The organism is Modicisalibacter sp. 'Wilcox' (assembly GCF_010993675.1).
Taxonomy (GTDB): domain Bacteria; phylum Pseudomonadota; class Gammaproteobacteria; order Pseudomonadales; family Halomonadaceae; genus Modicisalibacter; species Modicisalibacter tunisiensis.
This window is the reverse complement of the sequence record NZ_WNXF01000002.1, coordinates 227739-284178: the sequence shown is the minus strand read 5'-3', so window position 1 is coordinate 284178 and position 56440 is coordinate 227739. Positions and strand designations below refer to the sequence as shown.

Here is a 56440-nt window from a genome sequence, read left to right as displayed (position 1 = left end):
GTAATCAACCATTTCAGGCGAGATTCACCATGAAATCGTCAGTGATCATCGGGGCCGCAGCCGGCCTTTTCATCACGACCTCCGTGCAGGCACGTGACCTGGCCATCGGCTCGGAACTGGACAGCTACTCCGGGGTTTCTCGTGGCGATCAGGCCGTGACGATCGAGCAGTCAGGCGTCGGCAATCGGGCCGACACTCGCCAATACGGCAGCGGCAACGGCGTCGCCATCGGCCAGTCCGGCCGGGCCAATCATGCCGTGGCGATGCAGGCCGGCAGCGCCAATGAGGCCAGCATTCTTCAGTCGGGCGGTTATCTGAGTGCCGAAATCAACCAGCAGGGGGTCGGACACAGCGCCGACATCGCCCAGTCTGGTTATCACAAGCAGGCCACCATCAATCAGCAGGGGGCCTACGGCAACGCGGAAATCGTCCAGCTGGGCAGGAGCAGTACCCCCGTGAGCATCACGCAGTACGCCCGCGGACGCATGAGCGTTCAGGTCGTGCAGCACTGATGGCGGGGTTCAAGGAGCGGCATCGACAGGACGTCACCGCGTCTCGCATGCCAGACGTTGATTGAAAAACCAGACAAGGGAACACGAACCATGAAACTGCAACTCTCCGTACTCGTCGCCGCCATCGCCCTCTCCACCAGCGCCATGGCCTCCGAGGAGGGTAGCCACCATGGTGGCGGTCATCACGGCGGCTTCCACAACGGCAACAATAGCTCGGAGATCAACCAGACCGGCTACGGCAACAGCGCCGAGACCAACCAGATCGGCTACAGCAACGCCACCACCCAGCTTCAGACAGGCTGGGGCAATGACTCCAGCGTCATGCAGCGTGGCTGGGACAACTCCGCGGATGTGACCCAGAACGGCTGGGGGAACCGTTCCAGCGTCTATCAGCAGGGCTATTCCAACTCCACGGACGTGTCCCAGTCCGGCATGCACAACAAGTCGTCCGTGACCCAGAATGGTCGGGATAACTATGCCGCCGTTTCTCAGAACGGTATGGGCAACCGTTCCGACGTGTCCCAGGAAGGTCGCGACAACGTGGCCGACGTGACCCAGAACGGCACCCACAACGATTCGGTGGTGACCCAGAACGGCCGCGACCATTACGCCCGGGTCAAGCAGAACGGCATGGGCCACGCGTCCGACATCGCCCAGAGCGGCAAGGATAACGTCGCTCGCGTCGATCAGTCCGGCAGCCTCAACGACTCCGTGATCGTGCAGAAGGACGAGAGCAACTATGCCAAGGTCACCCAGTCGGGTACCAAGCAGTTTTCCGACATCTACCAGAGCGGCAAGGATCAGGTCGCCATTACCACGCAGAGCGGTTACGGCAACGATGCCAAAGTGGTCCAGGAAGGGATCGGCGACAACTACTCGTCGATCGGCCAGACCGGCTACAACGATCTCGCCGATGTCTACCAGGGCGGCTACGACAACGTCTCGTCGGTCAGTCAGGGAGCCGCCGCCGGCATGGGCATGATGAACCTGTCCCGCAATACCGCGACCATCGTCCAGCAGGGCTACGGCAACTACTCCAGCGTGACCCAGATGGGCGGTGGCAACGCGGCCAACGTCTATCAGTACTGAAGGCGTCCCGCGACGTCCATCCGACGCTCACGACGCATGCATGAAAAAGGCCCCGCTACGGCGGGGCCTTCCTGTGTCGCCACCGCTCACTGCAAGCGCAGATGCTCCTGGATCAGCCCCACCAGGGTCAGGTTGGCGTTGTCCCGGGTGGTATCGAGATGTACCAGGTGCAGGCGCTCCTCGTCGGTGAACGGCTCGAAGAGGCGTTGCTGGCGCTCGAGCACCGCCAGCCCGGCCTCGGAGGGATCACCGCCCCGACGGGCGCGCTTCTCGATGCGCGCGCGCAGGGTCGCGTCGTCGGCCTCGAAGCTGACCAGCAGCACCGGCAGCCCCCGGGCCTCCGCCTGATGGCGAAGCCGATCGCGCTGTGCCTGACGCAGGCAGGTGGCGTCGATGCACACCGGCAGCCCGCCGTCGAGCACCATGCCGGTCAGCGCGGCAAGGTGCCGATAGGTGCGCTCGGTGGCCTCGGGGGTATAGATATCCACACCCGCCTGCTCGGTGCGCGCCTGGGGATCGAATCCGTGCAGACGCTTGCGCTCCACATCGGAACGCAGCCGGACCCCGCCCAGCCGCCGGATCATCTCGCCGGTGAAACGGCTCTTGCCGCTGCCGGAGACCCCCACGCCGATCACCAGATAGGGGAAATGGAACTCCGCGTAGTGCTCGGCGAGCGCGAGATAGCGACGGAAGTCGGCCATGATCGCCTGGCGGTCGGTGGGATGCAGATCCGGCTGATGATAGCGCAGCATGGCCACCTTGGCGCGCACCAGCGCCCGATAGAGCTTGTAGAAGGGCAGCAGGCGCACCAGCTCGTGATCCCCCGAGCACTCCAGGTAGCGGTTGAGGGCGTGCCGCGCCAGGGCCTCCTCGTTCCGTGCCTCGAGATCCATCAGCAGGAAGGCCAGATCGCTGCCGACATCGTTCCAGCGCAGCGTCTCGTTGAACTCGATGCCGTCGAACAGCACTACCCGACCGTCGAGGCGCACCGCATTGCCCAGGTGCACGTCGCCGTGGGTCTCGCGCACGAAGCCCTCGCGATGACGGCGATCGAAGACCTCGCCGAGCCGCGCCAGGGTCTCGTTCGCCCAGGTCTCGAGATGCGCCAGCCGCCGCCGGTCATGCTCGCCGGTCAGGCGCGTGTCGATCAGACGGAACTCCCGCTCGACGATCGCCGCGAGGGTCTCGCGCGACCCCAGGGCATCGTCGGCCGGCAGTCGCGCGGCCTCGCCATGGAAACGCACCAGCTGATCCACCAGGTCGTCGATCAGCGCCTGCGACAGCTCGCCGCTGGCCTGCAGATGGCTGAGCAGCTCGCGGTTGTTGAACTGGCGCATCTTGATGGCGTGCTCGATGGGCGCGCCCGGCGCATTGACCCGGGGCGCCTGCGGCGTGCCGGCGATCGGCACCACGCCCAGGTAGAGCGCCGGCGCCAGGCGGCGATTGAGGCGCACTTCCTCCTCGCAGCAGCGACGCCGCCGTTCGCGCGTCGAGAAGTCCAGAAAGCTCCCCAGGTCCAGCGGCTTCTTGATCTTGTAGGCGTACTCCCCGGTCAGCACGATCCAGGAGATGTGCGTCTCGAAGATCTCGATCGCCTCGACCTCGTGGTCGAAGCAGCGATGGTCCCGGAGGGCGTCGATCATGGCCTGGCTCACGGCAAGCTCCCGTCAGGTGAAGGTTCAGCGCGCCATGGCGGCGAAGACCCGCTCGGCGGCATCCAGGGTGGCACGGATGTCCTCGTCGCCGTGGGCGCTCGACATGAAGCCGGCCTCGAACGGTGACGGTGCCAGGTAGACGCCGTGGTCGAGCATCGCGGTGAAGAAGCGGCGGAAGCGCTCGGCATCGCAGGCCCCGACCTGGGCGAAGTCGTCGACGCGACGCTGCCCGGTGAAGAAGACCCCGAACATGCCGCCGGCCCGCTGGGTGACCAGGTCGATTCCGGCCTCGGCCGCCCGTTCCTCGAGGCCGGTGCAGAGCGCCTCGACGCGCCGCGCCAGGTCGGCATGAAAGCCGGGCTGGCGGATCTTGTCGAGCAGCGCGATGCCGGCGGCCATGGCCAGCGGATTACCCGCCAGGGTGCCCGCCTGATAGACCGGCCCCAGCGGCGAGATGTACTCCATGATCTCGCGCTTGCCGCCGAAGGCGCCCACCGGCATGCCGCCACCGACGATCTTGCCCAGGCAGGTCAGATCCGGGGTGATGGCGTAGTGCGCCTGGGCGCCGCCCAGGGCGACGCGGAAGCCGGTCATCACCTCGTCGAAGATCAGCACGCTGGCGTGGGCGTCGCAGACCTCGCGCAGCGTCTCGAGGAAGCCCGGGCGCGGCGGGATGCAGTTCATGTTGCCGGCCACCGGCTCGACGATGACCCCGGCGATGGCGTCGCCCAGCTCGGCGAAGCAGGCCCGGACCGCCTCGACATCGTTGTAGGGCAGGGTGATGGTGTGCTCGGCCAGCGAGGCCGGCACACCCGGCGAGCTCGGTTCGCCGTGGGTCAGGGCCCCGGAGCCGGCCTTGACCAGCAGCGAGTCGGAATGGCCATGGTAGTTGCCCTCGAACTTGACGATCTTGTCGCGCCCGGTATAGCCGCGTGCCAGGCGGATCGCCGACATGGTGGCCTCGGTGCCCGAGTTGACCATGCGCACCATCTCGATCGACGGCATGATCTCGCAGATGCGCTCGGCCATGGTGGTCTCGATCGCCGTCGGCGTGCCGAAGGACAGCCCGGCGTCGAGCCGCTCGCGCACCGCACCGAGCACCTCGGGGTCGGCATGGCCGGTGATCATCGGCCCCCAGGACCCCACGTAGTCGATGTAGCGCTTGCCCTCGACGTCGAACAGATACGCCCCCCGGGCCCGCTCCATGAACAGCGGGGGACGATCCATCCCCTTGAAGGCCCGGACCGGCGAGTTGACGCCCCCGGGAATGTGCCGGCAGGCCTGTTCGAAAAGTTCCGCGGAAGTGGGCATGTCGTCCTCTCGTCAGAAGCTGTGGATAACTCGTTGGACAGTTGGAATAACTCGTCGTTGGCGGCCTGTGGATAAGCTAGGGATCAATCAGCTGCCGCCTCAGATGCTGCACGTTGGCCGCCGGCTCGCCGTGGCCGAACACGGCCTGCACGGTCGCCAGCAACTCGGCTCCGGCGCGACGTGCCTGCCGGGCATTGTCGGCATCGATGCCGCCGATGGCCACCCGGGGCAGGCCGAATCGCGCCGCCTCGGCCAGCAGTTCGAGACGGGCGGGCGGGGCCTCGGGCTTGGTGCGCGAGGCGAAGAAGCGCCCGAAGGCCAGGTAGCTCGCCCCCGCCTCGTGTGCCCGCGCGGCCAGCTCGAGCCGGGCGTGGCAGGTGGCGCCGACGATCGCCGCCTCGCCCAGCACGCGCCGGGCCTCGCGCAGCGAGCCGTCCTGCTGGCCGAGATGCACGCCGACACCGGCGTGGCCCTCGCGGCGCAGCCGCTCGGCGAGCGCCAAGTCGTCGTTGATGATCAGCGGCACCCCGTGTCGGGCACAGCGGCTCGCCAGGGCAGCGGCCTGGCGGTGGCGCCGCTCGGCATCCCGCGACTTGTCGCGATACTGCAGCAGGGCCAGCCCGCCCGCGAGCGCCGACTCGCAGGCGGCGATCAGGGTGGCGTCATCGGGCAGCAGCCCGGCATCGGTGATGGCATAGACGCCCCGGCGCCAGTCATGAACGGTCATCGAGGGCCTCCGGGTCGAAGGCGGCGGGCAGTTGCCAGAGTCGGCGCGGCAGGTGCTGGCCCGCCGCCGGCCGCCAGCCGTGGCGCAGGCTTTCCCAGGTGAAGCGCTGGGCCTGCTCGCAGGCCGCCACCAGGCGCTCGCCGGCGGCCAGGCGCGCCGCCGCCGCCGCCGCCAGGGTACACCCCGAGCCATGATAGGCCCCGGGCAGCCGCGGCCACTGCCACTGGCGAGTCAGCTCGGGGGTGTGCAGGGTATGCGTCACGCAGGCCGGATCGCTCCCCGCCGCCGGCTGGTCGGTGCCGGTGATCAGTACCGCCTGACAGCCCCGCGAGAGCAGTTCGGTGGCCCGTGCCGTGTCATCGTCGGCCTGCGGTGCCAGCCGCTCCAGCTCCTGTCGGTTGGGCGTCAGCAGATCGACCCGTGGCAGCAGCCGCTCGCGCAGGGCCTCGGGCAATGCCGTGGCGGCCAGCTCGCTGCCGCCGCCGGCGCGCAGCACCGGGTCGCAGACCACCGGCACCCCGGGCAGACGGCGCAGTACCTCCAGGATCACCTCGAGGGTGGCGATATCGGCGATCAGCCCCAGCTTGATCGCCGCGATCTCGAAGTCCTCGACGAGCGCCTGCACGGTCTCGCGCATCATGTCCGGCGACGCGGGCGTCACCCGGCGCACGTCGTGGGTGGTCTGCACCGTGAGGCTGGTGGGCACGGTCAGCGGCCAGCCGCCGCAGGCGGCGATCGACTCGGCATCCGCCACCAGCCCGGCGCCGCCCGTGGCATCGTGGCCCGCCAGCACCAGCAGGGCCGGGAGGTCTCGTGTGGCCATCAGAAGGGCTTGATCACCGCCAGCAGCACGATCAGCACCAGACCGATCACCGGCAGCTCATTGAAGACGCGGAAATAGCGATGCGACTTGTCGCAGGTGCCCGCCGCCAGCCGCTTCATGTGGGCCAGACAGACATGGTGATAGCCGATCAGCAGCACCACCAGCGCCAGCTTGGCATGCATCCAGCCCTGGCCGAGGAAGCCGGGCACCAGGTAGAGCATCGCCCCGCCGAAGACCAGCACGGCGATCATCGACGGCGTCATGATGCCGCGGTACAGCTTGCGCTCCATGGTCTCGAAGTAGGCGATCGCCGTCTCGTCGCCGCGATCCCGGGCCATGGCGTGATAGACGAACAGCCGCGGCAGGTAGAACAGGGCCGCGAACCAGGTCACCATGGCCATCAGGTGCAGGGCTTTCATCCACAGGAACATCGGGTCTCCTCGTCGCCGTCGGGGGAAGGATCGCTCGGATCAGCGCTTGTAACGGTAGTAGTTCTCGATGGCATCACGGGTGATGATACCGGAAATCTTCTGGATCATCGGCGCCGTGGTGTGCTCGACGTAGAGCGCATCCACGCCGTAGTCGTTGAGGCGGTCGAAGGCCTCGCTGAGCGTCGCCTGCAGGTGGATGGGCGCCAGCTCGAGGCGCTGCCCGGGAATCTCCAGCAGGTCGAGCGTCGCCGTCTCGTCCGTCGCCTCCTGCTCGTCCAGCAGGGCGCGCGCCAGGTCGGCGGCCTTGAGCGCCAGCGGCGTCTTCTCCTCGCTGGAGCGGGTGATCACCAGCCAGGTGGGCTTGTCCTCGAGCAGCCGGCGAGCCTGCTCGCGGGTGATCATCCGCTGGGTCCGCGCCACGCTGCGCTCCATGACGGCGGGGACCGCCACCCGCGACAGGGCCTGCATCAGCGGCTGCTGCAGCGGATGCAGGCCGTGATGGGTGCCGGTGACATACAGGCCGTGGCAGCGGCAGATCTGGCGCGCGGTGAGCCCGGCGATCACCACCGCCAGCATGCCCGGCAGGATGATGTTGGGGTTGTGGGTGAGCTCGAGCAGCGCCATCAGTGCCGCCAGCGGTGCCTGCAGCACCGCGCCCATCATCGCCGCCATGCCCAGCATGGCGTAGAAGCCGGGATCGGAGGCCACCGAGGGCCACAGCCAGTCCCCGCTCAGCCCGCACAGGGCGCCGGCCGAGGCCCCCACCACCAGCACCGGGCCGATGATGCCGACGGGGATCCCGCAGGCAAAGGTGAAGGCGGTGAGCAGCAGCTTGCCGAGCATCAGTGCCACCAGCACGTCGAGCGCCAGACGGCCGTCGAGCGCCGCGGCCAGGCTGTCGTAGCCGATGCCCTGGACCTGGGGATACCACCAGGCCACCACCGCCACGGCCACGCCCGGCAGCATCAGCCGGGCGATGAGCGGCCAGCCGGCGAGCAGCGTGCCGCGCTGGGCGATACGGATGAACAGCCCGGCCAGCAGGCCGATCAGCAGGGCGCTGGTGGCAATCCACGGCAGGTTGAGCAGCGAGCCCAGCTTGACGATCGGCACCTGGAAGGCCGGCTCGGTGCCGTAGGCCAGCTGGGCGACCACCGCACTCATCGTCGAGGCCAGGATCACCGGCATGAAGCCGGCGATGGTGTACTCCATGATCACCACTTCCATGGCGAAGATGACCCCGGCGATGGGCGTGTTGAACGATGCCGAGATCGCCGCCGCGGTACCGCAGCCGACCAGCACGCGCAGACTGTTGTGGGGCAGGCGCAGGCGCTGGCCCAGCCCGCTGGCGGCGGCCGCGCCGAGATGGATCGCCGGCCCCTCGCGGCCGGCGGAGAGCCCGCCGAGCACGGAGATCACGCCCACCCACCACTGGTTGAGCCAGTTGCGCAGCGGCAGCCGCCCCTGATGATAGGTCAGGCGCTCGATCACGTGGCCCACCCCCAGCCGACGCGCCTGACTCGACTGCGGCGCGAAGCACAGCGCGATCAATGCCACGGCAATCAGCGGCAGCAGCGCACGCCAGTGCGGCGCCAGCGCCTCGAAGGCTTCCGAATCATTGTGCGGCATGAACAGCCATGCCCCCAGCGACAGCAGGAACCGGAACACCACCATCAGGCCGCCGGTGAGCAATCCCGAAATCAGCCCCAGCACGCACAGCTGCGGCAGGGCATCGACGCTGGCCAGCTGGCGCCGAAATCGTTCAAGGTTCATGTCTGGGAAAGGGCGCACGCCGCCAGGCACCTCGTCGCTGTCACGGGAATGGGAGGACGACACGCAGGCGCGCCGCCCGGCAAGACTCCGCCTATCATACCCGCACAGGCACTGGTCGACTCAAGACAGACGCCCGACGCCGTCACGCTAAAGTTGACCCTTTTGCTGGGGATTGGGGATAATCCTCCCTGACTATTCACCGATTCCACGGAGAGCGCTGATGAGCGGTGCCGCTACCTTCGCCCCCACGCCCTTGCTGCTCACCGAAGCGGCCGCGCGCCGTATTCAGGCCCTGGCCGCCGACGAGGGCAACCCTCAACTCAAGCTGCGCGTCTATGTCACCGGCGGCGGATGCTCCGGCTTCCAGTACGGTTTCGACGTCGCCCAGGAGGCCGCCGAGGACGATACCCTGATCGAGGTCGACGGCGTCGGCATGCTGGTGGACCCCCTGTCGTATCAGTACCTGGTCGGCTCCACGGTCGACTTCGAGGAAGGTCTGGCCGGCGCGCGGTTCGTGATCCGCAACCCCAACGCCACCTCCACCTGCGGCTGTGGCGCCTCGTTCATGGTGTAAGTGGGTGCAAGCACCCACTGCTCACGTCCTTCCCCGCATCTTCCATTGTGTTCCATCGTGGCCGCTCCCGGTACGGGCCGCGACACCGCGCAGCGGCGCTTGACGCCCTACCCGGAACTCGCCAAGGTAACAAGGTGTTCCGTAAATAATATTCCAACCGGGGAACTCCATGAACCAATCGCTCCTGAAATCGTTGTCGCTGGCCTCCGCGCTCACGCTGGGTCTCGGGCTGTCCGCGGTCAGCCAGGCCGAAACCGTCAATGCCGTCACCGACCCGAGCTTCGTGCCGTTCGAGATGATGGACAAGGACAGCGGCGAGATGATCGGCTTCGACATGGACATCCTGCGCGAAGTCGCCGACCGCGCCGGGTTCGACATCAACCTGCGCACCATGGACTTCAACGGCATCATCCCTGCCGTGCAGACCGGCAACGCCGACCTGGCCATCGCCGGCATCACCATCACCGACGAGCGCGAGAAGATCGTCGACTTCAGCGATCCCTACTACGACAGCGGCCTGCGCATCCTGGTCTCCGCCGGCGACGACAGCGTCAAGGAGCTGAGCGATCTGGAAGGCAAGCGCATCGGCACCAAGATCGGCTCGACCAGCTACGACTACCTGCAGAAGCACCTCGGCGACAAGGCCGAGATCAAGCCCTATCCGGGCAGCGCCGACATGTACCTGGCGCTGATGGGCGGCAGCGTCGACGCCGTGTTCTACGACGCGCCCAACGTCGGCTACTTCGCCAAGACCAAGGGCGAGGGCCGCGCCCAGGTGGTCGGGCCGCTCTACGAGGGTCAGCAGTACGGCATCGCCTTCACCTCCGGCAGCAAGTGGGTCGAGCCCGCCAACAAGGCGCTCGCCGCGATGAAGAAGGACGGCACCTACGCCGACATCTACAAGAAATGGTTCGGCGAGATGCCCGACAGCCAGTAAGCATCACGACCGCAATCTTCGGGGCCGGGTGGCCGCAACGCCCGGCCCCGTCGCGTTCCTAACCCTGATTCGCGACCCGCCGACGGCGGACGGGTCGCGCCGGAGAACCCGACGTGGACGTCAACTTCCAGTTCGACTGGCAGGCGGCCATCGCCTCCATTCCCTACCTGCTCGACGGCATCCCCTGGACCCTGATCATCTCGTTCGGCGGGCTCGCCATCGGCTTCGTCATCGGCATCGTCTTCGGTCTGCTGCGCATCAGCCCGCTGTGGCTGCTGCGCTGGCCGGCCGTGGCCTACATCGAGATCTTCCGCGGCACGCCGGTGCTCGTCCAGGTCCTGTTCATCTTCTACGGCCTGCCGCAGATCATCGGCGGGCCCATCGACGCGGTCACCGCGGGTATCGCCGCCATTGCCCTGAACGCCGGTGCCTACATCTCCGAGATCGTGCGCGGCGGCGTGCAGTCGATCGAGAAGGGCCAGCGCGAGGCCGCGCTGTCGCTGGGACTGTCCCGCGCCCAGGCCTTCCGCTACGTCATCTGGCCCCAGGCGCTGCGCCGCATGATCCCGGCGCTGGGCAACCAGGGCATCGTCAGCATCAAGGACACCTCGCTGTTCTCGGTGATCGGTGTCGGCGAGCTGGTTCGCCAGGGCCAGATCTACATCGCCACGACCTTCACCGCCCTCGAGGTGTACTTCATGGTCGCCATGCTCTATCTGGCGATCACCCTGAGTCTTTCCTTCGCCCTGCGCCTGCTCGAGCGCCGTGGCCTGGTCGGTCAGTGAGGACAACGCCATGAACGACAAGCCCCACAGCGAGACCGTCCAGCCCATCGTGCGCCTGGACAAGGTCAACAAGTACTTCGGCAGCCTGCACGTGATGCAGGACATCGACCTCGAGGTCGCCCCCGGCGAGGTGGTGGTAATCATCGGTGCCAGCGGTTCGGGCAAGTCGACGCTGATCCGCTGCGTCAACGGCCTCGAGGAGTTCCAGAGCGGTCACATCACGGTGGACGGCAACGAGCTACTGCCGCACGGCAAGAGCGGGCGTTCGCTGCAGACCATCCGCACCGAGGTGGGCATGGTCTTCCAGCAGTTCAACCTGTTTCCGCATCTCTCGGTGCGTGACAACGTCACCCTCGCGCCGATCAAGGTTCGCGGCCTGAGCCGTGACCAGGCCGTGCAGATCGCCGACCGGCTGCTCGAGCGGGTCGGCATCGCCGACCAGGCCGACAAGTACCCGGGTCAGCTTTCCGGTGGCCAGCAGCAGCGTGTCGCGCTGGCCCGGGCACTGGCCATGGAACCGCGCCTGATGCTCTTCGACGAGCCGACCTCGGCACTCGACCCGGAGATGATCGGCGAGGTGCTCGACGCCATGCGCGAGCTCGCCAACGACGGCATGACCATGATGATCGTCACCCACGAGATGGGCTTCGCCCGCGAGGTCGCCGACCGGGTGATCTTCGTCCACAAGGGGCGCATCGTCGAGGAAGGCCCGCCCGAGACGGTCTTCGACAGCCCCGAGCACGAGCGCACCCAATCCTTCCTCGCCCGCGTGCTCAAGCACTGAGCCGCCGCCCCTCGCCGACCGCGAGGGGCGTCTTTCTTCCACTCGTCCCCGCTCCAGATTCCTTCCCCAGCTCAATTTTTCGCCTGTGGACAAGTCTTTCGGCGTATCCACGCTACCTGCCGTGCAGCCCGCGTCATGTGTGTCTTGGCAGACGACAAGCCCCACTGTTGATCATTACACGCACAGCTCCGGTACAAGCCGGTGGACAAGCCGGGGATGCCCGGGGCTGTGGATGAACACACTTTTCATCCACAGCCCCCGAACCGGAACTCCGCAGGTCGTCGACCTTTTTTGCAATGCATCGTCAACATTCCAGAAGACTGACAGTGAAGGTAAAGTCAGTCTTATCCACAGAAAATGTCCACACCAGTAGTTACTACCACAACAGAACTTCTTTTCTCTTCTTATATTGTTTCTTTAAGACCCAACGGCGGACGACGCGACAGGAACCCGGTGTGGAAAACCCCTGACGGTTACCCACAGGGGCGTTATACTGGGCGGCTTGTTGATACTTGCCCTGAAGTCGCGCGCCCGGCGCGCAAGTCGAGGTATCCGTGGATTATCCCAACCGCTTTGACGTCATCGTCATCGGCGGTGGCCATGCGGGAACGGAAGCCGCACTGGCCGCTGCCCGCATGGGCTGTCAGACCCTGCTGCTGACTCACAACATCGAGACCCTGGGACAGATGTCCTGCAATCCGGCGATCGGGGGCATCGGCAAGAGCCACCTGGTCAAGGAGATCGACGCCCTGGGCGGCGCCATGGGGCTGGCGACGGACCATGCCGGTATCCAGTTCCGTGTGCTCAACGCCCGCAAGGGCCCCGCCGTGCGTGCCACCCGCGCCCAGGCCGACCGCGTGCGTTACAAGGCGGCGATTCGCGGCATGCTGGAGAACCAACCCAACCTGACACTGTTCCAGCAGGGTGTGGATGACCTGATCGTCGACGGCGACACCGTCAAGGGCGCGGTCACCCAGACCGGCATCCGCTTTCACGCCGACACCGTGGTGCTGTGCACCGGCACCTTCCTTGGCGGGGTTATCCACATCGGCCTGGACAACCACACCGGCGGCCGGGCGGGCGATCCTCCCGCCAATGCGCTGGCCCAGCGGCTGCGGGCCCTGCCGTTCCGCGTCGATCGGCTCAAGACCGGCACCCCGCCGCGGCTCGATGCCAGGAGCCTGGATTTCAGCCAGCTCGAGGAGCAGCCCGGCGACACACCGACGCCGGTGATGTCCTACATCGGCACGCGGGACATGCACCCGCACCAGGTGAGTTGTCGCATCGCGCATACCAACGAGCGCACCCACGAGATCATCTTCGCCAATCTCGATCGCTCGCCGATGTATTCCGGCGTGATCGGCGGCGTCGGCCCGCGCTACTGCCCGTCGATCGAGGACAAGGTCCATCGTTTCGCCGACAAGGCCAGCCATCAGATCTTCATCGAGCCGGAGGGGCTGGATACGCACGAGCTCTACCCCAACGGCATCTCCACCTCGCTGCCCTTCGACGTGCAGCTGCAGGTGGTGCGCTCGATCAAGGGGCTCGAGAACGCTCACATCACCCGGCCGGGCTACGCCATCGAGTACGACTTCTTCGACCCGCGGGATCTGAAGCACTCGCTGGAAACCAGGTTTATCCACAACCTGTTCTTCGCCGGGCAGATCAACGGCACCACCGGCTACGAGGAAGCCGGCGCCCAGGGCCTGCTGGCCGGGCTCAACGCCGCCCTGCGGGTGCGGGGCGAGGATGCCTGGTGCCCACGGCGCGACGAGGCCTACCTCGGCGTGCTGGTCGACGACCTGATCACCCTGGGCACTCAGGAGCCCTACCGGATGTTCACCTCCCGCGCCGAATACCGTCTGCTGCTGCGCGAGGACAACGCCGACCTGCGTCTCACCGAGACCGGCCGCCGGCTGGGGCTGATCGACGACGACCGCTGGGCGTCATTCAGCGCCAAGCGCGAGGCGATCGAGGCCGAACAGGCACGGCTCGCCGCCACCTGGGTGCAGCCCCGCTCGGCGGCCGCCGAGCAGCTCAATGCCAAGCTGCCCAAGCCGCTCAACCGCGAGTACAGCCTGCTCGAGCTGCTCAAGCGCCCCGAGCTCGGCTATGCCGATCTCGTCGGCCTCGAGGGCATCGAGGCCACGGGCGTCGATGACGAGACGGTCGCCGAACAGGTGCAGATCCAGGCCAAGTACCAGGGCTACATCGACCGCCAGCAGGCCGAGATCGACAAGCTCAAGCGCCACGAGGCCACGCCGCTGCCCGCGGATCTCGACTACTCGCGGGTCGAGGGGCTGTCCAACGAGATTCGCGACAAGCTCGCCGCGGCGCGCCCCGAGACCCTGGCCCAGGCCGGACGCATCTCGGGCGTGACACCGGCAGCGGTGTCGATCCTGCTGATCCATCTCAAGAAGCGCCGCCTGGTCGACGATGCCCGGGCGGTGAATGCATGACGCCCGACTGCGAGCGTCGCCTCGACGCGGGCCTGACGACCCTGGGCATCACCGCCGATGCCCGGGCTCGGGAGCGGTTGCTGGTGCTGCTGGGGCTGTTGCACAAGTGGAACCGGGCTTATAACCTCACCGCGGTACGCGCGCCGGAGGCCATGGTGACGCGGCATCTGCTCGACAGTGCCTCGATCCTGCCGGCGATGACCGGCCCGCGGGTGCTGGACATCGGCTCGGGCCCGGGCTTTCCCGGGCTGGTGCTGGCGATTCTCGACCCGCGGCTGACGGTCACGCTGCTCGACAGCAATGGCAAGAAGGTCCGCTTCCAGCGCCAGGCGGTGATGGAGCTCGGGCTGACCAACGTCGAGCCGGTACAGGCCCGCGTCGAGCGCTTCGAGGTGCCACCGTTCGACCAGGTGGTATCACGGGCCTTCGCCAGCCTCGGCGACTTCATCGCCCTGAGCGAGCCGCTGCTGGCACCACGCGGCGAGTGGCTGGCGATGAAGGGCCAGGCCTGCGAGGAGGAGCTGGCCGAAGTGCCGGACGGTGTCCAGCTCGTCGAGCGGCGTATCCTTGACGTCCCCGGGGACGATGCCACCCGCTATCTGCTGCGGCTGACCCGAACCTGACCGCCGGCCGGCACACCATGTCGACAAGGGAGCCTTTCGTGACCAAGATCATCGCCTTGACCAACCAGAAGGGCGGCGTCGGCAAGACCACGACCGCGGTCAACCTGGCGGCCTGCCTCGCGGCACTGGAGCGGCGCGTGCTGCTCGTCGACCTCGATCCCCAGGGGCATGCCACCATGGGCAGCGGCATCGACAAGCACGAGCTGGACGGCAGCGTGCTCGACGTGCTGCTCGGTGAAAAGCCCGCCGAGGCGGTGATCCTCGACTGTCCCGAGGCCGGCTACGCCCTGCTGCCCGGCAACGGCGACCTGACCGCCGCCGAGGTCGACCTGCTCGACCGCGACGGTCGCGAGCGCTGCCTGCACGAGGCGATCAAGGGGGTCGCCGGCGAGTACGACGTGGTGCTCATCGACTGCCCGCCGTCGCTCAACATGCTCACCGTCAACGGCCTCACCGCCGCCGACGGCATCCTGATTCCCCTGCAGTGCGAGTTCTACGCCCTCGAGGGGCTGTCGGCCCTGCTCGACACCGTCGAGCAGATTCAGGCCAGCGTGAACCCCTCGCTGCAGCTCTTCGGCATCGTGCGCACCATGTTCGACAATCGCAACAGCCTGACCCGCGACGTCACCAAGCAGCTGCGCGACTACTTCGGCGACACCCTGCTCAAGGCGGCCATCCCGCGCAACGTGCGGGTCGCCGAGGCGCCGAGCCACGGTCTGCCGGTCACCAAGTACGCCCGCTTCTCGCGGGGCAGCCAGGCCCATCGGGTACTGGCCAAGGAACTGATCCGTCGCTTGTCGCTATGACCCCCGGGAAACGCCCCAAGGATTGCCCATGACCCGTAAACGTGCCCTGGGCCGCGGCCTGGATGCCCTGATCGGCGCCAATGCCCGCCGCCGTGACCTGCTGGATGCCGATGTCACCCTTGATGCGCCGGCCGCCGAGGCGCCCGCGCCGGAAGCGCCCGCCGATGACGAGGCGCGCCTGGCCCGCCTGCCGCTCGGCCAGCTGAGCCGCGGCCGCTACCAGCCCCGGCGCGACATCCAGCCCGAGGCGCTGGAGGAGCTTGCCGACTCGATCCGCAGCCAGGGGGTCATGCAGCCGATCGTGGTGCGGCCGATCGGCGAGGATCGCTACGAGATCATCGCCGGCGAGCGGCGCTGGCGGGCGGCCCAGCTCGCCGAGCTCGACGTGATCCCGGCCGTGGTGCGCAACGTCAGCGATCAGGGCGCCCTGGCGCTGGCACTCATCGAGAACATCCAGCGCGAGAATCTCAACCCCGTCGAGGAGGCCCTGGCCCTGAAGCGCCTGCTCGAGGAGTTCGAGCTGACCCAGCAGCAGGTGGCCGACGCGGTGGGCAAGTCACGGGCCCAGGTGGCCAACCTGCTGCGCCTGCTGGCGCTCGACCCGGAAGTGCAGACCCTGCTCGAGCGGGGTGACCTGGATGTGGGTCATGCCCGGGCGCTGCTGGTGCTGCCTGCGACAAAACAGCGCAAGGCGGCCCACGAGGTGGTCGATCGTGACCTCACCGTGCGCCAGACCGAGGCACTGGCGAAGGCGCTTCAGGCCGGCAAGCCTGCCGCGGCCCGGCCGGCGGACACGCCGTCCGCCGACGTGTCACGCCTGGAGACTCAGCTCGGCGAGGTGCTCGGTGCCGCGGTGAAGATCCGTCATGGCCAGAGCGGCAAGGGGAAAGTGACCATTCACTACGGCAGTCTCGAAGAGCTGGACGGGATTCTCGAGCACATCCGCTGAGCGTCCGGGTCGATAGTTAGCCAGTTAAAATATTTTCCCGACGTTCGTCGCGCTTTGGTCGTAGTCCGATTCCACTTCGTGGAAATTCGCCGCAGGTTCGGTTGAAGGGCACCCCCGGCTTCCCTATAATCCGCCGAGGTCCGGCGCTGGGGGCGCTCAGTCAACGACAATTCCTGCGGACATTGCCGACGAACACCCGAGAATTTATGCCTGCTCCGAGTCCGGCCCAGATCAAACGACCCGAGTTCACGCGCCTGCTGGCGGCGCAGGCCGCCATGGTGCTGCTGGCCACGGCGGTCGGCGCGGGAACCGGCGGCGTGTCCGCCGCAGGCTCGGCACTGCTCGGCGGCCTGGTCGCCGCGGTGCCCGGCGTCTACTTTGCCTGGCGTGCCTTCCGTTATCAGGGAGCGCGATACGCCAGGGACATCGTGAAGAGCTTCTATCGAGCCGAAGCCGGCAAGTTCGGTTTGACGGCGGCATTGTTCACCCTGGTGTTCATTGCAGTGCCCCCGTCAAACCCCGCTTTCTTCTTTGGCGCTTACGTGGCGACGTTGGCGACGCAGTGGCTGGGGCCCTGGCTGCTGAAGCGCCCGTCGTACACCTGACATCGAGGCAGTGCAATGGCAGCAGGCAACAATCTGACGCCGACGGCGTACATCCAGCACCATCTGCAGAACCTGACCTTCGGGTATCATCCCGACCACGGCTGGGCGATGGCTCACTCCGCCGAGGAGGCCGCCGAAATGGGCTTCTGGGCGATCCACCTGGACACCATGGCCTGGTCGATCGGCCTGGGCGTGCTGTTCCTGTGGCTCTTCCGCAAGGCCGCCAAGGCCGCGACCACCGGCGTCCCCCATGGTCTGCAGAACTTCGTCGAGATGATGGTCGAGTTCGTCGACAACTCGGTGAAGGAAACCTTCCACGGCAAGAGCCGGCTGATCGCGCCGCTGTCGCTGACGATCTTCTGCTGGATCTTCCTGATGAACCTCATGGATCTGGTGCCCGTCGACCTGCTGCCGATGCTGGCGCAGAAGATCGGCGTCATGTTCGGTGCCGATCCCGCGCACGTCTACTTCAAGGTCGTGCCCACTACCGACGTCAATGCCACGCTCGGCATGTCACTGTCGGTCTTTGCCCTGATCATCATCTACTCCATTCGTCACAAGGGGCTTTCCGGCTTCATTGGGGAATTGACGCTGCATCCGTTCAGCTCCTCCAACAAGCTGTTCCAGGTCATCCTGATTCCGATCAACTTCATCCTCGAGGTGGTGACCCTGCTGGCCAAGCCGGTGTCGCTCGCCCTTCGTCTGTTCGGCAACATGTATGCCGGCGAGTTGATCTTCATCCTGATCGCGATGATCGGGCTGTGGCAGTTGCCGCTGCATTTCTCCTGGGCGGTCTTCCACATCCTGATCGTTACGCTGCAGGCGTTCATCTTCATGATGCTGACGATCGTCTACCTGAGCATGGCGACCGAAGAGCATTGAACCGTCAACCCTTAACCCGCTAAACCACTTGACTGAAAACTGGAGTACATCATGGAAGCACAAGTTCTGGGCATGACCGCTATCGCCGTTTCCCTGCTGATCGGCCTGGGCGCCCTGGGTACCGCCATCGGCTTCGGCATCCTGGGTGGCAAGTTCCTCGAAGGCGCCGCGCGTCAGCCGGAGATGATCCCGCAGCTGCAGGTGAAGATGTTCATCGTCGCCGGCCTGCTGGACGCCGTGACCATGATCGGTGTGGGTATCGCGCTGTTCTTCACCTTCGCCAACCCGTTTGTGGGTTGAATCACGGTGGGTCGCAAGACCAACCGGGACTCTGACCACAAACCTGTGAAGCGAGAGGTGCTGGCGTGAATCTGAACCTTACCCTGATCGGTCAGGCCATAGCCTTCGCGGTCTTCGTCTGGTTCTGCATGAAGTATGTATGGCCCCCGGTCATGCAGGCGCTGCAGGAACGTCAGAAGAAGATTGCCGATGGCCTGGACGCTGCCAGCCGTGCCACCCGTGACCTCGAACTGGCCCAGGAGCAGGCTGACGAGACGTTGCGCGAGAGCAAGGAAAAGGCGGCCGAGATCCTAGAGCAGGCCCACAAGCGGTCGAACCAGATGATCGAGGAAGCGCGCGAGAATGCCCGCCTCGAGGGCGAGCGGATGATTGCCGCGGCCCGTTCCGAGATCGAGCAGGAAGTCAATCGCGCGAAGGAAGAGCTGCGTTCGCAGGTGTCGCGACTCGCTGTCGAAGGGGCGGAGCGTATCCTGGAATCCTCCATCGACGAGGCCAAACATCGCGAGCTCGTCGACAAGCTCGCCGCCGAGCTTTGAGGAGGTGACCCATGGCTGAAACGTCTACCGTCGCTCGACCTTACGCCAAGGCGGCGTTCGAGTTCGCGCACGCCCAGAAGGCGCTAGAGGCCTGGTCCGAGATGCTGACACTGGCGGCCGGCGTGGTCGCCGATGACGCCATGCGCTCGCGGGTGCTGGACAACCCCCGGTTGTCCGGCGCCGAGAAGGCCGACGTCGTGATCGATGTCGGCGGCGACGCGTTCAGCGAGGAAGGTCGAAACTTCCTGCGGACCCTGGGCCAGGGCCACCGCCTGGCGGCGCTGCCGGACATCGCCGAGCAGTTCGAGCAGCTGAAGGCCGAGCAGGAGAAGCGCCTGGAGGTGACCATCGTCTCCGCGTTCCCGCTCGACGCCGCTCAGCAAGACACGCTCGCGAGTGCCCTGGCCAAGCGCCTGAACCGCGAAATCTCCATTACCACTCAGGTGGACCGTGCCCTGATGGGCGGCGTCATCCTGCGTGCCGGCGACACCGTCATCGACGGTTCGGTACGCAACCGGCTGGCCCGTCTGCGCGACACACTCTCCGCCTGAGCTTGAGGGACATGGCATGCAGCAACTGAATCCTTCCGAGATCAGCGACATCATCAAGCAGCGCATCGAAAAGCTGGATGTCGCCTCCGAAGCCCGTAACCAGGGCACCATCGTCAGCGTGTCCGACGGCATCGTGAAAATCCACGGGCTGGCGGACGCGATGTTCGGCGAGATGATCGAATTCCCGGGCCACGTCTTCGGCATGGTCCTCAACCTCGAGCGCGACAGCGTCGGTGCCGTGGTGCTGGGCGACTACCAGCAGCTCGAGGAGGGCATGACCGCCCAGTGCACCGGCCGCATCCTCGAGGTGCCGGTGGGCCCCGAGCTGGTCGGCCGCGTGGTCGATGCCCTGGGCAACCCCATCGACGGCAAGGGCGAGCTGGGCACCCAGCTGACCGACGCGGTCGAGAAGGTCGCGCCGGGCGTCATCACCCGCCAGGGCGTCGACCAGCCGATCCAGACCGGCCTCAAGTCCATCGACGCCATGGTGCCGATCGGCCGCGGTCAGCGCGAGCTGATCATCGGCGACCGCCAGATCGGCAAGTCCGCCATCGCGGTGGACACCATCATCAACCAGAAGGGCAAGGGCGTCACCTGTATCTACGTCGCGGTGGGTCAGAAGCAGTCGACCATCGCCAGCGTGGTGCGCAAGCTCGAGGAACACGGCGCGATGGAGCACACCATCGTCGTCGCCGCCGGCGCCGCCGATCCGGCCGCCATGCAGTTCCTGGCGCCCTATGCCGGCTGCACCATGGGCGAGTACTTCCGCGACCGCGGCCAGGACGCCCTGATCGTCTACGACGACCTCACCAAGCAGGCCTGGGCGTATCGCCAGATCTCCCTGCTGCTGCGTCGTCCACCGGGCCGCGAAGCCTACCCGGGTGACGTCTTCTACCTGCACTCGCGTCTGCTCGAGCGTGCCGCTCGCGTCAACGCCGACTACGTCGAGAAGTTCACCGACGGTGAGGTCACCGGCCAGACCGGCTCGCTGACCGCGCTGCCGATCATCGAGACCCAGGGCGGCGACGTCTCGGCGTTCGTGCCGACCAACGTGATCTCGATCACCGACGGCCAGATCTTCCTCGAGACCGGCCTGTTCAACTCCGGCATCCGCCCGGCGATCAACGCCGGCCTCTCGGTGTCGCGCGTGGGTGGCTCGGCCCAGACCAAGATCATCAAGAAGCTGGGTGGCGGCGTGCGTCTCGCCCTGGCCCAGTACCGCGAGCTCGCGGCGTTCTCGCAGTTCGCGTCCGATCTGGACGAGGCGACCCGCAAGCAACTCGAGCACGGTCAGCGGGTCACCGAGCTGATGAAGCAGACCCAGTACGCGCCGATGTCCGTGGCCGAGATGGCCCTGACGCTGTTCGCGGCCAACGAGGGCTACCTCGACGACGTCGAAGTCAACAAGGTGCTGGACTTCGAAAGCGCGCTGCACGACTACATGAAGGCCGAACACGGCGAGCTGCTCGACAAGATCAACCAGACCGGCGACTACAGCGACGAGATCAAGCAGGGTCTCAAGTCTGGCGTCGAGCAATTCAAGGCCACTCAAACCTGGTAATCCCCCGGGCCCGGCCTCGCCGGGCCTGCGATTCCCCGAGGGGCCACGAATAAGGTAGATCGCTATGGCAGCCGCAAAAGAGATCAAGACTCAGATCGGCAGTATCAAGAATACGCAGAAGATCACCAGCGCCATGGAAATGGTCGCTGCGTCGAAGATGCGTAAGGCGCAGGAGCGGATGCAGGCCAGCCAGCCGTATGCCAAGCAGATCCGCAAGGTCGTGGGCCATGTCGCCAAGGCCAATCCCGAGTATCGCCATCCCTACACCCTCGACCGCGAGGTCCAGCGGGTCGGCTATATCGTCGTCTCCAGTGACCGCGGCCTGGCCGGCGGCCTGAACGTCAACCTGTTCAAGGCCGTGGTCAAGGATGCGAAGGCGTGGCGCGACAAGGGCGTCGAGACCGACTTCGTCGCCATCGGGAGCAAGGCCGGCACGTTCTTCCGCAAGTACGGCGGCAACCTGCTTGCGGCCAAGAGCGGGCTCGGCGAGGCCCCCGAGGCCAAGGATCTGATCGGCAGCGTCAAGGTCATGCTCGATGCCTTCGACGAGGGCACTCTGGATCGGCTCTACGTGGTGTCCAACGAGTTCGTCAACACCATGACCCAGAAGCCGACCGTGCGCCAGCTGGTACCGCTGGTCACGTCCGACGAGGACGCCGACGACGAACAACCCCGTCCCGACAGCTGGGACTACCTGTATGAGCCGGACGCCCAGGCCCTGCTCGACAAGCTGCTCAAGCGCTATGTCGAGTCGCAGGTCTATCAGGCGGTGGTCGAGAATGCAGCCTGCGAACAGGCGGCGCGCATGATCGCGATGAAGAACGCGACCGACAACGCCGGCAACCTGATCGACGAATTGCAACTGGTGTACAACAAGGCCCGCCAGGCGGCCATCACCCAGGAAATTTCCGAGATCGTGAGTGGCGCCGCCGCGGTGTGACGCGCCGGTGAAACGCAGCAGGTTTCATTTGCAGGTTTAAGAGGATCCAAGATGAGCGGACGTATCGTACAAATCATCGGCGCGGTGATTGACGTAGAGTTTCCGCGGGACGACGTCCCCAAGGTCTACGACGCGCTGACGGTCTCCGAGCCGGGGACCATTCTCGAGGTCCAGCAGCAGCTGGGCGACGGCGTGGTACGTGCCATCGCCATGGGCTCCACCGAGGGCCTCAAGCGCGGCATGGCCGTGGAAAACAGCAAGGCGCCCATCTCCGTGCCGGTCGGCAAGGAGACCCTGGGTCGCATCATGAACGTGCTCGGCGAGCCGATCGACGAGGCCGGCGAGATCGGCGAGGCCGAGCGCATGCCGATCCACCGCAAGGCACCGAGCTATGCCGACCAGGCGGCGTCCAGCGAGCTGCTGGAGACCGGCATCAAGGTCATCGACCTGGTCTGCCCGTTCGCCAAGGGCGGCAAGGTCGGCCTGTTTGGCGGCGCCGGCGTGGGCAAGACCGTCAACATGATGGAGCTGATCCGCAACATCGCCACCGAGCACAGCGGCTACTCGGTGTTCGCCGGGGTCGGCGAGCGCACCCGCGAGGGCAACGACTTCTACTACGAGATGCAGGAGTCCAACGTCCTCGACAAGGTCTCGCTCGTCTACGGCCAGATGAACGAGCCGCCGGGCAACCGCCTGCGCGTGGCGCTGACCGGCCTGACCGTCGCCGAGAAGTTCCGCGATGAAGGCCGCGACGTGCTGCTGTTCGTCGACAACATCTACCGCTATACCCTGGCCGGCACCGAGGTGTCCGCCCTGCTGGGCCGCATGCCCTCCGCGGTGGGCTACCAGCCGACCCTGGCCGAGGAGATGGGCGTCCTGCAGGAGCGCATCACCTCCACCAAGACCGGCTCGATCACCTCCGTGCAGGCCGTCTACGTGCCCGCGGACGACCTGACCGATCCGTCGCCGGCGACCACCTTCGCCCACCTGGACGCCACCGTGGTCCTGGCACGTTCCATCGCCGAACTGGGCATCTACCCGGCGATCGATCCGCTGGATTCCACCTCGCGCCAGCTCGACCCGCTGGTGGTCGGCGAGGAGCACTACAACGTCGCCCGCGGCGTGCAGGGCGTGCTGCAGCGCTACAAGGAACTCAAGGACATCATCGCCATCCTGGGCATGGACGAGCTGTCCGACGAGGACAAGCTGTCCGTCAACCGGGCGCGCAAGATCCAGCGCTTCCTGTCGCAGCCGTTCTTCGTCGCCGAGGTCTTCACCGGGGCGCCCGGCAAGTACGTGTCGCTCAAGGAAACCATCCGCGGCTTCCAGGGCATTCTCGACGGCGACTACGACGAGCTGCCGGAGCAGGCTTTCTACATGGTCGGCACCATCGACGAGGCCGTCGAGAAAGCCAACAAGATGAAGTAAGCCGTCCACGCAAGAGGACCTAAGGTATGGCGAAAAGCTTCCATTGCGAGATCGTCAGCGCCGAGCAGTCGATCTTCTCCGGCGAGGTCGACCAGCTGGTCGCCGCTGGCATGATGGGCGATCTGGGCATCATGGCCGGCCACACGCCGCTGCTGACCGAGCTCAAGCCGGGTCCGCTGCGCGTGCTGGGCGACAACGGCGACGAGCAGGTCTACTACGTCAACGGCGGCTTCCTCGAGGTGCAGCCCGACCTGGTGTCGGTGCTCGCCGACAGCGCGGTGCGGGCCCGTGATCTCGACGAGGCCGAGGCCGAGGCGGCGCGCCAGGAGGCCCAGCGCGAGCTCAACGAGCAGAAGTCGGAGCTGGACTACTCCCGGGCCGCGGCCGAGCTCGCCGAGGCGGTGGCCAAGCTGCGCACCCTCGACCAGCTGCGCCGGGCCAGCGGCAAGCGCTGATTCCGACGGCGTCGACCCCACGCCCCATGGAGCCCGGCTCCATGGGGCGTTTTCGTGAGCGGGCGACGCAAGCAGGTCCCCTCGCCGGTTCGATCGTGTGCAAACACGGCGACCGTCATGGAGTCGCGGCCGGGGGGCTCGTAAACTGGCCACCGGTCAGGCGACAAGCGAACAAGGAGTGAAGATGTCTCTCGACGTGGTGATCCTGGCGGCCGGCCAGGGAACGCGGATGCGCTCGGCGCGCCCCAAGGTGCTGCATGCCCTGGCGGGCCGGCCGATGGTGCGCCATGTGCTGGATACCGCCGACAGCCTGGGCCCCGAGCGGCTGCACGTGGTGATCGGCCACGGCGGCGAGGCGGTGCGCGAGACGCTCGCCGACACCCGGGCGAGCTTCGTCGTCCAGGCCGAGCAGAAGGGCACCGGCCATGCCGTGGCGCAGGCGCTGGAGGCGCTCGGCGACGGCAAGGTGCTGATCCTCTACGGCGACGTGCCGCTGATTCGCCGCGAGACCCTCGAGGCGCTGCTCGCCGAGGTGGCGGACGATCGCCTGGGGCTGTTGACCGTGACCCTGGACGACCCCGCCGGTTACGGCCGCATCAAGCGCGATGCCGAGGGCCGGGCGGTGGCGATCGTCGAGCACAAGGATGCCTCCGAGGCCGAGCGCGGAATCCGCGAGTGCAACACCGGCATCATGGCGATGACCGCCGACCAGCTGCGGCGCTGGCTGCCGCGGCTCTCCGCCGACAATGCCCAGGGCGAGTACTACCTGACCGACGTCATCGCCATGGCCGCCGAGGAGCGCCTGACCATCGCCACGGCCCAGCCCGCGACTCCGGTGGAGGTCGAGGGCGTCAACAACCGGGCCCAGCTGGCCCGTCTCGAGCGCGCCTACCAGCTGGGCCAGGCCGAGGCGCTGATGACCGCCGGCGTGGCGCTGGCCGATCCGGCGCGGCTCGACGTCCGCGGCCGGCTGACCTGCGGGCGCGACGTGTTCATCGACGTGGGCTGCGTGTTCGAGGGCGAGGTCGAGCTGGCCGACGGGGTGACGGTCGGCCCCTACTGCGTGATCCGCGACTCGCGCATCGGCGCGGACTCGCGCATCGCGGCGCACAGTGTGCTGGAGGGGGCCGTGCTGGCGGGGGCCGGCCAGGTCGGGCCCTTCGCGCGGCTGCGCCCCGGCACGCACCTGGCCTCGGGGGCGAAGGTGGGCAACTTCGTCGAGACCAAGAACGCCCGGGTCGGCGAGGGCAGCAAGATCAACCACCTGAGCTACGTGGGCGATGCCGAGCTGGGCCGCGACGTCAACGTCGGCGCCGGCACCATCACCTGCAACTACGATGGTGCCCGCAAGCACCGCACCGAGATCGGCGATGCGGCCTTCATCGGCTCCAACACCGCCCTGGTGGCCCCGGTCACGGTGGGGGCGGGAGCCACCATCGGCGCCGGCTCGACGATCAGCCGCGATGTCGACGCCGGGGCGCTGGCGGTGGCCCGCAGCCGCCAGACCCAGCGCGACGACTGGCAGCGGCCGACCAGGGACGATTGAGCCCGTCGTGATGCTCTCGATGGCTTGACGCGGGCCGGGGATTGGCGTTTGATGGGCGCATTATCTTTCGAGTTGAAAGAAACTACTTTCGTTTCGACAGGAAAATGCCCAAGCGCGATACCCTGCAGCGGCGCCATGCGATCCTCGCCTACGTCAATGACCACGGCGAGACCAGCGTCGACAGCCTGGCCCGTCACTTTGCCACCTCCGAGGTCACGGTGCGCAAGGACCTGGCCACCCTCGAGAAGAGCGGCCTGCTGCTGCGCCGCTTCGGCGGTGCCGCGCCGCTGCCCCAGGAGATGCTCGCCGAGCCCGCGGCGGCACCGTCCGCCGCCAAGCGGGCCATCGCCCGGGCCGCCGGCGAGCGCATCCGCGCCCACAACCGCCTGATCATCGACAGCGGGACCACCACCTCGGCGATGATTTCCGAGCTCGGCGGCCACGAGGGGCTGGTGGTGATGACCAACGCCCTGTCGGTGGCCAACGCGCTGCGCGAGCTGGAGCCCGAGCCGGTGCTCCTGATGACCGGCGGGACCTGGGACCCGCACTCCGAGTCCTTCCAGGGGCGGGTCGCCGAGCAGGTACTGCGCTGCTACGACTTCGACCAGCTGTTCATCGGTGCCGACGGCATCGATCTCGAGCGCGGCACCACCACCTACAACGAGCTGATCGGCCTCTCGCGGGTGATGGCCGAGGTCGCCCGCGAGGTGGTGGTGCTGGTGGAGTCCGACAAGATCGGGCGGCGCATTCCCAATCTGGAGCTGCCCTGGGCGCGCATCCATACCCTGATTACCGACGACGGCATGGACGACGCCACCCGCGAGCGTCTCGAGGCTCACGATGTCGCCGTCATCCGTGTCGCCGTGAGCGAGTGAAGACAAGGAGGCCAGCATGTGTGGAATCGTCGGTGCCGTGGCCCGGCGCCCCGTTCAGGAGATCCTGCTCGAGGGGCTGCGGCGGCTTGAATATCGAGGCTACGACTCGGCGGGCATGGCGGTGCTCTCCGAGGATGCCCGCCTGAACCGCCAGCGGGCGATGGGCAAGGTGGCGGCGCTGGAAGCCTGCCTCGCCGAGGCGCCGCTGAACGGGCAGGTGGGCATCGCCCACACCCGCTGGGCGACCCACGGCCGGCCCAGCGAGTACAACGCCCACCCGCACCAGTCCGGCGAGAGCCTGGCGGTGGTGCACAACGGCATCATCGAGAATCACGAGACGCTCAAGGCCGAGCTGGAAGGTCAGGGCTACGTGTTCACCTCCGAGACCGACACCGAGGTGGTCGCCCACCTGCTGGCCCGCGAGTTCAATCGCAGCCAGGACCTGCTGACCGCCGTTCAGCAGGCGGTGGCGCTGCTCGAGGGCGCCTATGCGCTGGCCGTGCTGCATCGTGGCGAGCCCGAGACCCTGATCGGCGCCCGCAAGGGCAGCCCGCTGGTGGTCGGCGTGGGCATCGAGGAAACCTTCCTGGCCTCCGACCCGCTGGCGCTGCTGCCGGTCACCGACCGCTTTATCTACCTGCAGGAAGGCGACGTGGTGCGCCTGTCCCAGGGCGAGCCCCCCGAGGTCTTCGATCGTGCCGGCGAGCGTCAGGAACGCGGCGTGCAGACCTACGAGCATGGCGACGGCGCCGCCTCCAAGGACGGCTATCGCCACTTCATGCTCAAGGAAATCTACGAGCAGCCGCAGGTCATCGCCGCCACCCTCGAGGGACGGCTGAGCGAGCGACGGGTGCTGGCGGAAAGCTTCGGCCCCCAGGCCGAGGCGCTGCTGTCACGGGCCCGCCAGGTGCACATCGTGGCCTGCGGCACCAGCTATCACGCCGGACTGGTAGCGCGCTACTGGCTGGAGAAGTACGCCGGGCTGCCCACCCAGGTGGAGGTCGCCTCCGAGTATCGCTACCGCCGGGTGGTGGTGCCCGAGGATACCCTGTTCGTCACCCTGTCGCAGTCGGGCGAGACCGCCGACACCCTGGCGGCGTTGCGCTTTGCCCGCGAACGCGGCTACCTGGGCAGCCTGGCGATCTGCAACGTGCCGGGCAGTTCGCTGGTGCGCGAGTCGGACCTGGCGCTGATGACCCAGGCCGGGCCGGAGATCGGCGTGGCCTCGACCAAGGCCTTCACCACCCAGCTGGTGGCGCTGATGCTGCTCACCCTGTCGCTGGGTCGTCGCCACGGCCTGGATGCCGCCGAGGAGGCGCGCATCGTCCAGGCCCTGCACGCGCTGCCGGGGGGCGTGCGCCAGGTGCTCGGCCTGGATGCCGCCATCGAGGCGCTGTCGACGGCCTTCGCCGAGAAGCAGCACGCCCTGTTCCTGGGCCGGGGGGCGCACTACCCGATCGCCCTGGAGGGCGCGCTCAAGCTCAAGGAGATCTCCTACATCCACGCCGAGGCCTACCCGGCGGGCGAGCTCAAGCACGGCCCGCTGGCGCTGGTCGACAGCGAGATGCCGGTGATCTCGGTGGCGCCCAACGACGAGCTGCTGGAGAAGCTCAAGTCCAACCTGCAGGAGGTCCGCGCCCGCGGCGGCGAACTGTTCGTGTTCGCCGACGAGAGCGTGCGCCTGGAAGACACCGAGGGCGTGCACGTGCTGCGCCTGCCCCGGATCGACGAGGCCCTGGCGCCGCTGCTCTACACCCTGCCGCTGCAGCTGCTGTCCTACCACGTCGCGGTGCTCAAGGGCACCGACGTCGACCAGCCCCGCAACCTGGCCAAGTCGGTGACCGTCGAGTAGGCGCCTGACTCAGCGCCGCCGGCGCGGCATCAGCACCCACAGCTGGCCGGGCTGCTTCATGCGCCCGGCCAGCTCCCCCGCCTGGTCGCCGTGCCCCCAGAAGAAGTCGGCGCGCACCGCGCCGGTGATCGCGCTGCCGGTGTCCTGAGCGACCATCAGTTGCTGCAGCGGCTCGTTGGACAGCGGCCGCGTGGTGGCCAGGAACACCGGCGCGCCCAGCGGGATGCGCGAGGGGTCGACGGCCAGGCTGCGTCGCGAGGTGAGCGGCACGCCGAGGGCGCCGAGCGGGCCGTCCGCGCCGGCGCGCGGGTCGGACTCGCGAGGCTCGAAGAACACCACCCGCGGATTGACGTCGAGTGCGGCGTCCACCTGCTGCGGATGACGCCGGGCCCAGGCGCGGATGCCGTCGAGGGTGGCCTCGCCGGGGGTGATGGCGCCGCGGTCGATCAGCGCCCGGGCGAAGGAGCGAAAGGGCTGGTTGTTGGTGCCGGCATAGCCCACGTGCAGGGTGCCGCCCTCGGCCAGTTCGATGCGCCCGGAGCCCTGGATCTGCAGATAGGCGGCCTCGACGGGATCGTCGACCCAGACCAGCTCCTGCCCCTGGAGCCGGCCGCTCTTGCGCAGCGCCGCGCGGCTCGGGCGCCGGGCGTCGGGATCGTCCCGCCAGGCCTCGGGCAGGCGGTACAGCGGCGTCTGGTAGGGGCCGTGTCGCCGGCGCGAGCCGTGCAGCAGCGGTTCGTAGTAGCCGGTGATCAGCCCGGTGGTCGAGCCGTCGGCGTTGGCCATCAGGTAGGGGGCGAAGCGGTGTTCGAAGAAGTCGCGGATGGCCTCGCTGTCGAGCGGATCGAGGGCCTCGGCGTCGCGGCACACCGCCGCCCAGCCGTCGCGCCGGGCAAGGCGCCGACAGCTCTGCCGGAAGGCGCCCAGGGCGGCCACGGCGTTTTCCTGACGCCAGCCGGGCAGGTCCTGCCAGGTCATGGGCTGCATCTGCCGGGTGAGCTGCTGCTCCACCGGCGAGGGCGGCTCGGTCGGCTGCGGGGCCCGGCTGCTGCAGGCGGCCAGCAGGGCGAGCAGCAGCACGAGAATCAGGGAACGCACACCGCGGGCGGCGGGAGGCCAGGGGAGCTCGACGATCACGCGGGTTACCTCGCATCCGTGAAGAGGGAAAGTGCCTGCCAACCCGGCAGGGCACGCGGCCGGCTGGCTCGATTATAGGGGATGAGTCGCGACACGGCAGCCGATGCCGGGATGGCGCTGTCGGCAAGTCGGTGATGACGTATCCTGCGCGCTGGATCCTGATTCGCGAGCGTGTCATGAGCGACCGACACAGCGGGCCGCGGCTGCATCTGGGACTGCCGATGTGGGCCAATGCCGACTGGCGCGGCAGCCTCTACCCGCGGCAGGCGGCGTCCGGGGACTTCCTGGCCGACTATGCCCGGGTGTTCTCCAGCGTCGAGGGCAACACCACCTTCTACAGCGGCACCCCGCGCGCCGAGACGGTGGCGGCCTGGGCCCGGCGGGCACCGCCGACGTTCCGCTTCTGCTTCAAGCTACCGGCGACGCTGACCCATGAGCGACGCCTGACCGGGATCGACGCCGAACTGGAGGCCTTTCTCGACGGCCTGGCGCCGCTGGGGCCGCGCCTGGGGCCGGTGATGATCCAGCTGCCCCGCGACTTCGGCGTCGCGGAACTGCCGGCGCTGGAACGGGTGCTCGCGCGCTGGCCGGCGGGCGTGCCCTGCAGCGTCGAGGTCCGCGCTCGTGAATTCTTCCACAAGGGCAGCGCCGAGCAGCGTCTCAACCGCTTGTTGATAACTCACAACGTGGACCGGGTGATGCTCGACGTGCGGCCGTTGTTCGCCACGCCCGCCGGCGACGATCCGCGGCTGCGCGCTGCGCAGGCCGAAAAGCCCCGGCTCCCGTTACACGTGCTTTCCACGGGAGAGCGCCCCATCGTGCGCTTCATCGGCCATCTTGACACGGCGCTCAATCGGCGGTATTTCGCGCCCTGGGTCGAGCGCCTTCCCCTGTGGATAAAACAGGGGAAAACCCCTTTCCTGTTTGTGCATACCCCGGACAACCGCCAGGCCCCGGCCCTGGCGCGAACGCTCCACGAGGCGCTGGGCCAGGCACTGGACCTGCCGCCGCTGGCGGCGTTTCCCGGCGAACGCCAGGCCACGCTGTTCTGAATGGGCGCCGAGTGGCAGACGGGGCTGGTCAAGCGGTCCGTCATCGGCTAGTTTTGTCGCCCTTGCGCCCCATGGCGCGATGGCCCGATGACGGGCGAGGGTATGCCTGACCGGCATGCCCTCGCCCGTCACGGCTTGTTGACGGCAGCCGGCACGCTGCGTCGCTACACCCGGCGGCGCGGTGTGCCGGCTGTCTCGCGGCAGTGATCCTGCTGGCGGTTGAGGCAACCCGCCACACTCGGCTCCGCGCGACGACAGGCAAGTGCTCCGAGTCGTGCCCTTCGATCCCCGGTGTCAGATAGTCCGCTATTCACCCGCACGATCGTGTCGATTCGTTGCCGTGCCCGGCGTCCCGCGCCCGAACGGGTTGCGAGGATCCTGTCATGCCCTGGCAGGCAGCGTGCGATCCACGCTGCGCGGGACGTGGCACAACAAGGACAAGGCGTCATCGCATCCGATCGATCGATGATGACACGTACACTCAGGGTGCATTATGTCGAAGCAATCTCATGCCCAATGGTCATCCCGGCTGGCCTTCATTCTCGCCGCGGTAGGGTCGTCCGTCGGCCTTGGCAATATCTGGAAGTTCCCCTACATGACCGGCGAGAGCGGAGGCGGTGCCTTCGTGCTCATCTACCTGGTCTGCATCGCGCTGGTGGGCGTGCCCATCCTGATGTCGGAATGGCTGATCGGCCGTCTCGGCCAGCGCAACCCGATCGCCTCGATGTCGCTGTTGACCCGGCGCTTCAAGCGTAGTCCCGCCTGGGTGCTGATCGGGGTGTTCGGCATCCTCGGCGCCTACCTGATCCTGTCGTTCTACAGCGTGATCGGCGGCTGGGGGCTGGCCTACATCGAACTCGGCGCGAGCAATGCCTTCGCCGGCCTGGACAGCGCGGCGGTGGGCGACATGTTCAGCGGCCTGCTGGCCGATCCGACGCGACTGCTGCTCTGGCACAGCCTGTTCATGCTGCTGACCATCGGCGTGGTGCTGGGCGGCGTGACCGGCGGCCTGGAGCGCGCCACCAAGCTGCTGATGCCGGCGCTGGTGGTACTGCTGGTGGTGCTGGTCGGCTATGCCGCGACCTCCGGGGCCTTCGCCGAGGGCGTGGCCTACCTGTTCACGCCGGACTTCTCCAGGCTGTCCAAGGACGGGGTGCTGGCCGCGCTGGGCCATGCCTTCTTCACGCTGAGCCTGGGCATGGGGATCATGATCGCCTACGGTTCCTACCTGCCGCAGGAGGTCAACATCGGGCGCAGCGCCCTCATCGTCGTGGTGATGGACACCGTGATCGCGCTGATGGCGGGGCTGGCCATCTTCCCGGTGGTCTTCGCCAACGAGCTGAGCCCGGCCGCCGGCCCGGGGCTGATCTTCCAGACCCTGCCGCTGGCGTTCGGCCACATGACCGGCGGCTGGCTGTTCGGCGTGCTGTTCTTCGTGCTGCTGGTGTTCGCCGCCTGGACCTCGGCGATCTCGCTGCTCGAGCCGATCGTCGAATGGCTCGAGGAGCGCACCCCGCTGTCCCGCGTCGGCGCCACCCTGGTGGCCGGCGCCGCCACCTGGGCGCTGGGCATCGTCACCGTGCTGTCGTTCAACGTCTGGTCCGGCGTGGCGCCGCTGGGGGTGTTCGCCAAGTTCGACGGCATGACCATGTTCGACCTGCTGGACTACTTCACCAGCAAGCTGATCCTGCCGCTGACCGGCCTGGCCGCAGTGCTGTTCGTGGGCTGGTGCATCGGCCGCGAGGAACTCCACGCGAACCTCAAGATGGGCGACGGCGCCTTCGCGCTGTGGCGTTTCGCGGCGCGCTACGTGGCCCCGCTGGGGGTGATCGTGGTCTTCCTCGGCAGCCTGTAGGCGCCACCGAGGTCATGCCGGCATCCCGCGCCCCGACCGTCAGGTCGGGGCGTTTTCGATGGAGCTACTGCAGGGCGTCGTCCTCGAAATCGGCGATGTCGCGCTCGAGCCGCCGAATCTCGTTGTGCATCTCGATGCCCCGGCGTGCGCGCAGGTAGCGGACGGCGGCGCTCTTCTTGCGGGTCTCGTGCTCGGCGACCTCCATGGTCATGAAGATGTCGAGAAGCTCGCTTCTGACGGCGCCCAGCTGTTCTCCATTATGCATGTCGACTCTCCTTGCAGCGGCAAAGGTGTCAATGACACGTCATTTCTTACTATACCCCAGTTGACAAAATCGTGACATTGAGGGCCGGGCTGCCGTTTTCCCCGCGGATTGGGCATACTGGGGGGCGGCGATGACCCGCAGGGCCATCCCGCCGGCGCGCCGGTCGCCACGACCGGCCGATACAGCAAGAGGAGCGAACCGTGAGTCGTGCCCTATTCGATGAAATGCGACGTCGCATGGAGCACTTTCGTCGCTCCGAGCAGAAGGTGGCGCGCTTCGTGCTGCGTCATCCCGACGAGGTCATCCACATGCGCATCGTCGACCTGGCCACCGAGGCCAAGGTCAGCGAGCCGACCGTGGTGCGCTTCTGCCGGGCGCTGGGCTGCAGCGGCTTCCAGGACTTCAAGCTGCAGCTGGCGCAGATGCTGGCCGCCGGCAGCCAGTTCGCCCAGTTCTCGATGAACGACAGCGACAGCGTCGCCGAGTTTTCCCACAGCCTGTTCGACTCCACCATCGGCACCCTGCTGTCGGTGCGCGACCGGCTCGACAACGACGCCCTGGGGCGCGCGGTCAACGCCCTGGCGATGGCCAATCGGGTCGAGTTCTACGGCTTCGGCGCCTCCGGCGCGGTGGCCTTCGACGCCCAGCACAAGTTCTTCCGCCTGCAGATTTCCACCTCGGCCTACACCGACCCGCACATGCAGAACATGTCGGCGGCGACCCTCCAGGAGGGCGACGTGGTGGTGGCGATCTCGCAGACCGGGCGCACCCGGGCGCTGGTCGACAGCGTGCGCCTGGCCCGCGAGAAGGGCGCCACGGTGATCGGGCTGTGCCCGAGCCGCTCGCCGCTGGCCGATGAGGTCAGCCTGCCGCTGTACATCGACGTCCACGAGGACACCGAGATCTACACGCCGATGAGCTCGCGCATTGCCCACCTGGTGATCATCGACGTGCTCGCCGTGGGCGTGGCCAAGACCCGCGGGCCCAAGCTCGCCGAGCAGTTGAAGGCGGTCAAGCGCAGCCTCATGCCGCTGCGCTTCCCCGAGCCGGGCGAGGGCACCGGCAGCGAGTCCCCGGCGACGTCCTGAGGCGCCGATGTGCTAAGCTGGGCGCCCATTTCGCAGCTCGACAGCGGTATCCATGGACGACGTTCTTTCGGGCGCAGGCTCGCCGGGCAATGGCTCGCCGGGCGACGTCTCGACGCTTCTCGACGATCTCAATCCGGCCCAGCGCGAGGCCGTCAGCGCGCCGCTGGGCAACATGCTGGTGCTGGCCGGCGCCGGCTCGGGCAAGACCCGGGTGCTGGTGCACCGCATCGCCTGGCTGCTGCGGGTCGAAGGGCTCTCGCCCTACGCGATCCTCGCCGTGACCTTCACCAACAAGGCGGCGCGCGAGATGCGCACCCGCCTCGAGGCGCTGCTGGGGATTTCGCTGCGCAACATCTGGGTGGGCACCTTCCACTCCATCGCCCACCGCCTGCTGCGTACCCACTGGCAGGACGCGCGCCTGCCGCAGCACTTCCAGATCCTCGATGCCGACGACCAGCTGCGCCTGATCAAGCGCCTGCTCAAGGACTACAACATCGACGACGAGCGCTTCCCGCCGCGCCAGGTGCAGTACTTCATCTCCGGCTGCAAGGAGGAGGGCCTGCGTCCGCAGCAGGTGCAGACTCACGGTGACGCCTACCTGGGGCAGATGGTCGAGCTCTACGAGCGTTACCAGCTGACCTGCGAGCGCGGCGGGCTGGTCGACTTCGGCGAGCTGCTGCTGCGCAGCCTCGAGCTGCTGCGCGACAATCCCCGGCTGCTGGCCCACTACCGCGAGCGCTTCGCCCACCTGCTGGTCGACGAGTTCCAGGACACCAACACCCTGCAGTACGCCTGGCTCAAGCTGCTCGCCGGCGAGCACAACGGCCTGACCGTGGTCGGCGACGACGACCAGTCGATCTACGGCTGGCGCGGCGCGCGGGTCGAGAACATCCGCCGCTTCGAGCAGGAATTCCCGGGGACGCGTACCGTGCGCCTCGAGCAGAACTACCGCTCGACCAGCGCCATCCTCGATGCCGCCAACGCCCTGATCGGCCACAACACCGGGCGCATGGGCAAGGAGCTGTGGACCGCCGGGGCCAAGGGCGAGCCGATCTCCGTGTATGCCGGCTTCAACGATCTGGACGAGTCGCGCTTCATCGTCGACACCATCAAGGAAAAGGTCGACGCGGGCTTCAATCGCCGCGAGATCGCCATCCTCTACCGCTCCAACGCCCAGTCGCGGGTGATCGAGGAGACCCTGATCCGCCAGGGCGTGCCCTACCGCATCTATGGCGGCCAGCGCTTCTACGAGCGCCTGGAGATCAAGAACGCCCTGGCCTACCTGCGCCTGCTGCTCAACCGCGAGGACGACGCCTCGCTGGAACGGGTGATCAACGTGCCGGCCCGCGGCATCGGCACCCGCACCGTGGAGATCCTGCGCGTGCGCGCCCGCGAGACCGGCACCTCGCTGTGGCAGGCCCTGCACGACAGCGTCAGCGACGCCACCCTCAAGGGCCGGGCGGCCAACGCCGTGACCGCCTTCGCCAACCTGATCGAGCGGCTCGACAACGACACCGCCGGCATGGCGCTGCACGAGATCATCGAGCACGTCAACACGGTGACCGGGCTGGTCGAGCATCACCGCAACGAGAAGGGCGAGAAGGGCCAGGCCCGGGTCGAGAACCTCGAGGAACTGGTCAATGCCGCGCGCGCCTTCACCCAGGGCGAGGCGCTGGCGATACAGGAGGTCGGCGAGGGCAGCGCGGCCCTCGAGCCGTTTCTCGCCGAGGCGGCGCTCAACGCTGGCGACCACGAGGCCGACGAGTTCGAGGACGGTGTGCAGCTGATGACCCTGCACTCCGCCAAGGGGCTGGAGTTCCCGGTGGTGTTCATCGCCGGGGTCGAGGAGGGGCTGTTCCCGCACAAGATGTCACTGGAGGAAACCGGGCGGCTCGAGGAGGAGCGCCGGCTGTGCTATGTGGGCGTGACTCGCGCCATGCACAAGCTCTACCTGACCCACGCCGAGCTGCGTCGCCTGCACGGCAAGGAGACCTTCCAGCGGCCGTCGCGCTTCCTGCGCGAGCTGCCCGAGGAACTGCTCGAGGAGGTGCGCCTGCGCGGTCAGGTCTCGCGGCCGGTGACGGCGACGCGGCCGGCACGCGGCCTCGCCCAGGCGTCGGTCGACGGCGGCGGCGATCTACCGGTGCTGTCGCTGGGCCAGCGCGTCCATCACCCGCTGTTCGGCGAGGGCGTGGTGCTCAACGCCGAGGGCCAGGGCGAGCGAGCCCGGGTGCAGGTGAGCTTCGAGGGCGAGGGCGACAAGTGGCTGGTGCTGGGGTTCGCCAAGCTGACCCCGCTGTAACCTCCGGACGGGATGCGTCACATGAAGAAGAAATGGTTTCCCGAGCTGTTCGACAACTGGGCACGGCTATCCGGCTACCAGCGCTTCGAGCGGCTGGTGTCGCTAGTACTGACCGTGGCGATCGGCGCCACGGTGCTGACCGCGCTCTACTATCTGGTGATGCACGTCGTCGAACTGTTGTTCGTGCAGACCCGCGATCCCTTCGACTACCGGGTCTTTCAGGCGGTCTTCGACATGATCCTCACCGTGCTGATCGCCATGGAGTTCAACAACTCCATCGTCCGTACCATGGAGAGTGGCGGCGGGTTCATTCACGTCGAGATCGTGGTGCTGATCGCCATCATGGCGCTGGTGCGCAAGTTCATGGTGCTGGACTTCGAGGCCGTCGAGCCGCTCAAGATCCTCGCCCTGGCGGCCGCCGTGCTGGGGCTGGGCATCTGTTACTGGCTGGTTCGCCACGGCAACCGCAGTAGCGGCTGAGCGCCGGCCCCCCTGCCTTGCCGGTCAAATAAGCCCTGACGCATACTGTGGCCTTTCGGGCGGCGCGCCACGGCCGTCCGGGAGGGACACACCCCACGGGGCACAAGAACAGTTACCGGAGATACATCCGCATGCAACGACGCAAGTTTCTGACGACACTGGGGGCCGGCGCCGCCGGTGTCGCGGCCGCGCCTTTCGTTTCCACCGCCCGCGCCCAGGACACCATCCGCTGGAAGATGGTCACCTCCTGGCCCAAGAACTTCCCCGCGCTGGGTACCGGCGCCAACGACTTCGCCAAGCGCATCGGCGAGCTGTCCGGGGGGCGGATGCAGGTCGACGTCTACGGCGCCGGCGAGCTGGTGCCGGCGCTCGAGGTCTTCGACGCGGTGTCCGAGGGCACCGCGCAGATGGGCCACTCCGCCTCCTACTACTGGCGCGGCAAGGTGCCGGCGGCGCAGTACTTCACCGCCGTGCCGTTCGGCATGAACACCACCGAAACCAACGCCTGGCTGTACCAGGGCGGCGGCATGGCGCTGTGGGACGAGCTCTACGCGGGGCACAACCTCAAGCCCTTCGCGGTGGGCAACACCGGCACCCAGATGGCCGGCTGGTTCAAGAAGGAAATCAACTCGCTGGAGGACATGCAGGGCCTGAAGATCCGCCTGCCCGGGCTCGCCGGCGAGGTGATGAATCGCATCGGCGCCACCGCCCTGACCATCCCCGGCTCGGAGATCTTCACCTCGATGCAGACCGGCGTGCTCGACGCCGCCGACTGGGTGGGGCCCTACAACGACCTGGCCTTCGGGCTCTATCAGGTCGCCGACTACTACTACACCTCGGCCTGGAACGAGCCCAGCGCGATTCTCGAGGGCACGGTCAATCTCGAGGCCTGGAAGGCGCTGCCCGACGACCTCAAGGTGGTGGTGCAGGAAGCCGCGCGCAGCGCCAACCTGGCGATGATCGACGAGTTCACCTTCCGCAACGCCGAGGCGCTCAAGACGCTGGTCGAGGAGCACAATGTGCAGCTGCGCTCGCTGCCCGACGACGTGCTCAAGGCGCTCGCCGAAGCCTCGCAGAAGGTCCTGCAGGAGCAGGCCGACAACGACCCGGCGTCGAAGAAGATCTTCGACTCCTACCGTGACTTCCAGCAGCAGGTTCGCCGCTACACCGACATCGGCGAGTTCGCCTACCTGAAGAACCGCGCCCTGGTCAGCTGACGGCCCGCGCCGTCGGGTGCCACCGGCCGGGGCGGCTCAGAGGCTCTCCCGGCTGGTCTCGGGCACCGCGCGAATGCGCCCGTTGTCGTCCAGCGCCACCATCACGAAGCGGGCCTCGGTGACCTTGTGCATCTCCTCGGGGTCGCGCTCGTGGGGCGGACGGATCCACACCTCGACGTCGATGGTGATCGAGCTGCGGCCGATCTCGCGCACCGCGGTGAAGATGTTGACCACCGAGCCGATGCGGACCGGACAGAGGAAGTCCATCGCCTCGATCGCCACGGTGGCGGTACGCCCGTGGGCCTGGCGGCCGGCGCACAGCTCGGCGGCCTGGTCCATCTGATTGACCAGCCAGCCGCCGCTGATGTCGCCGTAGAGGTTGGTGTCCTGGCGGGCGGCCAGCACCTTGAGGGTCAGATCGCCACGCGGGGCGGGTACATCATCGAGATCGGTCATGGTCGATTCCCTTCCGGCACTTGTTGTTGTCACGAGCTGGCCGCCATCTTAAACGGCCGCGCCGTCGGGCGACCAGCCTCGCCGTGCACTTCGCGGCGTCCCCGGCTTCCTGCGTGCGGGCGACTCCGACTACAATCGAAGTCGAGCGGACCGGGAGCCGCGGCCCGTTCGTGACGCCCGGCCCGCCCTGATGTCGGTGTCGTGGATTCATCGGAATGCAATCTTGTTCCGGCATCATCGCCACCAGCGGTTTCGTGCCCGGAACATCATCCGCGTCTGGCGCTCAGCGAATTTCACCTCATCGGCCGTTCGTGCGCGGCCCCGGAGAACGTCATGGACATCACCAGCGAGACTCACAGTCAGCATATTTCCAAGCAGTTCAACCAGGAACTCGAGGAACTCAAGACCCACCTGATGGCGATGGGGGGCCTGGTCGAGAAACAGGTGCAGGAAGCCATCTCCGCGCTGCTCGACGGCGACACCCGGTTGGCCGAACGCGTGCGCGACAACGACAAGGCCGTCAACGACATGCAGCTGAAGATCGATGACGAGTGCACGCGGGTGCTGGCACGCCGGCAGCCGGCGGCGTCCGACCTGCGGCTGGTGCTGGCGGTGATCCGCGCCACCTCGGATCTCGAGCGCATCGGCGACGAGGCCTGCAAGATCGCCCGCAACGCCCTCGCGCTGGCCGAATCCGGACGCCAGGTGCACGGCTTCGTCGAGGTCCGCCACATCAGCGAGCACGTGCGCAAGATGACCCGCGATGCCCTGACGGCATTCGCCCGCTTCGATACCGAGCTGGCCCTGAAGGTCGCCCACGAGGACGACGCCGTGGACAGCGAGTACACCAGCGCCATGCGCTCGCTGATGACCTTCATGATGGAGGACCCGCGCTCGATCAGCTCGATTCTCAGCGTGATGTGGATCCTGCGGGCCCTGGAGCGTATCGGCGACCACGCCGACAACCTGGCCGAGTACGTCATCTACCTGGTCAAGGGGCTGGATGTCCGTCACCGCAACATCGATGCGCTTGACGATTCCTCGCTGACCGGTAAAGGTTGATCCCCGACGGCCCTCCGGGCCGTCATCGACCCCGGCCGTCGCCTGCGCGACGGCCGTTTCGTTGTTCGTTGCGGGAATCCTCCGACCATGCTCAATGCCTTCAGCGCCCTGGCCCGGGGCACGCGCCTGGTGCTCTCGCCGGGGCTGCGTCGTTACGTCTTTCTGCCGATTCTGGCCAACCTGCTGCTCTATGTCGGCACCCTCGTCTACCTGTTCGACAACTTCGGCGGCTGGATCGACTATGGAATGCGCCAGGTGCCGGGCTGGCTGAACTGGCTCGAGTGGCTGATCTGGCCGCTGCTGGTGGCGAGCCTCGCGGTGGTGGTGTTCTTTACCTTCACGCTGGTCGCCAACCTGATCGCCGCGCCCTTCTACGGCTTTCTCGCCGAGAAGGTCGAGCGCCAGGTCACCGGCCGGCCGCCGCTGGACGATCGCGGCTTCGCCCGCGCCGCCGTCGACGCCCTGGGCCGCGAGCTGGTCAAGCTGGGCTATATCCTGCCGCGCATGGCGCTGCTCTTCCTGCTCGGCTTCGTGCCCGGGCTGAACCTGGTGATGCCGTTTCTATGGGCGGCCTTCTCGGCCTGGATGATGGCGGTCACCTACCTCGACTACCCGATGGACAACAACCTGGTCAGTTTCGTCGAGATGCGCCGCCGTCTGCGCTCGCGCTGGTGGCCGACGCTGACCTTCGGCGGCTGGGTGATGGCGGCCAGCTGGGTACCGGTGCTCAACCTGCTGCTGCTGCCCGGTGCGGTCGCCGGGGCGGTGCTGATGTGGCAGCAGCACTACCGGGACCTGCCGGTAGCGGCCGAGCGGGCGAAGCGTCCCTGATGGGGTAAAGGGCAGCATCCCGGGTGGCGGGTTGCCCGGCCGGAGCCGTGCGGCGTGCGCGACGACCCGCCGTCACCCGCTATTGCCCGCTGTCGGCGGTGCGGTACGTGACCTCGGTGTCGGAGCCGGTCTCGCCGAGGGGGCGGCGGATCAGGCGGGCGGCGGGAAACACGCAACGGAACAGCGCGCCCTCGCCGGGGCGTGACTCGATCTCCAGGCGCGCATCGTGGCGCAGCAGCACGTGCTTGACGATCGCCAGCCCCAGACCGGTGCCGCCGGTGGCCGCGCTGCGCCCCTTGTCGACCCGGTAGAAGCGCTCGGTCAGGCGCGGGAGGTGCACCGGGTCGATGCCGTCGCCGTCATCCTCGACCTCGAGGGCGGCGCCGTCCTGCCAGGGGCGCCAGCGCAGGGTGATGGTGCTGTCCTCGGGGGTGTAGCGCACGGCGTTGAAGGCCAGGTTGGAGACCGCGCTGCGCAGCTCCGCCTCGACCCCCAGCAGGTCGCGCGACTCGGCGGTCTCGATGCGCACCCGGCGTCCGCCGCCCGCCAGGGCGGCGGCGTCGTCGCGCACGCTGCCCAGCAGCGGCGCCACGGCCACCGGCACGCTGCGCTCGGTCTGGTGATCGGTTTCCAGCCGCGACAGCAGCAGCAGGTCCTCGACCAGGTTCTGCATGCGCCGGGTCTGGTCCTGCATCTGGCCGAGGCCGCGCTGCCAGCGCGGCGGCAGCTGGTCGGCATGCTCGGTGTAGGTCTCGAGATAGCCGGTGAGCACGGTCAGCGGCGTGCGCAGCTCGTGGGAGACGTTGGCGACGAAGTCGCGGCGCATCTGCTCGAGACGGTGCAGGCGGGTGATGTCGCGCACCATCACCAGGCGCTCGTTGTCGCCGTAGAGGGTGATCTGGAACTGCAGCATCAGGTCGTCGCGCAGCGGCGAGGGCAGCACCACCGGCTCGCGGTAGTCGCGGGCGTTGAAGTAGTCGATGAAGCGCGGGTCGCGCAGCAGGTTGGTGACGGGCTGGCCGCGGTCGTGACGGGCCTGCAGGCCGAGCATGCGTTCGGCGGCGCTGTTCCACCAGTCCATGTTGCCCTGGTTGTCGAGCATCACCACGCTGTCGCGCATCGCCTCGGCGGATTCCTGGATGCGGTGGATCACGTCGCGCAGACGCTGCTGGGTCAGCCGCTGGACCTTCTGGTAACGGTAGAGGCGATCGAACAGGTCGCCCCACACGCCGCTGCCCGCCGGCGGCTCCTGGCTCGGATCACTGTTCAGCCACTGGTAGAGCTCGCGCAGGTGGCGCAGGTGGATGAGCACGAACAGGGCGAGACCGGCGGCCACGCCCCAGCCGAGACTGCCGAATACCCAGCCCAGCAGGCCCAGCCCGACGACCAGGTAGGCCAGCCGCCAGAGCTCGTTGTTCCAGTAGTACATGCCGGTGATCTCATCCCCGCGCCGAGAAGCGATAGCCGGTACCGCGCACGGTCTGGATCAGGTGCTGATGCGCCTCGCCCAGTGCCTTGCGCAGGCGGCGGATATGCACGTCGACCGTGCGTTCCTCGACGTAGACGTTGCCACCCCACACCTGATCGAGCAACTGGCCGCGGGTATAGGCGCGCTCCGGGTGGGTCATGAAGAACTGCAGCAGCCGGTACTCGGTGGGGCCGACCTCCAGCGCCTGGCCGTGGGACGATACCCGGTGGCTGGCCGGGTCGAGCATCAGGCCGTCGACCTCCACCACCTCCTCGACGCCCCGCGGCGTGGTGCGGCGCAGCACCGCCTTGAGCCGGGCGACCAGCTCGCGCGGCGAGAACGGCTTGGTGATGTAGTCGTCGGCGCCGGCCTCGAGCCCGAGGATCTTGTTGTCCTCCTCGCTCTTGGCGGTGAGCATGATGATCGGCAACTCGGCGGTGGTCTCCTCGCGCTTCAGGCGCCGCGCCAGCTCGATGCCGCTGGTGCCGGGCATCATCCAGTCGAGCAGCAGCAGGTCGGGCTGGCTGTCGACGATCAGGGCGTGGGCGTCCTGGGCATTGTCGGCCTCCAGGACCCGGTAATCGGCCATCTCCAGCGCCACGGCGATCATCTCGCGGATGGAGGGCTCGTCATCGACGATCAGAACGGTCTTGGATGTCATTTCCCTGGCCTCGTGGGGTGACGGACACCGCCCGCGGCAGGCATCCGTCGGTGACAGGACGATGACGATTACAACGCGCGGACATGACAAGCTTGTGACAGGTGCCGGACGGCCGCCAGCCCCGCATCAGCCCTCGGGCCACAGCGCCATCACGAGGCCGGCGTGCAGCACCAGCCCCGCCCAGTGGTTGTTGAGAAACGCCCGGAAGCAGCGTTCCCGGGAGCGGTCGCGGATCAGCCACTGCTGGTAGACGAAGATCAGCCCCATCGCCGTCAGGCCGACCCAGAAGTAGCCGCTCAGCGCCTGGCGCACGCCCACCACCGCCAGCAGGGTCAGGGTAGCCAGCTGCAGCAGACCGATGATCAGCTTGTCGTGGCGGCCGAACAGCACGGCGGTGGACTTGATGCCGATCTTCAGGTCGTCGTCGCGGTCGACCATGGCGTATTCGGTGTCGTAGGCCACCGTCCACAGCACGTTGGCGAGGAACAGCAGCCAGGCATCCGCCGGCAGCTGCTGCTGGACGGCGCCGAAGGCCATGGGAATCGCCCACGAGAAGGCCGCGCCGAGCACCACCTGCGGCCAGTGGGTATAGCGCTTCATGAACGGATAGACGAAGGCCAGTGCCACCCCGCCGAACGACAGCATCACCGTGAAGGCGTTGGTGAAGCAGACCAGCACGAAGGACGCGGCGACCAGCCCCGCGAACAGCACCCGGGCCTCGCCCGCACCGATCCGCCCGGTGGCCAGCGGACGATCGCGGGTGCGCTTGACGTGGCCGTCGAAGTGGCGGTCGGCGTAGTCGTTGATCACGCAGCCGGCGGCGCGCATCAGGTAGACGCCGGCGACGAAGATCAGCAGCGTCGCGCGCTCGGGCAGGCCGTCGGCGGCGATCCACAGGGCCCACAGGGTCGGCCACATCAACAGCCAGGTGCCGATCGGCCGGTCGAGCCGGGTCAGGTGCAGGAAGGCGGGCAGGCGCGCGGGATGCAGGCGAGCCAGACCGACGGGACGCGGGGTGGGTTGCATGACAGCCTCCGAGAACGATCGGGCCACAGTCTAGCGAGTCGCCAGCCCCAGTTCATCCGCCATGGCGGTCAGGAAGAACTCCTGGACCAGCACCTCGAAGCGGCCGTGGCGAAAGCGCGAGCGCCGTCCCCAGGGCGCCTCGGCCGTCGGAAAGGGCGGCGCGCCACGGGTGATCGCGATCGGTCCGCGCTCGAGATCCGGCTGGCGGAACAGCCAGTGGCCCAGCGAGCGCTCGCCGAGCTGGCCCAGCCGCTGGCCGGTCAGGCTGGTCAGCGGCGCCACCGAGCGGGCGAGCACCCAGGGCGTGTCGCCGCTGCACAGCGCCACCTCGCGACACCAGACATAGTGCGAGGCGGGCACGCCGAGGGCACGGGCCTCGTCGCGGCGCGGGCGGGCCAGGCGCTGGGCGAGCAGGCGCACGGCGAAGGGCTGCGGCATCGCCGCGCCCAGCCGCCGGGTCAGCGAATCGCGCGAGGCCAGCCACTGCCACCAGGCCGGGCTCATCGCCGGCCGCCAGGCGGCGGCGGGGCGCCAGTGGGGGATCGCCACGGGGCGTGTCGAAGCGGGCAAACCGGCCTCCGGGTCGGCAAACGGGCGCGATAGTGTACCATGACGACCTGGCCGGCCCGGTCCCGGCCCGTCATCCACGACCCGCTGGCACCACGACCCATGACTCGATCCCTGACCCTGATCGGCAGCGGCATGGCCGGTTTCGGCCTGGCGCGTGCCCTGCGCCGCCTGCAGCCCGAGCGGCCGATCACCCTGATCACCGCCGACAGCGGCGACGACTATTCCAAGCCCCTGCTCTCCACCGGCTTCGCCAAGGGCCTGGCGCCGGAGGCGCTGGCCGCCGACTCGGCGCTGGATGCCGCCGAGCGCCTGAATCTGGTGATGCGCCCCCGGACCCGGGTCGACGCCCTCGATCCCGTGGCCCGCGAGCTGCACATCGGCGCCGAGCGCCTGCCCTTCGATGACCTGGTGCTGGCCACCGGGGCCGCGCCGCAGCCGCCCTTCGCCATCGACGCAACACTCGCCGGGCGGGTCTTCACCATCAACGACCTCGACGACTACCGGGCCTTCCATGCCGCCCTGACGGCGCTGGGGCGGTCGGCGCGCGTCGCCGTCATCGGCGCCGGGCTGGTGGGCTGCGAGTACGCCAACGACCTGGTCGCCGGCGGTCATGCCGTGGCCATGATCGCCCCCGAGCGGGCGCCGCTGGCCCGCCTGCTGCCCGAGCCGCTGGGCCGGGTGCTGGGCGCTGCGCTGGCCGGGGCGGGGGTCGAGCTGCATCTGGGGCGCGGCGTGGGCGAGCTGGGTCTCGACGGCGGGGATCTGAGCGTGGCGCTGGATGACGGCCATGTCCTCGACGCCGACCTGGTGCTGGTCGCCACCGGCCTGGTGCCGCGCACCGAGCTGGCCGCCACGGCAGGGCTCGCGGTCAGCGAGGCCGGGATCCAGGTCGATCGCTGCCTGCGCACCGCGGTCGAGGGCATCCACGCCCTGGGCGACGTGGCCTGCGTCGACGGCGTCAACGCCATGTATGTCCAGCCGCTGCAGGCCGGCGCCCGCGCCCTGGCGGCGACGCTGGCCGGCACCCCCACCGCCGTGCGCTACGGTCCCTGGCCGGTGCTGGTCAAGACGCCCTGCTGCCCGGTGGTGGCCCTGCCGCCGCGGGTCACGCCCGCCCGCTGGCGCATCGAGGGCGAGGGCGACGATCTCGCCGCCCTGGCCGAGGACGACCGGGGGCGGCTGCTGGGCTTTGCGTTGACCGGGCGCTGTGTACGGCGGAAAGTCGAACTGGCGCGAGCCGCGCCGCCGTTGCTAATCTAGGTGCGTCGTGGCCCGCGGCCCCGGCGGCTGCCGGAGCGCCGGCCGGCGCTCGGGAGACGCCCGAAACAACAACAAGCGGCAGTCGAGGCTGCCGTCTTACACTGCCCCAGACAGGAGGTTCCATGCGCAAGCCAGAACTCGCGGCGGCCATCGCCGAGCGTGCCGATCTTTCCAAGGACAAGGCCAGCCAGGTGCTCAACGTGATCCTCGACGAGATCACCGGCAGCGTCGCCAAGGGCCAGGATGTCTCGCTCATCGGCTTCGGCTCGTTCACCGTGCGCGAGCGTGCCGCCCGTACCGGCAAGAATCCGCAGACCGGCGAGGCGCTGACCATCCCCGCCAGCAGGACCGTGGCCTTCAAGGCGGGCAAGGCGCTCAAGGACGCCGTCGCCAAGTAACGCCTCGCGGCTGGAGCGTGTCGCGACCGGCGTGCGCTCCGCCGACGCTCTTCCTTCCCACGTGCGAGTCATGGACGGCCCATGAAACTGCGACTGATGCTCTGGCTGCTCGGCCTGCTGCTCAAGCGCGCGCGGCGTCGCCACGCGGGCTTTCGCGAGCGGCTGCGCGACCGCCCGCTGGCCTGGGGAATCGCCACCGAGGATTTGCGCATCGCCCGCCACTACCGGCTGACGGCCGAGCGCGTGCAGTCGGCATCGGGCCTGCCGGTGGACCTCGACCTGGAACTGCGCTTCCGTGACCCCGACACGGCGCTGGCCGTGCTTCGCCACCCCTCCCCGCGCGCCTTTCGCGACGGCCTGATCGACGGCCGGCTGCGCCTGGTGGGCGACACCCGCGACCTCGAGCGCCTGCAGGGCCTGCTTGCCTTCCTGCGTTGACTTCCGGCGCTGATCGCTGCGGCATGACGACGTTATACTAACGTCGCACAAGCGGATGCCCCCGTATCCGTCCGACCGCTGCCGAGGAGACCCGACCGCCATCGCCATGCTGCCACGCTCCCTCGACCATTCCCTGCGGCGCCTGTGGACGCTCGACACCTTCGCCTACAGCGTGCGCGTGTTCATCGCGCTGGCCGGGGCGATGGCCTGGAGCTGGCACCTGGGCGGCATCGCCCAGCTGATTCCGCTGTTCCTGGGGGTGATCGCCAGCGCCCTGGCCGAGACCGACGACCACTGGCAGGGACGCCTGACGGCCCTGGCGGTGACGCTGGCCTGCTTCGCCGTCGCCGCGCTGTCGGTGGAGTGGCTCTTCGATCGCCCGCCGGCCTTCGCCGCGGGGCTGGCGCTGTCGGCCTTCGGCCTGACCATGCTGGGGGCGGTGGGGCCGCGTTACGGCACCATCGCCCATGCCACCCTGATCCTGTCGATCTACACCATGATCGCCATCGAGCGTCAGGGCGGCGTGGCGCCGGGCGAGCTGTGGCGCGAGCCGGCCATGCTGCTCGCCGGGGCGGCCTGGTACGGGCTGATCTCGGTGGTCTGGTGCGCGCTGTTCGCCCGCCAGCCGCTCAAGCTGAGCCTGGCGCTGCTGCTGCGCGAGCTGGGCGAGTACCTGCGCCTCAAGGCGACGCTGTTCGAGCCGGTGCGCGGTATCGACCTGGAGGCACGGCGCCTGGCGCTGGCCGAGCAGAACGCGCGGGTCGTGGAGGCGCTCAACCAGGCCAAGGAGATGATCTTTCGCCGCCTGGAGGGCGCGCGCGGCACGCACAAGCTCGACCGCTACCTGCGGCTGTACTTCATCGCCCAGGACATCCACGAGCGGGCCAGCTCCTCGCACTATCCCTACGGCGAGTTGACCGAGGCCTTCTTTCACCACGATGTGCTGTTCCGCTGCCAGCGCCTGCTCGAGCAGCAGGGGCAGGCCTGCCGCTCGCTGGCCCGGGCCCTGCTGCTGCGCCAGCCCTTCGACCACGGCCCCAGCGAGCAGGCCCTGGCCGATCTCGATGCCTCGCTCGACTACCTGCATCGCCAGCCGCGCCGCGACGGGCGGCGCCTGCTGCACTCGCTGGACGCCCTGGCCGACAACCTGAGAACACTCGAGCACCAGCTGGCCGGCGCCCGCAATCCGGACGCGCCCGCCGCCGCCGGCGACGCCGCGCTCCATGACCGCTCCCCCCGGGGCCCGCGCGACATCTACGACCGCCTGCGCTCGCACCTGACCCCGGCCTCGCCGATCTTCCGTCATGCCCTGCGCCTGTCGCTCACCCTGCTGGCCGGCTACGGCCTGCTGCTGTGGATTCATCCCACCCAGGGCTACTGGATCCTGCTCACCAGCCTGTTCGTCTGCCGGCCCAACTTCGGCGCCACGCGACGCTTTCTGTGGCAGCGCATCGTCGGCACCGTGGCCGGGCTGGTCGCCGGCTGGGCGCTGATCAGCCTGTTCCCCGACCCGCTGATCCAGCTGTCGATCGCGGTGGTCGCCGGGGTGGGATTCTTCGCCGCCCGGGCCCGCCATTACGCGCTGGCGACCGCGGCGATCACCCTGCTGGTGCTGTGCTGCTTCAACCAGGTCGGCAACGGCTTCGGGCTGATCTGGCCACGGCTGTTCGACACCCTGCTGGGGGCGGGCATCGCCGGACTGGCGGTGGTGCTGGTGCTGCCGGACTGGCAGGGGCGGCGGCTGCATCAGCTGGGGGCGGCCAGCCTGGCAGCCGCCGCCCGCTACCTGAGCGCGATCCTCGGCCAGTACAGCAACGGCAAGGCGGACGACCTCGACTACCGGCTGGCCCGGCGCAACGCCCACAATGCCGATGCTGCCCTCGCCGCGCGGCTGGCCAACGCGCGCCGCGAGCCGGGGCACTTCCGCAAGGACGTCGAGGCGGGCTTTCGCTTCCTGACCCACGCCCACACCCTGCTCAACTACCTGTCGGCGCTCGGCGCCCACCGCGGCGAGACCCGGCCAGCGGGCGACGATGCCTGGCTGCACGCCCAGGCCGACGGCATCATCGCCGATCTGGAGGCGCTGGCCGGCCGGCTGGGGGCGCGTCAGGTGCCATCGGCGCCGGCGACGGCGGAGCCCCGCGCCCGGGCGCTCGAGGCCTGGGCGCAGGCCACCGACGACGAGCCCCGGCGCCTGCTGGCCGAGCAGCTGGCGCTGATCAGCCGGGCCCTGGTACCGCTCGGCGAGGCCGCCGCGGGGCTGGTCAGGCGGCAGGCGTAGGTGGCGCGGCTCACACCTGCCCGTAGCGTCCGGCTTCCTCGCCCAGCCAGCGGCGGATCAGCGTCTCGGCGGCGTCGGGCGCCTCGACGAGCAGCGCCCGGGCCAGCGGGTCGACGCGTTCGAGCAGGTCGCGGTCGCGTTCCAGGTCGGCGATCTTCATCTGCGCCAGGCCGGTCTGGCGGGTGCCCAGCACCTCGCCGGGGCCGCGCAGCTCCAGGTCCTTCTCGGCGATGCGGAAGCCGTCGCCGGTCTCGCGCATCACCGCCAGGCGCTCGCGGGAGTGGGCCGACAGCGGCGGGTGGTAGAGCAGCACGCAGAAGCTCTCGGTACTGCCGCGGCCGACCCGTCCACGCAGCTGATGAAGCTGCGACAGGCCCAGCCGTTCGGGGTTCTCGATGATCATCAGGCTGGCGTTGGGCACGTCGACGCCCACCTCGATCACCGTGGTGGCGACCAGCAGGTCGAGCTCGCCGGCCTTGAAGGCCGCCATCACCGCGGCCTTCTCGGCGGCCTTCATGCGCCCGTGGACCAGCCCCACGGCGAGTTCCGGCAGGGCCTCGGTCAGGGCGTCGCGGGTCGCCTCGGCGGCCTGGCACTGCAGTGCCTCGGACTCCTCGATCAGCGTGCACACCCAGTAGGCCTGACGCCCCTCGGCGCAGGCGTGGCGAATGCGCGCGACCACCTCGGGGCGGCGTTCGTCGGCGACCGCCACGGTCTGCACCGGGGTGCGCCCGGGCGGCAGCTCGTCGATCACCGACAGGTCGAGGTCGGCATAGGCGCTCATCGCCAGGGTGCGCGGGATCGGCGTGGCGGTCATGATCAGCTGGTGCGGTGTCAGGCCGCCGGCCTCGCCCTTCTGGCGCAGCGCCAGGCGCTGGTGGACGCCGAAGCGGTGCTGCTCGTCGACGATCGCCAGCCCCAGGCGCTGGAAGTGCACGTCGTCCTGGAACAGCGCGTGGGTGCCCACCACCACCCGGGCGCGGCCGTCGGCGATCGCCGCCTTGGTGTCGAGCCGGGCCTTGCCCTTGAGCTTGCCGGCCAGCCAGGCCACGTCGACGCCCAGCGGGGCGAACCAGTCGCGGAAGTTGCGAAAGTGCTGCTCGGCGAGGAGCTCGGTGGGTGCCATCACCGCCACCTGGCAGTCGCCGGCGATGGCGGCCAGCGCGGCCAGCGCCGCGACCACCGTCTTGCCCGAGCCGACATCGCCCTGGACCAGCCGCAGCATGGGGCGTTCGGTTTCCAGGTCGCGGGCGATCTCGTCGAGCACCCGGCGCTGGGCGCCGGTCAGCGAGAACGGCAGCTGGGCGACGAAGCGCGCCTGCAGGCTGCGCCCGGAGGGCAGCGCGGGGGCGCCGTCGGCCTGGATGCGCAGGCGCACCTGGCGCAGGCTCAGCTGGTGGGCGAGCAGCTCCTCCAGCGCCAGGCGCCGCTGGGTGGGATGCGTGCCCGCGGCGAGGCGCTCGAGATCGGCATCCGGGGGCGGCTCGTGCAGGTAGTGCAGGCAGGCGTGCAGCTCGGGCAGCCGGAAGCGCTCGCGCAGCGGCCCGGGGATGGCGTCGGGCAGGGCCGCCGGGTCGGCGTCGAGCGCCGCGAGCGCCTGGGCGATCAGGCCGCGCAGCCGCGGCTGGGTCAGCCCCTCGGTGGCCGGGTAGATCGGCGTCAGGTGGTCCTCGACCGGGGTCTCGCCCGGCGTCACCAGGCGGTACTCGGGATGGTAGAGCTCCAGTCCGGTGGCGCCGGCGCGGGCCTCGCCGAAGCCGCGCACCACCACCCCGGGGTGGAACTGCTGCTGCTGGGCCGGCGAGAAGTGGAAGAAGCGCAGGCTGAGGATGCCCGAGCCGTCCTTGAGGCGCACCAGCAGGCTGCGCCGGCGGCCCTTGACCACCTCGGCGGCGGCCACCTCGCCCTCGACGACGACCTCCATGCCGGCGCGCAGGGTGCCGATCGGCGTGATGCGGGTGCGGTCCTGGTAGCGCAGCGGCAGGTGCAGCAGCAGGTCGGCGACCTGCCGGATGCCCAGCCGGGCCAGCTTGCCGGCCAGCGCCTCGCCGACGCCGGTCAGCTCGGTGACGGAGGCATCGAGTCGGGTCATGCCGGCTCGGGGTCGCCCTGACGCCAGCGGCAGCGCTCGATGGCCTCGATCACCGCATCGATCGCCCGGGGCCGCGGGAAGCTGGCCCGCCAGGCGATGGCCACGGTGCGGCTGGGCGCCTCGGGGGCGAAGGGCCGGCTCTCGAGCAGCCCGGACTCGTAGTGGCTGGTGCCGATCGCCGAGCTCGGCAGCACCGTCACCCCCAGCCGCGAGGCGACCATGTGGCGGATGGTCTCCAGCGAGCCGCCCTCGGCGGTCAGGGTGTTGGAGGGGCTGTTGAGCTGGGCGCCGATCGCCGGGCAGGCCTCGAGGATCTGGTCGCGGAAGCAGTGCCCCTCGCCGAGCAGCAGCAGCCGCTCGTTGACCAGGTCGTCCTTGTCGATGCAGGCCTTCCGCGTCCACGGATGGTCGCTGGGCATCAGCACTTCGAAGGGCTCCTCGTAGAGCGGCCGGGTGACCACGTCGGTCTCGGTGAAGGGCAGCGCGACGATGATCGCGTCGAGCTCGCCGCTGCGCAGCTTGCGGCGCAGGTCGGCGGTGAAGCCCTCCTCGATGTACAGCGGCATCTTCGGCGAGCTGCGCGTCAGCTCGGGAATCAGGTAGGGGAAGAGGTAGGGGCCGATGGTGTAGATCGCGCCGATGCGCAGCGGGCTGCTGAGCTGGTCCTTGCCCTCGTTGGCCAGCTCGCGGATCACGCTGGCCTGCTCGAGCACGCGCTGGGCCTGCTCGACCACCTTCTCGCCCAGCGGGGTCACCTGAACCGTCGACTTGGAGCGCTCGAACAGCGCCACTCCGAGCTCCTCCTCGAGCTTCTTCACGGCCACGGAGAGGGTGGGCTGCGAGACGAAGCAACGCTCGGCGGCGCGGCCGAAATGCCGCTCCTGCGCCAAGGTTACGATATAGCGGAGTTCTGTTAGAGTCATGGCTGGGCCCGCGGGGGCTCGTCCTGTTGCAACGGATGGTTGATGTCGTTTTACCAAGGAGCCAGGTAAAGGTGAAGAATACCAGTCTCATTCTCGGTTGTGGGGATGTCGGTACCGCGCTGGGGCGGCTGCTGGCCGCGGCCGGGCAGCGTGTGGTCGGTGTGCGGCGCAACCCCTCGGCGCTGGAGGGCACCGGCATCGAGCCGCTGGCGCTGGACGTGACCGATGCCGAGGCGCTGTCGGCCATGCCCGAAGCCGACATCGTGGTCTACGCGGCGAGTGCCGACCGCTTCGAGGAGAGCGCCTACCAGGCGGCCTATCCCGATGGTCTGAAGGCGGTGCTCGGCGAGCTCGAGGGGCGTGACCGGCCGCCACGGCACGTGTTCTTCGTCTCCTCGACCGGTGTCTACGCCCAGCAGGACGGCGAGACGGTCGACGAGACCTCGCCCACCGAGCCGCGCGGTTTCTCCGGCCAGCTGATGCTGGCCGCCGAGCGTGCCCTGCTCGACAGCCGTCTGCCCGGTACCGTGGTGCGCTTCTCGGGCATCTACGGCCCCGGCCGCGACCGGCTGATCCGTCAGGTGCGCGAAGGGCGGGTGGCGCCGTCCGTGCCGTCGATGTACACCAACCGCATCCATCGCGACGACTGCGCCGGCGTGCTCGCCCACCTGATCGAGCGTGCCCTGACCGACCAGCCGCTGGAGACGCTCTACCTGGCCAGCGACTGCGAGCCGGTGCCGCTGCACGACGTCACCGCCTGGCTGGCCAGGCGGCTGAAGATCGAGTCCACCGAGACCATGCAGTCGCCGCTGCGGCGGCGTTCCAGCAAGCGCTGCGACAATACCCGCCTCTGCGAGACCGGCTACCGCTTCCGCTTCCCGACCTTCCGCGAGGGCTACGCCCAGGTGCTCGCCGAGGCCGACCCGGCCGCGCCCGAGAAGGCCTGAACCGCGCGCTCGCCTCCCGCATTCGCTCAATGCCGGGTGCGGGCCAGCGTGACGTACTCGTGAGTGCCGTGGCGGGACGTCGAGGCAACCAGCGCCGCGTCCCGGTAGTGCCAGTCCAGCGGTGTCGGCCGCCAGTCCGCGGGCGGGGTGCCGGCACGACGCAGCAGGGTGACATGCGGCGTGAAGGGGCCGGGCGAGCGTACGCTCAGCCCGGCACCTGCGGCCAGCGCGGCCAGGCGTTCATGCAGCGCCGCGAGCGCCTCGGCCCCCGCGTCGCCGCCCGCCCAGACCACCCCGGCGCGGGGAAAATGCCCGATCCGCGACAGCGTCCAGGTGCCCGGCGCGAGGGCCAGCGCCCGGGTCGACGCCGCCAGGGCGTCGGCCTGCGCCGAGGTCGCCTCGCCGAGAAACGCCAGCGTCAGGTGCAGCTGCTCCGGCGGCGTGGCGTGCCCGCCGCAGCGGCGCCGTGCCTCCCGGCGCAGCGCCGCCAGTTGTTCACGCAGCGTTGGCTCCGGCCATAGCGCAAAGAACAGGCGCATGCGCTTTCTCCATCTTCAATCCGGTTGGCGCGACCGGCGCCGCTTCGACGCCGCATGATCGAGTGCAGCCACTTCTTGCCGGAATCTACAGCTCGTTAGCTCGATTCCAGACTCTCGAATGATGGGCGCCGGGGGACAAGGCGAAGCGAGGGTCCTTTGCCATGGATGGCAAAGGTAGCGCCCAGGGAGGGGTTTACAGCGCCCTCGCGGAGCCTTGCCGCCGGGAAAGCCCATTCCTCTACCGGTTTGAAAGGAGCTTTTAGTCGCCGATGACCATCACTGCTTCGGCTTCTACCTGGCTGCCCTTCGGCAGCGCCTTCACGCCCACCGCGGCGCGCGCCGGATAGGGCGGCTTGAAGAACTCTTCCATCACCTCGTTGACCACGGCGAAGTTGTCCAGGTCGACCAGGTAGAGGTTGAGCTTGACGATGTCCTGCAGCGAGCCGGCGGCTTCCTCGCAGACCGCGGCCAGGTTGGTGAAGACCTGACGGGTCTGGGCGCGGAAGTCCTCGGAGACGATCGCCATGCTCTCCGGGTCCAGGGGAATCTGGCCGGACATGTAGACGGTGTTGCCGGCCTTGATGGCCTGGGAGTAGGGGCCGATGGCGGCGGGTGCCTTGTCGGTCTGGATAACGGCCTTGTTGCTCATGACGGATCTCCTTGCTTGTCGTTGTGCGTGGCCCGAGGCCAGCGTCGTGAAAAAACACGACGCCCGCCGCGCCGCGGTGAGGCGGCGCGACGGGCGCTGCGTATTCAATTGCGGATTCGGTTGATCCGGCCGACGTGCGGCTGGTTGCGAATCCGCTTGATGATGCGGGCCAGATGCACGCGATCCCGCACGGCCAGCGTCAGGTTGATGATCGACAGCCGGGCGTCGCGTTCCTCGATGCCGATGCGCTCGATGTTGGCATCGGCATCGGTGACCACGCTGGCCAGCTCGGCCACCAGGCCGCGCCGGGTTTCCATCTCGATGCGCAGGGTGACCGGGAAGTCGCCGCTGACCTCGTCGGCCCACTTCAGGGCGAACAGTTTATCCGGATCGTCGCGCTTGATGTCTTCCAGATTGCGACAGTCGACGCGGTGCACGACGATGCCCTTGCCCACCGACAGATGACCGATGATCGCATCCCCGGGCAGCGGATGACAGCAGCGCGCGAAGTTCAGCACCATGCCCTCGGTGCCGCTGATCACCACCGGCGCCTCCTGCGAGCCCGGCACGGCGGGCTGCGCGGTCGCCGGCGACTCGCCGCTCTCCACCAGGTGGCGGGCGACGGCATAGGCCATGCGGTTGCCCAGGCCGATCGATTCCAGCAGGTCGTCGGCGGTGCGCACGTCCAGCGCTTCCAGGACCCGCGGCAGGCGGGAGTCGGGCAGTTCCTCGAGGCTGGTCTCGAAATCGGCCAGCGCCTTGTTGAGCAGCCGCCGGCCGAGCTGGATCGACTCGGTGCGCTGCTGGTTCTTGAGCGCGTGGCGGATCGCCGAACGGGCCTTGGCGGTCATCACGAACGACAGCCAGGCGAGATTGGGCCGGGCGCCGGGAGCGGTGATGATCTCCAGCGTCTGGCCGCTTTCCAGGCGCGTGGACAGCGGTGCCAGGTGGCGGTCGATGCGGCAGGCGATGCAGCTGTTGCCGATGTCGGTGTGGACCATGTAGGCGAAGTCCACCGCCGTGGCCCCCTGCGGCATCTCCATGATGTCGCCCTTGGGGGTGAACACGTAGATGTCGTCGGGGAAGAGGTCGTTCTTGACGTGCTCGATGAACTCCAGCGAATTGCCGGCGTGGCGCTGCATCTCGAGCAGGCCGCGCACCCATTCCCGGGCCCGGGCATGGCTGCCGGCGGCGATCGGCCGCTCGGTCTGGCCGGCCTTGTAGAGCCAGTGGGCGGCGATGCCGTTGTTGGCCATCGCCTCCATCTCGCGGGTGCGGATCTGCACCTCGATGGGCATGCCGTTGGCGCCGAACAGCGTGGTGTGCAGGCTCTGGTAGCCGTTGGCCTTGGGAATGGCGATGTAGTCCTTGAAGCGCCCGGGCACCGGCTTGTAGAGGTTGTGCACCGCGCCGAGGATGCGATAGCAGGTGTCGACGTCCTCGGTGATGATGCGAAAGCCGAACACGTCCATGATCTCGGCGAACGACTTGCGCTGGTCGCGCATCTTGCGATAGATCGACAGCAGGTGCTTCTGGCGACCGATCACCGTGCCCGGCAGGCCCTCGTCGTCGAGGCCGTGCTGCAGGCTGCTCTGCACCTGGCGCATCATCGTCCGGCGATTGCCGCGGGCCTTGGCGACGGCGCGCTTGATGCGCTCGGCGCGCATCGGGTAGATCGCCTGGAAGGACAGGTCCTCGAGCTCGACGCGGATGGTGTTGATGCCCAGCCGGCCGGCGATGCGGGCGTAGATCTCCAGCGTCTCGCGGGCGATGCGGCGCTTCTTGTCGGGACGCAGCGCGCCCAGGGTGCGCATGTTGTGCAGCCGGTCGGCGAGCTTGACGATGATCACGCGGATGTCCTGGGACATCGCCATGACCATCTTCTGGAAGTTCTCGGCCTGGGCGACCGCCTTGTCCTCGAAGGTGATCTGGGTCAGCTTGGAGACGCCGTCGACCAGTTCGGCGACCGCCTCGCCGAACTGCGCGGCCAGGGCCTCCTTGGTCACGCCGGTATCCTCGATCACGTCGTGCAGCATGGCGGCCATCAGGCTCTGGTAGTCCATGTGCATGTTGGCGAGGATGTTGGAGACCGCCAGCGGGTGGGTGACGTAGGGTTCGCCGGAGCGCCGCCGCTGGCCGTCGTGGGCCTGCTCGGCATAGTAGAAGGCACGCTTGACCTGCCGGATCTCGTCCTGCGGGAGGTAGCCGCCGAGGCGGTCAGCCAGGTCGTCAATGGTGAACATGCAGCGCGCCTATGGTCAGTAACCTCGTGGAATCGGGCTCCGGCCCGGCTCCCGACGGCCCGCGCGAACGGACCGGGAGCGGGCGATCGATGGCAGCGGACGAACGGGCCTCAGGCCTCCGGTTCGGGACTCGGCTCGGGCCGGACGCGCACCGGCGCCTCGATCGGCTCGTCGAGCACGTTCTCGTCGATCTTGCCGGCGGCAATCTCGCGCAGCGCCATCACGGTGGGCTTGTCGTTTTCCCAGGCCAGCTGGGCGTCGCGGGTGCCGCGAGCCAGCTGACGGGCACGCTGGGAGGAGATCATCACCAGCTTGAAACGATTCTCGACGTGGTCGAGACAGTCTTCTACGGTAACTCGCGCCATGGACGGTCTTCCTGAAATTGCCTGTGAGAGCGGATTCGCGGGCGCGATCGATGATCGCGCGGTAGGACATTCGAGTCTACTCGACCCCTTCGATGCGTGACAAGAGCGCCTCCAGCAGCGCGCCGTGGCGTTCGCGGACCCGCGCCAGCCGGGTGCGTTCGCCGAGCACCAGACCGCAGAGCTGAGCCAGGGCCTCGTCGAAGTTGTCGTTGATGATCACGTGTTGGTACTCGTCGAAGTGCGACATCTCGCTGACGGCGTCGCGCATGCGCCGGGCGATCACCTCGGGGCCGTCGGTGCCGCGGCCGGCGAGCCGTTCGGCGAGCGCCTCGCGCGAGGGCGGCAGGATGAACACCGAGACCGCGTCCGGCATCTGTTCGCGGACCTGGCGGGCGCCCTGCCAGTCGATCTCGAGGATCACGTCGGTGCCGGCGGCGAGCAGTGCCTGAACCGCCGGGCGCGAGGTGCCGTAGCAATTGTCGAAGACCCGGGCGTGTTCGAAGAAGTCGCCGCACTCGACCATGCGCTCGAAGGTCTCGCCATCGACGAAGTGGTAGTTGACCCCGTCGGTCTCGCCGGGGCGCATCGCGCGAGTGGTGTGCGACACCGACACCTGGATGCCGTCGAGGCGCTCGATCAGGCCGCGGACCAGGCTGGTCTTGCCGGCGCCCGAGGGGGCGGAGACGATGTATAGCGTGCCGTGGGACATGTTGACGGGTCCGGTTGCATCGTTTCGAAAGGGGAATCCGGCATTATCGCACATTGCGCGCCCGCCTCTACACTGGGACGGGCGTTTTACAGGAGACCGCCCATGACCGACACGCCTTCGAGCTCGCGATTCGCCTTCGCGGGCGTCGCCTTCGCCTTCCTGGCGACCATGCTCGGCACCACCCTGCCGACGCCGCTGTATCCGCTCTACCGCGAGGCGTTCGGCTTCTCGCAGCTGACCATCACGGTGATCTTCGCCGCCTACGCGGTGGGCGTGATCGGCGCCCTGCTGCTCACCGGGCGCTGGTCCGATCAGCTCGGCCGCCGCCCGCTGCTGCTGGCGGGGCTGGTGGCCTCGGCG

At 68.4% G+C, this 56440-nt stretch carries 56 protein-coding genes (1 of these 56 running past the window's edge); 36 read left to right on the top strand and 20 right to left on the bottom strand.

The genetic code is table 11. The features are described from left to right. Nucleotides 1-83: 83 nt before the first annotated feature. Both G7A98_RS03250 and G7A98_RS03245 read left to right on the top strand, forming a co-directional pair. A complete protein-coding gene (locus G7A98_RS03250; protein ID WP_163648052.1) occupies nt 84-512 on the top strand; it encodes a hypothetical protein in 429 nt (142 codons plus the stop codon). Between the two features lie 90 nt (nt 513-602). Continuing rightward, complete coding sequence (locus G7A98_RS03245) at nt 603-1601, top strand: hypothetical protein (RefSeq protein ID WP_163648051.1); 999 nt, start codon at nt 603-605, stop codon at nt 1599-1601. Nucleotides 1602-1687: 86 nt separating this feature from the next. Here G7A98_RS03245 and G7A98_RS03240 read toward each other — a convergent pair whose 3' ends face one another. From G7A98_RS03240 to G7A98_RS03215, 6 genes are all read right to left on the bottom strand, one after another. Beyond that, complete coding sequence (locus G7A98_RS03240; protein ID WP_163648050.1) at nt 1688-3256, bottom strand: bifunctional aminoglycoside phosphotransferase/ATP-binding protein; 1569 nt, start codon at nt 3254-3256, stop codon at nt 1688-1690. A 24-nt stretch (nt 3257-3280) separates the two neighbouring features. After that, complete coding sequence (gene hemL / locus G7A98_RS03235; RefSeq protein ID WP_163648049.1) at nt 3281-4567, bottom strand: glutamate-1-semialdehyde 2,1-aminomutase; 1287 nt, start codon at nt 4565-4567, stop codon at nt 3281-3283. A gap of 76 nt (nt 4568-4643) precedes the next feature. After that, nucleotides 4644-5294, bottom strand: coding sequence for a thiamine phosphate synthase (gene thiE, locus G7A98_RS03230; protein WP_163648048.1), 651 nt, complete (start codon nt 5292-5294; stop codon nt 4644-4646). Continuing rightward, a complete protein-coding gene (locus G7A98_RS03225; protein WP_163648047.1) occupies nt 5281-6117 on the bottom strand; it encodes a hydroxymethylpyrimidine/phosphomethylpyrimidine kinase in 837 nt (278 codons plus the stop codon). The genes thiE and G7A98_RS03225 overlap by 14 nt, the downstream gene beginning before the upstream one ends. Continuing rightward, nucleotides 6117-6548 (bottom strand): protoporphyrinogen oxidase HemJ, encoded by a 432-nt coding sequence (gene hemJ / locus G7A98_RS03220; protein WP_163648046.1) that lies wholly within the window; start codon nt 6546-6548, stop codon nt 6117-6119. The genes G7A98_RS03225 and hemJ overlap by 1 nt, the downstream gene beginning before the upstream one ends. A 39-nt stretch (nt 6549-6587) precedes the next feature. Next, on the bottom strand, nt 6588-8318 hold the full coding sequence (locus tag G7A98_RS03215; protein WP_163648045.1) for a chloride channel protein: 1731 nt from the start codon (nt 8316-8318) through the stop codon (nt 6588-6590). Nucleotides 8319-8538: 220 nt separating this feature from the next. On the opposite strand from G7A98_RS03215, the gene erpA reads away from it, so the two are divergent. The 20 genes from erpA to glmS all read left to right on the top strand — a co-directional run bounded on the left by erpA (nt 8539) and on the right by glmS (nt 27766). Then, the gene (gene erpA / locus G7A98_RS03210; protein ID WP_163648044.1) at nt 8539-8892 is read left to right on the top strand and encodes an iron-sulfur cluster insertion protein ErpA; all 354 of its coding nucleotides are present in this window, start codon (nt 8539-8541) and stop codon (nt 8890-8892) included. A 169-nt stretch (nt 8893-9061) separates the two neighbouring features. Continuing rightward, nucleotides 9062-9829, top strand: coding sequence for a transporter substrate-binding domain-containing protein (locus tag G7A98_RS03205; RefSeq protein WP_163648043.1), 768 nt, complete (start codon nt 9062-9064; stop codon nt 9827-9829). A 113-nt stretch (nt 9830-9942) separates the two neighbouring features. Beyond that, nucleotides 9943-10614, top strand: a complete 672-nt coding sequence (locus G7A98_RS03200) for an amino acid ABC transporter permease (protein ID WP_163648042.1) — start codon at nt 9943-9945, stop codon at nt 10612-10614. Nucleotides 10615-10624: 10 nt separating this feature from the next. Further along, nucleotides 10625-11398: an amino acid ABC transporter ATP-binding protein gene (locus G7A98_RS03195; protein WP_163648041.1), complete on the top strand. Its 774-nt coding sequence runs from the start codon at nt 10625-10627 to the stop codon at nt 11396-11398. A gap of 554 nt (nt 11399-11952) precedes the next feature. Beyond that, a complete protein-coding gene (gene mnmG, locus G7A98_RS03190; RefSeq protein WP_163648040.1) occupies nt 11953-13857 on the top strand; it encodes a tRNA uridine-5-carboxymethylaminomethyl(34) synthesis enzyme MnmG in 1905 nt (634 codons plus the stop codon). After that, complete coding sequence (gene rsmG, locus G7A98_RS03185) at nt 13854-14480, top strand: 16S rRNA (guanine(527)-N(7))-methyltransferase RsmG (RefSeq protein ID WP_163648039.1); 627 nt, start codon at nt 13854-13856, stop codon at nt 14478-14480. Before mnmG ends, rsmG begins: the two co-directional genes overlap by 4 nt. Before the next feature lie 38 nt (nt 14481-14518). Continuing rightward, nucleotides 14519-15286 (top strand): ParA family protein, encoded by a 768-nt coding sequence (locus G7A98_RS03180; RefSeq protein ID WP_163648038.1) that lies wholly within the window; start codon nt 14519-14521, stop codon nt 15284-15286. Between the two features lie 28 nt (nt 15287-15314). After that, nucleotides 15315-16235 (top strand): ParB/RepB/Spo0J family partition protein, encoded by a 921-nt coding sequence (locus G7A98_RS03175; RefSeq protein ID WP_163648037.1) that lies wholly within the window; start codon nt 15315-15317, stop codon nt 16233-16235. A 206-nt stretch (nt 16236-16441) separates the two neighbouring features. Next, nucleotides 16442-16840, top strand: coding sequence for a F0F1 ATP synthase subunit I (locus tag G7A98_RS03170; RefSeq protein ID WP_163648036.1), 399 nt, complete (start codon nt 16442-16444; stop codon nt 16838-16840). Nucleotides 16841-16855: 15 nt separating this feature from the next. Further along, nucleotides 16856-17722, top strand: coding sequence for a F0F1 ATP synthase subunit A (gene atpB, locus G7A98_RS03165; RefSeq protein ID WP_163648035.1), 867 nt, complete (start codon nt 16856-16858; stop codon nt 17720-17722). Nucleotides 17723-17773: 51 nt separating this feature from the next. Next, nucleotides 17774-18022 (top strand): F0F1 ATP synthase subunit C, encoded by a 249-nt coding sequence (gene atpE / locus G7A98_RS03160; protein WP_011508579.1) that lies wholly within the window; start codon nt 17774-17776, stop codon nt 18020-18022. 65 nt (nt 18023-18087) lie between these two features. Beyond that, nucleotides 18088-18558, top strand: coding sequence for a F0F1 ATP synthase subunit B (locus G7A98_RS03155; protein WP_163648034.1), 471 nt, complete (start codon nt 18088-18090; stop codon nt 18556-18558). 11 nt (nt 18559-18569) lie between these two features. After that, on the top strand, nt 18570-19109 hold the full coding sequence (locus G7A98_RS03150) for a F0F1 ATP synthase subunit delta (protein ID WP_163648033.1): 540 nt from the start codon (nt 18570-18572) through the stop codon (nt 19107-19109). Nucleotides 19110-19125: 16 nt separating this feature from the next. After that, nucleotides 19126-20670, top strand: coding sequence for a F0F1 ATP synthase subunit alpha (gene atpA, locus G7A98_RS03145; protein ID WP_163648032.1), 1545 nt, complete (start codon nt 19126-19128; stop codon nt 20668-20670). Nucleotides 20671-20734: 64 nt separating this feature from the next. Further along, on the top strand, nt 20735-21610 hold the full coding sequence (atpG, locus tag G7A98_RS03140; protein ID WP_163648031.1) for a F0F1 ATP synthase subunit gamma: 876 nt from the start codon (nt 20735-20737) through the stop codon (nt 21608-21610). A gap of 51 nt (nt 21611-21661) precedes the next feature. Then, nucleotides 21662-23038 (top strand): F0F1 ATP synthase subunit beta, encoded by a 1377-nt coding sequence (gene atpD, locus G7A98_RS03135; RefSeq protein ID WP_163648030.1) that lies wholly within the window; start codon nt 21662-21664, stop codon nt 23036-23038. A gap of 26 nt (nt 23039-23064) precedes the next feature. Further along, nucleotides 23065-23493: a F0F1 ATP synthase subunit epsilon gene (locus G7A98_RS03130; RefSeq protein ID WP_163648029.1), complete on the top strand. Its 429-nt coding sequence runs from the start codon at nt 23065-23067 to the stop codon at nt 23491-23493. Nucleotides 23494-23677: 184 nt separating this feature from the next. Further along, nucleotides 23678-25039: a bifunctional UDP-N-acetylglucosamine diphosphorylase/glucosamine-1-phosphate N-acetyltransferase GlmU gene (gene glmU, locus G7A98_RS03125; RefSeq protein WP_163648028.1), complete on the top strand. Its 1362-nt coding sequence runs from the start codon at nt 23678-23680 to the stop codon at nt 25037-25039. Between the two features lie 104 nt (nt 25040-25143). Next, a complete protein-coding gene (locus G7A98_RS03120) occupies nt 25144-25914 on the top strand; it encodes a DeoR family transcriptional regulator (protein ID WP_163648027.1) in 771 nt (256 codons plus the stop codon). Nucleotides 25915-25930: 16 nt separating this feature from the next. Then, a complete protein-coding gene (glmS, locus tag G7A98_RS03115; RefSeq protein ID WP_163648026.1) occupies nt 25931-27766 on the top strand; it encodes a glutamine--fructose-6-phosphate transaminase (isomerizing) in 1836 nt (611 codons plus the stop codon). Between the two features lie 9 nt (nt 27767-27775). Here the strand turns inward: glmS and G7A98_RS03110 are convergent, their stop codons facing one another. Then, complete coding sequence (locus G7A98_RS03110) at nt 27776-28903, bottom strand: MltA domain-containing protein (RefSeq protein WP_163648025.1); 1128 nt, start codon at nt 28901-28903, stop codon at nt 27776-27778. A 176-nt stretch (nt 28904-29079) separates the two neighbouring features. Here G7A98_RS03110 and G7A98_RS03105 point away from each other — a divergent pair, with 176 nt between their 5' ends. Then, complete coding sequence (locus G7A98_RS03105; protein WP_163648024.1) at nt 29080-29955, top strand: DUF72 domain-containing protein; 876 nt, start codon at nt 29080-29082, stop codon at nt 29953-29955. A gap of 493 nt (nt 29956-30448) precedes the next feature. Continuing rightward, nucleotides 30449-31810, top strand: a complete 1362-nt coding sequence (locus G7A98_RS03100) for a sodium-dependent transporter (protein ID WP_163648023.1) — start codon at nt 30449-30451, stop codon at nt 31808-31810. 64 nt (nt 31811-31874) lie between these two features. On the opposite strand, the gene G7A98_RS03095 is transcribed toward G7A98_RS03100, so the two are convergent. Further along, nucleotides 31875-32075: a hypothetical protein gene (locus G7A98_RS03095; protein WP_163648022.1), complete on the bottom strand. Its 201-nt coding sequence runs from the start codon at nt 32073-32075 to the stop codon at nt 31875-31877. 200 nt (nt 32076-32275) lie between these two features. Between G7A98_RS03095 and hexR the strand changes: the two genes are divergently transcribed. The 4 genes from hexR to G7A98_RS03075 all read left to right on the top strand — a co-directional run bounded on the left by hexR (nt 32276) and on the right by G7A98_RS03075 (nt 37162). Next, nucleotides 32276-33163: a transcriptional regulator HexR gene (hexR, locus tag G7A98_RS03090; RefSeq protein WP_163648021.1), complete on the top strand. Its 888-nt coding sequence runs from the start codon at nt 32276-32278 to the stop codon at nt 33161-33163. 52 nt (nt 33164-33215) lie between these two features. Continuing rightward, the gene (uvrD, locus tag G7A98_RS03085; protein ID WP_163648020.1) at nt 33216-35465 is read left to right on the top strand and encodes a DNA helicase II; all 2250 of its coding nucleotides are present in this window, start codon (nt 33216-33218) and stop codon (nt 35463-35465) included. Nucleotides 35466-35486: 21 nt separating this feature from the next. Further along, the gene (locus tag G7A98_RS03080) at nt 35487-35945 is read left to right on the top strand and encodes a phosphate-starvation-inducible PsiE family protein (RefSeq protein WP_240464662.1); all 459 of its coding nucleotides are present in this window, start codon (nt 35487-35489) and stop codon (nt 35943-35945) included. A 131-nt stretch (nt 35946-36076) separates the two neighbouring features. After that, nucleotides 36077-37162, top strand: coding sequence for a TRAP transporter substrate-binding protein (locus G7A98_RS03075; RefSeq protein WP_163648018.1), 1086 nt, complete (start codon nt 36077-36079; stop codon nt 37160-37162). Nucleotides 37163-37198: 36 nt separating this feature from the next. Here G7A98_RS03075 and G7A98_RS03070 read toward each other — a convergent pair whose 3' ends face one another. Continuing rightward, complete coding sequence (locus G7A98_RS03070; RefSeq protein WP_163648017.1) at nt 37199-37618, bottom strand: acyl-CoA thioesterase; 420 nt, start codon at nt 37616-37618, stop codon at nt 37199-37201. Nucleotides 37619-37951: 333 nt separating this feature from the next. Here G7A98_RS03070 and phoU point away from each other — a divergent pair, with 333 nt between their 5' ends. Together phoU and cysZ are read left to right on the top strand one after the other, a co-directional pair. Then, the gene (gene phoU, locus G7A98_RS03065; protein ID WP_163648016.1) at nt 37952-38680 is read left to right on the top strand and encodes a phosphate signaling complex protein PhoU; all 729 of its coding nucleotides are present in this window, start codon (nt 37952-37954) and stop codon (nt 38678-38680) included. Between the two features lie 87 nt (nt 38681-38767). Continuing rightward, on the top strand, nt 38768-39511 hold the full coding sequence (gene cysZ / locus G7A98_RS03060) for a sulfate transporter CysZ (RefSeq protein WP_163648015.1): 744 nt from the start codon (nt 38768-38770) through the stop codon (nt 39509-39511). Nucleotides 39512-39590: 79 nt separating this feature from the next. Here cysZ and phoR read toward each other — a convergent pair whose 3' ends face one another. From phoR to G7A98_RS03040, 4 genes are all read right to left on the bottom strand, one after another. After that, complete coding sequence (gene phoR, locus G7A98_RS03055) at nt 39591-40940, bottom strand: phosphate regulon sensor histidine kinase PhoR (RefSeq protein WP_163648014.1); 1350 nt, start codon at nt 40938-40940, stop codon at nt 39591-39593. Nucleotides 40941-40950: 10 nt separating this feature from the next. Next, on the bottom strand, nt 40951-41640 hold the full coding sequence (gene phoB / locus G7A98_RS03050) for a phosphate regulon transcriptional regulator PhoB (RefSeq protein WP_163648013.1): 690 nt from the start codon (nt 41638-41640) through the stop codon (nt 40951-40953). Between the two features lie 126 nt (nt 41641-41766). Continuing rightward, nucleotides 41767-42666, bottom strand: coding sequence for a 4-hydroxybenzoate octaprenyltransferase (gene ubiA / locus G7A98_RS03045; protein ID WP_163648012.1), 900 nt, complete (start codon nt 42664-42666; stop codon nt 41767-41769). Nucleotides 42667-42696: 30 nt separating this feature from the next. Further along, the gene (locus tag G7A98_RS03040; RefSeq protein ID WP_224420365.1) at nt 42697-43236 is read right to left on the bottom strand and encodes a chorismate lyase; all 540 of its coding nucleotides are present in this window, start codon (nt 43234-43236) and stop codon (nt 42697-42699) included. 99 nt (nt 43237-43335) lie between these two features. Here G7A98_RS03040 and G7A98_RS03035 point away from each other — a divergent pair, with 99 nt between their 5' ends. From G7A98_RS03035 to yccS, 4 genes are all read left to right on the top strand, one after another. Beyond that, on the top strand, nt 43336-44496 hold the full coding sequence (locus G7A98_RS03035) for an FAD-dependent oxidoreductase (protein ID WP_163648011.1): 1161 nt from the start codon (nt 43336-43338) through the stop codon (nt 44494-44496). Nucleotides 44497-44618: 122 nt separating this feature from the next. After that, complete coding sequence (locus G7A98_RS03030) at nt 44619-44894, top strand: HU family DNA-binding protein (RefSeq protein ID WP_163648010.1); 276 nt, start codon at nt 44619-44621, stop codon at nt 44892-44894. An 81-nt stretch (nt 44895-44975) separates the two neighbouring features. Further along, the gene (locus tag G7A98_RS03025; RefSeq protein WP_163648009.1) at nt 44976-45332 is read left to right on the top strand and encodes a hypothetical protein; all 357 of its coding nucleotides are present in this window, start codon (nt 44976-44978) and stop codon (nt 45330-45332) included. 106 nt (nt 45333-45438) lie between these two features. Continuing rightward, nucleotides 45439-47613: a YccS family putative transporter gene (yccS, locus tag G7A98_RS03020; RefSeq protein ID WP_163648008.1), complete on the top strand. Its 2175-nt coding sequence runs from the start codon at nt 45439-45441 to the stop codon at nt 47611-47613. A 10-nt stretch (nt 47614-47623) separates the two neighbouring features. Here the strand turns inward: yccS and recG are convergent, their stop codons facing one another. Next, on the bottom strand, nt 47624-49705 hold the full coding sequence (gene recG, locus G7A98_RS03015; protein ID WP_163648007.1) for an ATP-dependent DNA helicase RecG: 2082 nt from the start codon (nt 49703-49705) through the stop codon (nt 47624-47626). After that, nucleotides 49702-50628 carry a hydrogen peroxide-inducible genes activator gene (locus G7A98_RS03010; protein WP_163648006.1) on the bottom strand — a complete coding sequence of 309 codons (927 nt, stop codon included), beginning with the start codon at nt 50626-50628 and terminating at the stop codon, nt 49702-49704. The genes recG and G7A98_RS03010 overlap by 4 nt, the downstream gene beginning before the upstream one ends. Before the next feature lie 71 nt (nt 50629-50699). Between G7A98_RS03010 and G7A98_RS03005 the strand changes: the two genes are divergently transcribed. Continuing rightward, the gene (locus G7A98_RS03005) at nt 50700-51575 is read left to right on the top strand and encodes an SDR family oxidoreductase (RefSeq protein ID WP_163648005.1); all 876 of its coding nucleotides are present in this window, start codon (nt 50700-50702) and stop codon (nt 51573-51575) included. 26 nt (nt 51576-51601) lie between these two features. Here the strand turns inward: G7A98_RS03005 and thpR are convergent, their stop codons facing one another. The 5 genes from thpR to gmk form a co-directional block, all read right to left on the bottom strand. Beyond that, on the bottom strand, nt 51602-52114 hold the full coding sequence (thpR, locus tag G7A98_RS03000) for an RNA 2',3'-cyclic phosphodiesterase (protein WP_163648004.1): 513 nt from the start codon (nt 52112-52114) through the stop codon (nt 51602-51604). A gap of 259 nt (nt 52115-52373) precedes the next feature. After that, complete coding sequence (locus G7A98_RS02995) at nt 52374-52763, bottom strand: RidA family protein (RefSeq protein ID WP_163648003.1); 390 nt, start codon at nt 52761-52763, stop codon at nt 52374-52376. A 104-nt stretch (nt 52764-52867) separates the two neighbouring features. Beyond that, entirely contained in the window at nt 52868-55006 is a 2139-nt protein-coding gene (gene spoT / locus G7A98_RS02990) for a bifunctional GTP diphosphokinase/guanosine-3',5'-bis pyrophosphate 3'-pyrophosphohydrolase (protein ID WP_163648002.1), read from the bottom strand. A 110-nt stretch (nt 55007-55116) separates the two neighbouring features. Further along, nucleotides 55117-55371, bottom strand: coding sequence for a DNA-directed RNA polymerase subunit omega (rpoZ, locus tag G7A98_RS02985; protein ID WP_163648001.1), 255 nt, complete (start codon nt 55369-55371; stop codon nt 55117-55119). 76 nt (nt 55372-55447) lie between these two features. Then, entirely contained in the window at nt 55448-56080 is a 633-nt protein-coding gene (gene gmk, locus G7A98_RS02980; RefSeq protein ID WP_163648000.1) for a guanylate kinase, read from the bottom strand. A 102-nt stretch (nt 56081-56182) separates the two neighbouring features. On the opposite strand from gmk, the gene G7A98_RS02975 reads away from it, so the two are divergent. After that, nucleotides 56183-56440 carry the 5' end (the start) of an MFS transporter gene (locus G7A98_RS02975; protein WP_163647999.1) on the top strand. The gene runs 930 nt beyond the window's last position, so 258 of the gene's 1188 nt are visible here — the first part of the coding sequence; its start codon is at nt 56183-56185; its stop codon lies off the right edge, out of view.

Coding starts and splice junctions, on each gene's coding strand:
- recG (WP_163648007.1), bottom strand. CDS start 49,705: ATGACCCGACTCGATGCCTCCGTCACCGAGCTGACCGGCGTCGGCGAG.
- atpA (WP_163648032.1), top strand. CDS start 19,126: ATGCAGCAACTGAATCCTTCCGAGATCAGCGACATCATCAAGCAGCGC.
- G7A98_RS03070 (WP_163648017.1), bottom strand. CDS start 37,618: ATGACCGATCTCGATGATGTACCCGCCCCGCGTGGCGATCTGACCCTC.
- atpD (WP_163648030.1), top strand. CDS start 21,662: ATGAGCGGACGTATCGTACAAATCATCGGCGCGGTGATTGACGTAGAG.
- uvrD (WP_163648020.1), top strand. CDS start 33,216: ATGGACGACGTTCTTTCGGGCGCAGGCTCGCCGGGCAATGGCTCGCCG.
- G7A98_RS03195 (WP_163648041.1), top strand. CDS start 10,625: ATGAACGACAAGCCCCACAGCGAGACCGTCCAGCCCATCGTGCGCCTG.
- G7A98_RS03120 (WP_163648027.1), top strand. CDS start 25,144: ATGCCCAAGCGCGATACCCTGCAGCGGCGCCATGCGATCCTCGCCTAC.
- G7A98_RS02995 (WP_163648003.1), bottom strand. CDS start 52,763: ATGAGCAACAAGGCCGTTATCCAGACCGACAAGGCACCCGCCGCCATC.
- glmU (WP_163648028.1), top strand. CDS start 23,678: ATGTCTCTCGACGTGGTGATCCTGGCGGCCGGCCAGGGAACGCGGATG.
- hemJ (WP_163648046.1), bottom strand. CDS start 6,548: ATGTTCCTGTGGATGAAAGCCCTGCACCTGATGGCCATGGTGACCTGG.
- ubiA (WP_163648012.1), bottom strand. CDS start 42,666: ATGCAACCCACCCCGCGTCCCGTCGGTCTGGCTCGCCTGCATCCCGCG.
- G7A98_RS03215 (WP_163648045.1), bottom strand. CDS start 8,318: ATGAACCTTGAACGATTTCGGCGCCAGCTGGCCAGCGTCGATGCCCTG.
- G7A98_RS03170 (WP_163648036.1), top strand. CDS start 16,442: ATGCCTGCTCCGAGTCCGGCCCAGATCAAACGACCCGAGTTCACGCGC.
- phoB (WP_163648013.1), bottom strand. CDS start 41,640: ATGACATCCAAGACCGTTCTGATCGTCGATGACGAGCCCTCCATCCGC.
- glmS (WP_163648026.1), top strand. CDS start 25,931: ATGTGTGGAATCGTCGGTGCCGTGGCCCGGCGCCCCGTTCAGGAGATC.
- thpR (WP_163648004.1), bottom strand. CDS start 52,114: ATGCGCCTGTTCTTTGCGCTATGGCCGGAGCCAACGCTGCGTGAACAA.
- G7A98_RS03095 (WP_163648022.1), bottom strand. CDS start 32,075: ATGCATAATGGAGAACAGCTGGGCGCCGTCAGAAGCGAGCTTCTCGAC.
- G7A98_RS03080 (WP_240464662.1), top strand. CDS start 35,487: ATGAAGAAGAAATGGTTTCCCGAGCTGTTCGACAACTGGGCACGGCTA.
- spoT (WP_163648002.1), bottom strand. CDS start 55,006: ATGTTCACCATTGACGACCTGGCTGACCGCCTCGGCGGCTACCTCCCG.
- G7A98_RS03150 (WP_163648033.1), top strand. CDS start 18,570: ATGGCTGAAACGTCTACCGTCGCTCGACCTTACGCCAAGGCGGCGTTC.
- erpA (WP_163648044.1), top strand. CDS start 8,539: ATGAGCGGTGCCGCTACCTTCGCCCCCACGCCCTTGCTGCTCACCGAA.
- cysZ (WP_163648015.1), top strand. CDS start 38,768: ATGCTCAATGCCTTCAGCGCCCTGGCCCGGGGCACGCGCCTGGTGCTC.
- phoU (WP_163648016.1), top strand. CDS start 37,952: ATGGACATCACCAGCGAGACTCACAGTCAGCATATTTCCAAGCAGTTC.
- rsmG (WP_163648039.1), top strand. CDS start 13,854: ATGACGCCCGACTGCGAGCGTCGCCTCGACGCGGGCCTGACGACCCTG.
- atpB (WP_163648035.1), top strand. CDS start 16,856: ATGGCAGCAGGCAACAATCTGACGCCGACGGCGTACATCCAGCACCAT.
- G7A98_RS03010 (WP_163648006.1), bottom strand. CDS start 50,628: ATGACTCTAACAGAACTCCGCTATATCGTAACCTTGGCGCAGGAGCGG.
- atpG (WP_163648031.1), top strand. CDS start 20,735: ATGGCAGCCGCAAAAGAGATCAAGACTCAGATCGGCAGTATCAAGAAT.
- G7A98_RS03225 (WP_163648047.1), bottom strand. CDS start 6,117: ATGGCCACACGAGACCTCCCGGCCCTGCTGGTGCTGGCGGGCCACGAT.
- G7A98_RS03245 (WP_163648051.1), top strand. CDS start 603: ATGAAACTGCAACTCTCCGTACTCGTCGCCGCCATCGCCCTCTCCACC.
- phoR (WP_163648014.1), bottom strand. CDS start 40,940: ATGTACTACTGGAACAACGAGCTCTGGCGGCTGGCCTACCTGGTCGTC.
- G7A98_RS03130 (WP_163648029.1), top strand. CDS start 23,065: ATGGCGAAAAGCTTCCATTGCGAGATCGTCAGCGCCGAGCAGTCGATC.
- G7A98_RS03205 (WP_163648043.1), top strand. CDS start 9,062: ATGAACCAATCGCTCCTGAAATCGTTGTCGCTGGCCTCCGCGCTCACG.
- G7A98_RS03035 (WP_163648011.1), top strand. CDS start 43,336: ATGACTCGATCCCTGACCCTGATCGGCAGCGGCATGGCCGGTTTCGGC.
- G7A98_RS03105 (WP_163648024.1), top strand. CDS start 29,080: ATGAGCGACCGACACAGCGGGCCGCGGCTGCATCTGGGACTGCCGATG.
- G7A98_RS03100 (WP_163648023.1), top strand. CDS start 30,449: ATGTCGAAGCAATCTCATGCCCAATGGTCATCCCGGCTGGCCTTCATT.
- atpE (WP_011508579.1), top strand. CDS start 17,774: ATGGAAGCACAAGTTCTGGGCATGACCGCTATCGCCGTTTCCCTGCTG.
- thiE (WP_163648048.1), bottom strand. CDS start 5,294: ATGACCGTTCATGACTGGCGCCGGGGCGTCTATGCCATCACCGATGCC.
- G7A98_RS03175 (WP_163648037.1), top strand. CDS start 15,315: ATGACCCGTAAACGTGCCCTGGGCCGCGGCCTGGATGCCCTGATCGGC.
- G7A98_RS03030 (WP_163648010.1), top strand. CDS start 44,619: ATGCGCAAGCCAGAACTCGCGGCGGCCATCGCCGAGCGTGCCGATCTT.
- rpoZ (WP_163648001.1), bottom strand. CDS start 55,371: ATGGCGCGAGTTACCGTAGAAGACTGTCTCGACCACGTCGAGAATCGT.
- G7A98_RS03075 (WP_163648018.1), top strand. CDS start 36,077: ATGCAACGACGCAAGTTTCTGACGACACTGGGGGCCGGCGCCGCCGGT.
- hemL (WP_163648049.1), bottom strand. CDS start 4,567: ATGCCCACTTCCGCGGAACTTTTCGAACAGGCCTGCCGGCACATTCCC.
- gmk (WP_163648000.1), bottom strand. CDS start 56,080: ATGTCCCACGGCACGCTATACATCGTCTCCGCCCCCTCGGGCGCCGGC.
- yccS (WP_163648008.1), top strand. CDS start 45,439: ATGCTGCCACGCTCCCTCGACCATTCCCTGCGGCGCCTGTGGACGCTC.
- G7A98_RS03025 (WP_163648009.1), top strand. CDS start 44,976: ATGAAACTGCGACTGATGCTCTGGCTGCTCGGCCTGCTGCTCAAGCGC.